This is a genomic window from Nocardia aurea, from assembly GCF_003123685.1.
GTDB lineage: Bacteria > Actinomycetota > Actinomycetes > Mycobacteriales > Mycobacteriaceae > Nocardia > Nocardia aurea.
In genome coordinates, this window is record NZ_QCYJ01000117.1 from 1 (window position 1) to 44,051 (window position 44,051).

Consider the following 44,051-nt stretch of genomic DNA (forward strand, 5'->3'; position numbering starts at 1 on the left):
CCGGAACAACTGAAGACTGAAACCACCAACCCGACCGGCCAGATGGTCCACATTGACATTCCGTCAGATGGTCCAACTTGGCGTTCCGTTGACAATCGTGAGGCTCGCCCCGCGGTCAAAAGTGCGGTAGCGGCGTCTACGTAGTCGATTCGATGACCGCGTCCTCAGGACTCTTCGACCGTACGCGGCGGAACAGACGTGATCGACACACGAGTCGACCTGCTCGATCTCGTTGGTGGCGAATCCGCCACCCGGGAGGAGACGGCGTTGACGCCTCTCGCCGCCCAGACCAGCCGCACTCTCGTCGGTGGCAGAAGAGTCCATCCGGACTACTTCCATAGGCCGACGGACGCCGCAGCCACACAGCAAAGCGAATATTGCCAACTATTAGCAGGACCAGCTGAAGAGCTCACGACCACCGACATCCACCCATTTAGGCCGCAGCCAAAAGTCCCCCAATTTGGGGGGAATTTCCCATTGAAATGCACCCGCTGCGGGGCAGTTACGAACCGAAGGCACCCAGGCCGGGTGCCTTTTCGGCTTTCTTGACCAAACGCGAAAAGTATTGAATGCTCGCAATATCGCTAAACTGCGAGCGAGAGTCTCCAAATGTGTTGCCAGATAGCCGCTACTCGACAAGCACTTCCGTAACCGCCCCAGCCAAGAGAGCTCGAGACAGGTGGACCCCGAGCCCCGCCGACCAGCCGCACAGGCTGCAACGCAGTCGATTTCCCCGGGAGGACAACCCGATGCCGCCGCACTCAGAAGACCCCGTTCCGACATCCCGTACCTCTGGGATGCGGATGGCGAAGCGCCTCCATCGGTGCACGCCGTCGACCGGGAGAATCCACCAGGAGCCGCCCGACCACAGCGGGGCCATCGGCTTCAACGGCAGGTCGAAGCCGAGCCGAACTCCCGACGTCCCCGGCCTGCCGCTCGATCAGCTGACGCCGCCTGATTCCTTCGTCATTGGCGAACTTCACTGCGCCACAACTACTGTCGATGTCAATGGCCGACTCGGGAGCCGCTCGACGCTTCGAGCCCTCGAATGGATACCGGGCCAACCTGTATCGTTGAGAACCGATCGCGGCCTGCTCATCGCCCAAGCAGCAGAACGCGCCCGATGGGCAGTCGGCGCGACCGGCTACTTGCATCTGCCTGCCACGATGCGTCGCGAATGCGATATCGGCACCGGTGATCACGTATTCCTCGCGGCCGTAGTCGATCACGCACTGCTGGTCGTGTATTCCTTGCCCGTCCTGGAAGAAGCGCTAGCCGCTCACAGGGCCGACCTTTGGGGCAGACGGTCGTGAAGCCCTACGGCTCTGCGCCACCCTGCATCTGGACTACCGCCCCGAAACAGCTGTCGGCGGCCACGTCGGCTTCACGTCTCACCTGGTCCGCCCGGGCTCCAGCGTCTACACCGGCCATTTGCGCACACCGAATCCACAGAGCAGTCGCGGCTACGCTAGCCGCCGGAACGTCATCGAAACAGACTGCGGTGTAGAGGATCCGAATGGACCCTTCTCTCGAGTTCGGTGCGCGCGCCCTCCGTCGAAGGCCGCGGGATCGCCTCGATTTCGATGACAGCACCAGCAACAGGAACACTCGTCGAGCCAGCAACAGCGTGAGAGATCAGAACTGCGAGGTCAGGATGAATGAACAGGAGTGCTACACCACCGAAGAGGTCGCCAGACTGCTTCGGGTGGACGAATCGAGTCTGCGGCGTTGGCGTACCGCTCGCCCACCCCAGGGACCGCCGTTCATACACCTATCGGCGCGTGTGACGCGCTATCTGCGAGCCGACGTCGAGGAGTACATGCGCCGCCACCGTATCGATCCAATGGCAGCGTGATGGATACCAGCATGGTTCACGTGGTCCCGCTCGGGGTCCAGATTCGCGCCGATATCGAAGAGCGCGACAGAGCCAAACCGTTCCGCGCTCGCGTCCGCTGGACCGATCCCGCCACCAAACAACGGCCATCGAAGTCACAGGCCTTCGACACTCGTGAGGAGGCTGAGGAATGGGTGAACCGGATTCGGCAAGCCGCCGCCCGTGGCGTCGATCCGCTCGCCGCCACGGCCACCCTCGTCGACTACGGGACAGCGAACTGGGCCACCGCCATGCGAGGTCTGGAAGACAAGACCATCGGTCATGCCTACCTCCCGGCGTGGCAGCGGCGAATCGTTCCGGCGATCGGACACCTGCCCGTCACCATGATCACCGCCGGAGTCGCCGATCGCACGGTCATGAAATGGATCGCCGACGGGGTCAGCAAGTCCGCGGTCAAGAACGGATTGGCCGCACTGGCAAGAGTCCTCGACCAAGCGGTCCGCGACGAGGTGATCGAACGCAATCGTGTGGAAGTCGTAGGCTGGCAACGCCAGTACGAACGCTACGAAGACGAACTCGACGACCCGCGATCACTGGCACTGCCGGACTGGGCCACTTTGACCACGCTCGCTGACTCGCTGGTGTCCGCCTCGACCGACGGCTACCGAGGTTGGGGCGATGTCGTCATCTTCGCGGCCTGCACCGCGGTCCGCATCGGGGAAGTCGCCGGATGCAGGGTCGGCGACATCGACACCAGCGAATGGGTGTGGCGACTACGACGACAGACCTCGCCCGGTCCCGGAGGCTTGAAAGACAAAGGCACGAAAGGAAAGAGATCCCGCAGAATCCCCATCATCGAGGACATCCGCCCCCTGGTACTCAAACGGATCGACGCCTCCAACGGCAAGACCGACGCCCGACTGTTCGTCGGACCACGCGGCGGCCGCATCCAAACCGGAGTGCTTCACAAGGCCACACACTGGCCGGAAGTGGTGACCAAGCTCGGCTACGAGCATCTCCGTCGCCATGATCTTCGCCACACCGGCCTGACGTGGTTCGCCGACGCCGGAGTCCCCCTGCATCGGCTCCAACAGATCGCCGGACACACCGACCCTCGGATCACCCAACGCTACCTACACCCCGACATCGAATCGCTCCAGAACGACGGCAACCTGCTCACCATCCACCTACGAGCCCCGCAAAGGTCCCCGAATGGTCCCCAACTACGAGTGGTCGGACAATGACAAAACCCCTCCCGATGCTGGTCGGAAAGGGTTTTGCAACTGTCGGGCTGACAGGATTTGAACCTGCGACCACCTGACACAGGTTCCAGTTTGCCGGACATGCCTCGATGACACCCAAAAGCACTGGAAATAACACTCTTTCGCGTATCACATCCTGCCGAACACTTCCCGAAAAGACCGGTTGCTTCCCTCCGAAAGTGTGAGATTTTGGTGAGACGGCCCGGGCCGCTTCCGGCCGCGCAGGCAGGTAGCAGCATGCGCACTGCATCGCGTGAAGTCACGTCGGCGCAGATCCGGCGACATCGAGTCCATCAGGCCCCGCGACGATACGTCTTCGGCGCGTCGCTTCGCCGCCGCGCCGATACATTTCCACATGAGCGAATCTTCAGCTACCCGAGTTGGGTGAACTCGTTCGAGTCCCGCAACTCCAGGGCCGTCCCCGATCAACAGAACTATTGTTCGAAGGTTGGAACGAGCGCCCGAACGACCCCGGGCCATTTGGATACTCCTGTGAAGACGACGTCGTGGATCCGTAGCCACTCGAACGACTGGATCGTGGCATTCACTCGAGGAGACGTCATCGACCTCTCTTCGGAGGCCTTACAGAAGGCCCCGGCGGCCAGAGGTAGGCGATCCTCGTCGCTGTAGCGCCGCCAGCCGATGCTGAGCAGGGAGGCGCGACTGCACGGCCGCGGCAGATCGAACCCCGACACAACCGATCGGACACCGGATTCGAAGTACCCCAATTTCCGGAACTACAAGAATCTCCCTCGGACGGGGGTTGGGCCTGATACCCCGGAATCCGGCAAACCACATGTCGGACGATATGTTTCTGCCTGCGCCGAGAGGGGAAGAGCATGGATCTTCGCAGATCCGTCGGTACACCGTCGTCAGGTCCGATATGGAACCAGCGCGAGCACCGCGCGGCCTCTCGCGATGGGCAACAACCATCGGCACGCGCGCAGACCCATGCTCGGACGGTTGCTGCAGGCGGTCGCGATGCGACGCCTCAAGGGTGGTGGCCCACCACTGGGTAATCCGCAGGTGGTGATCGCGGGCAATGCGTGTTCCTCGGCCGCGAATCGAGCCCTGCTGCGGCGCAAACGTATCCGAGTGGTCATTCCCGAACGATCCGACCAACTCGCCAACCGCAAACGGCGAAGCAGTCGCGCTGAACGAGCACCGGACTTCGACCGCGAGACCTACAAGCGCCGCAACGTCATCGAACGCGCTTTCAACAAAGCCAAGCACTGACGTGCGGTCCCCACCCGGTTCGATAAGTTGGCCACCACCCACCACGCTGGCACCGTCCTGGCCTTCATCATCGAATCGCTCAAAGACATAGGGAGACACACCGAGTTAGACTCGGAAGTATGTCGGGGTCATTGTCGACACCCAACCATCGGCTATCAACGCATCCAACGCGGACTGCAGAAGTTCATGTTCACCAGTGCCTTTCTCCATCCACCGCGACCAATGAACCGCCAAGGTCAGCAGCGGCACCGTGTCGTAATCGATCCCGAACGTCACCGGCGGGTACGCGGGAAAGTCCTCCGGCGGCACACACAACCACGTGGCACCATCATCGGCGGTGTAGGTATCGAGTACCAAATCATCACCCCACAACGTCACTGGGAACTTGCCGCCACTCGCGGACTCGTTCACATCCACGACCCGCGTCTCGAACCCGCCAAGCCAAACCTGATCGAACATCACAAAATAGCCCTCCGGACACGTTGCGCCCGCTAGGGCCTGCCGATACACGTCACATAGGACCTTATCGGTCAGCACATCGACGCGTACGCTCGCCGCGGGCGGCCCGAGGATCCCGAATTCGGTCGTCTCGGGAACAGCGTGTTCCAATATTTCCCAATACCGTTTTGACGGATGCGCCTCATCGGTCTGTACCCAGGTGTCGTTGTAGGCACACGACAGTCGGAGGTCGGCCCGCGTCGGACGCACTACACCGCCCAGATAGCCCAACGCTCGAACCGTCTCGGCAAAGAACACTTCCGAACTCGAAATATCGTCGGCGAACTCACGCATGAACACGAGGTTCTCCCCATGCGGCCGATATTCGGTGTAGTCACTCACGACACTCTTTCCCTTTTCCATCCGTTATCTCCCCGAACTATCCGGCCGAGAAGACTACCATTTTCGTCCACGAAGTTGACCGCATCCAAACTCGGCAGATATTGATATTTTTTTTCGTTGAGGTTGAATTCCTTGGCAAGATCGTCCAGCAGATTCTTCGTTGGTCCTCGTTGTATTCCGCCTGCGTAGATGTCGTAGTCCATGCCGTTCCAATGAAACCGCTTTTCGCTGTGCTTTCCAGGCACAATGCGCCCTTGCGCAGGCGGCTTCGGCACGACCACGGTTGTCTCTGCCGTCGGCACCCGGCCCGGTGTCGGAGTCTTAACCTTCTCGGCCCCGTGAAGGGCGGGGCCTCGCATCCCGGACTCTGCAACAGGAAGATCCTTCATCCGTTCGACTTCGACGCGCCGCTCCACGGTCGCGACGCCGTTTGCGGTGCGCTCGACCAGGATATCGAAAGACTTGCCGCCGCCCTGGACACCCGGGTTGAAGCGAACTCCGATCTCGGAATCGGCTGATAGTTCGTCTGATAGGCGTTTGAGCTCGATGAGCTCGGCAGCTTTGTCCAACACCTGGTTCGGGTCGTTGGTGCGTGTTCTGGTCTCACGCAGCCAGTCGTTGAGGCCGCCGACATTGCCACCTTTGGCCTCGCGGGCGAGCAACTGATTGAGCAGATGTGCGAGCTCCGGTCTGCCCGCGGCCTTCAGCACGGTGGCGATTTCGGCTACTCCGGATGCGCTGGGGTTGCTCGGTTTCCCGGCACCCCCTCCGGATCCTTGGACCATCGCAAAGGCATTCGGCGATGAAGCTTGATTCGAGGTCCAATCGAACGGGTTACCTGTGCCAGCACCCGGAAACGCGTAACGCGGCTGTGCGTCCCCACGGAAGACCCTCGCAGTCGTCATGAGTCCCTCACCGAAGACCTCGAGCGTTTGCGATATCTTCTCCTTGCTCCAGTCTCGGGCTCGACCGAGAACCGACCGGATAGATTCCGGCGTATTGCTCGTCAGGTTCCGAAATCGGCCGAGGGCCGGATTCCGACGACCGTCCGGTCCGCGTAGATCAGAGGGAGGAATCTGCGGTCCACGGGTGGATCGGCTGGCAGCAGCGCCACCTTCACCGAGCAGTTGTCTGCTGAATCGCGGGACTTTGGCCGGGACGAACCAGGTTGCGAGGCCGAACGCGGCGGTTCCCAGTGTCGCGCCCGGGGTGTCGTGGAATTGGTGCCAGTCGGCGCCGATCAGGACCTTGGATTCTTCGTTGAGCGCGTTGAGGAAGCTCGGCTCGATGTGGTCCCAGGTGGTCGACAGATCCTGGGTGCCTGCCCGGTAGCGGGTCAGTTCGACGATCGAGACCATGTGAAAGTGGCGGGTGGCATGGTAGAAGGATCGGAATGCGTCCTCCATGCCGGTGAGGACTTCTTGCCTGGTAGCCAGGTGAAAATCGCCGCCGGTGACGGTACCGACGGCGTTCACGACATCGTTGAGCCCGGCAAGCCCGCTCAAGCCCTCGGCGAAACCCGCGGCGCCGCGACCGACGGCCCGACCCGACGCACGGAATTGCTGGCCCACGATCTCTTGCCAGGTGCGGCCACTGATCCTGTCGTACCGCTTGGTCTCACGCCCTGCGGCGTCGAGCTCGACGACTTCGTTGTCGTTGTAGGACAGGCGGATCCCGCCACCGGGTAGCATGCTCAACGTTCCGGTGCGGAGTTCTTTCTCGTCCCGGAAGGTATAGACGAACTTGCCTTGCGCGTTGCGTGAACCCGAGACGAGCAGTCCCCCATCGCGAGTGAGCGACGAGATCACCACATCGTCGGGACCCAACAGAAGCGACTCGATGATCCGACCCGAGGAATCGATGGTGTCGTGTCTGGTGTTGTCGCCCTCGCGGTAGACGAAGCCGCGCTGCCCGGTGACCGGGTCGTATCTGCGTGAGGCCGGCTTACCGCTGTCGTCGACGTATTCTTCCCACCGACGGTCCCACTCATCGATACGCCACCCGTGCCCGGTGTGATCACGCCAGCCGACCTGCACGTTGTCGTAGCCACCACGATCGTTCGGCACCGTCTTGAACGAGGTGATGTTGTTTGCCGGGTCGACGAAATGGTTGTCGTACAGGCCTTGGCCGTTGCGGACACCGACGTCGGTGCCGACATAGTTTGCGGCGGCGTCGAAGGACGGGGTGTAGACCTTACTGAGGTTCGCTTCAGCGGTGAACTCTCGGCTCGGCGCACCCGAAGTCGAGTTCCCGGGTGTGAAACTTTGCAGATACCAGTCCTGCCCAGGATGTGAACGGCCCGCATACGACGACTGACCATCGGCGTCGTCGTGCCAGTGCTGAAGACCGCCGGTTTCGTTCGTGGCGATCCGCCATCGGTCGACTGTTTTATCGGGATTGGTGATCTCGAGATCGACCGTATTGCTGCCGTTGCCGTCCGGGATGCTGTACTGCACCGGTCGGCCGTCGAGCATCGTCCCCGACCACACGTCGCCGGGACCGTGCCCGGTGGTATCGGGCATATCCAACAGCGAAGAACCCTCACCACCCCCCACGCCACCTGGCGGCGCGGTCATCCCCGTCTGCGGATTGGATGTCGACGGAGCCGGCTGCGGGGCCGGTGTGGTTCCGACTCCGGGTGATGGCTGGGGGATGCCTTCCTCGTCGAGCATCGGACGGTTCGGCACAATGACCGGACCACCGCCACCCCCGCCCAGTCCGGGCCGATCCGGGCCGATCGGATTACCCACCGGTTCGAGAAGCGAAGCGATCTCGTCTCGGGCAGCGACATCGCGGGCGGTGACAACCAGATCACGCCGGCGATAAACACGATCCAGCGCACGCCCAGCCGAATCCGGGGTCATAGAGTGGAAGTCGTGGATCCGAACTCCACCGACGTCACCGCCAGCCGCTGCGGTCGGGGCACCGGTAGGAGTGATCGAGCGATACCACTTGGCCTGCCTGCCCACCCACGAATAGTCAGGAGAACGCTGCACTGAGCCACTGACAGGCATCGGGCACCTCACGTTTCATCTATAAAGTTGTCCAAGAACAAGTTTCAGAACAAGAGCACGCTGAAAGTACGAAACGGGGCATGCCCGGGAGAAGGACACACCCCAACCGTGAAACACACCGAGTCGCCAGAAACCAACGACCAGGTGCGTCTACAGCACCGCAGCAACCCCCGCGATCTCGGTAGTTGCAGGCAGGCAGTGCCCGCGTGCCAAGTCGCCGCAGCCACAACGACAGTGACAACGTGGTTGTGGCCGAGCTGCAATCACGACCGGGATCCGGTCAATATTGTTAGGGCACAATCAAATCCGCCAAACAGACGTATTGCATACATATGGCATGCGATACGACACTCCCCGAAAAACAATATCCAAATGGGGATGACGACATCGAAATATCTACGCGGGAAAGTGACCAGATGGAGATAATGTCAGCCTACGATCAATTTGAGTTTCTCATCATAGATACCATCATCGGTTGCGATAATTCCACTCAACTTCGCCGCTAAGAACGCCTCTAAAAGATCGAGAAACTCCCAAAGATCCTCGTCTAGCGTTTCCGGAAATATTTCAATGCCGATCACCGAAGAGACATCGTCAAGATGGTCAGCGACATCTACGGGAACTGATTCGATCTCGGATCGAATGTCATCAATCAGATCTGAAAGGAGTTTGCCAGCGCTCAATCGACTAAGCGCAACGGGGCGATCTACACCGGGGAAATTTAGGACCAGTTCAAGCCAGTTCGGGTCGTCTATCTCGGGATCAAACTCGGATGGCCGAAATACAATCGGCGCATCTTCATACCAAAATTCTTCCACGCCGCTTATTATCTCGCGCCGAGTCACATCGACACCACTTCTGCAAAGTATGTTTATGAACATAGACAACAGCCACAGCCTTCCGATTGGTCATTCAATCTTATCGCCGAGTCGATACGTGACACGCCTCGACGGATCGACCTTGTCGACAAAGGTGATCGTATCATTAGGGCGTAGTACGTCAATTTCTTCCTGCAACTTGATTCGTTCTCGGGCTTCAGGTTTACCATTCTGAAGCATCTTGCCAACTTCGAAATAATCAGCCCCCCCTTTCCCGTTGACACGTATCCCATCAGGAAACCTGTTGCCTAATTTAACGTTTTCAACTTCCAGCACACCCTCTTTCTCCGCAAGATATTTCTTAGTAGCAACCTGCTGTGCACCTCCACGTCGACCCGGCCTGTCTCCTCGTTCGACAGGCTCGAAACGCTCTTTCCTCCATTGATCGAAAGAGAGCACATCGTCCTGCAATCCGCCCTTCCGGTGCTTGTCGTAGCGGTAGCGTTGGTAACGCCATGTGTCTGCACCTTCCGTGCCGATTGCCGGCTTTGGACCGCTGGGTCTTCCCGGGGGCCAGGATAGGTCGACGCCTAGTCGAGCCTTTTCGTTTCCACCGCCATCGATGCGGGAAGCGGGGGCCTCGACTCGCGGCACTCCTGCGCCTGCTGAACGTGGGCTGATCGACAGTGATGGTGAAGCAGAAGGTGTGGTGACAGGCGGTGGCACGCGCCCGGCGGACTGTTGGGTAGTTAGGCTTTGCTCGATACGCGCCTCCACCGCAACCTGCGCGGTAGTCCGTTCGGTGGCTGCTGGAGTTTGAGGTCTCGCTTCGTGAGCGGGTCCCTTCGCGACAGGTAGATCCGCATTCGCGTCAGAACCTTTGGTAGCCGGAACCGGGCGCTCTGGTGGAGTGGCCGATGCCACCCGCGATCTCGCAGCCGTAGTTGCTTCGGAGGTCGGCGCGGTGGCGGTCGCGCGGGCGAGGTTTGCCTCCGCTGCTTGTGCGGCGGCTGCCGGGGCCGCACGGAATTGTCCTCCAAGCCCCTGGATTTCGCCTTCCACAGCACGTGGGCCACGGCCTTGGGTGTTACCAGATTTCTGCCGAGAGGGCAGAGTGCCTTCGCCCGGCATGCTCGGCCCGCCCCCAGGTGGACGGATCGGCGGCCCGCTCTGGAGCATTTGCGGCCCGTCGTAGGGAGCGCCCCAGTGGTATCCGTTCCCGTCCTTGATAATCAGTTTTCCATCAAGGGTCTTGTAGAACGCCTCGCCGGGAACATTGCTGGGTGGGTAGATCTGGGTCAGAGGTTCCGGAGGGAACGGGCCCATTTGAGTCAGCTGCGGACTGCCGTCGCGATCGAAGTACACCTTCGGCTGGGGATCGGTGCCGATGAAGCGTTGCCACGCCGTGCTGTGATCGTCGGGTACATACACTGTGCCGTTCCTGTTGTACTTGACGTCCTGGCCATCGACCTCGAAGTGAACCAAGCCGTCATCGGTATGGATGCCTCCGTCGCTCCCCTTGGCATAGTGCGCAATCGGATTGCCCTGCAGGTCGGTGATGATGACCTCGGTCCATGGTCGGTCAGCCCCGTCACTGCCCCCTCGCGGAACTGAGGTGGTGATTGTCTTTCCGACCATGTCGGTAAGCACGAGGTGCGGTCGTCCGAATTCGTCGGTCCAGGTTTTCAGGCTGTACCCACGGAGTAGATCGGTGACTATCTCGAACGGCCAACCGTGTGAATCGATGCCTTTCTCGTAGCTCGTACCATCCTGCGTGCCGGTAACCAGGACGCTTCCATTAGGACCTCGGTCGATTCGGATTCCGTCGTATTCGATCTGGTAGCCGGACCCGTCGGCGCTGTGCCGACCCGTCACGGCTTGATCGACGTGACCATGTTCGCCAAATCGCGAGGTGGTGGTGTAGGTGCCGCCCTGCCCGTCCGGGTAGATCGTGTTGACACTGCCGTCGGGATTGAGGGTCGAGTCGGCGGTCAAAACGCTGCCGTCGGGATTCACCGATGTTGTTTGCACTTGCTGTCCGTTGGCGGTGATGTCGGATGCGATTGGAGCGCGTCCGACAGGGCTTAGGCCAGCTGGAACGGTGTAGATCTTGGCCTCTCCATTTGCCGCACCGTTCGTGCCGTCGGGGTAGCGCACCGAATAGGAGCCGTCGGCGTTGGCCGACCAGGTCGTGACACCGCCGTTACCGTCGGAGACCGAGCGAACTTGGGTGATGGTGCCGTCTGCGTTACGGACCGTGGTATCGATTGTCTGACCACCGGTGCCGGGCACGATGACGCTGGTCGCGGTGCCACCGTTGCTGGTCGGTGTTTCCCACGGCACCCCCTCCTGCCGCATCGCGAGCACCTCCTCCGGCCGCAACTGCGGCGACTGCGCTTGCGACGGCGGTGGTGTTGGTATGGGCGGATCCGACTGTGGGGCGGTACCGACCCCAGGGGATGGTTGGGGTATGCCTTCCTCGTCGACCATAGGGCGGTTCGGCACTATGACCGGACCGCCACCGCCACCTCCCAGTTCCGGCCGATCGGGACCAACGGGATTGCCCACAGAATTTAGTAGCGGAGCGATCTGGTTTCGGGCAGCGACGTCGCGGGCGGTGACAGCCAGATCACGTCGCCGGTAGACACGATCCAGTGCCCGCGCCGCCGAATTCGGGGTCATAGCGTGGAAGTCGTGGGTCCGAGCTCCACCGACCTCGCCGCCGGCCGCTGTGGTCGGGGCACCTGTAGGAGTGATCGAGCGGTACCACTCGGCTTGTCGGCCTACCCACGAATAGTCGGGAGAACGTTGCGCTGAGCCACTGACAGGCATCGGGTACCTCACGTTTCTGCTATCAAGTTGTCCAAGTACATGTTTCGGAACGACAGCGTGCTGGAAGCACGAAACGGGGCATGCCCATAAGGACACACCCCGCCCGTGAAACACACCGAGTCGACAGAGACCGACGATCAGGTGCCGCTACAGCACCGCAGCAATCTCTGTGAGCGGCATCACTACAGATGGAACAGGCCCACAGGCAAGCCCGGCGGCCACCACAACAGCGACAACGCGGTCGACAACCGAAGTGATCTCACGACATTCACTAAATCGATATCGTGCTACCACAACGAAATTCGATCCGCACGACGCGGCCCTCGCGCCGAGGGGCCTGTCAGGTGATACGGACGTAGCTGCCGGTCGCGGTGATCGACGCGGCCCAGGATTGCACCGTTACGTCGGTGTTGGTTTCGACGGTGATGATCGAGCCCGCGAGGACATCGGCGGCCGCGCTGACAGTCAGCACACCCGACACCCCGGTGACCTGTGTTCCTGTGCCGACGACTGTACCGTCGACCAGGAGCCTGGCTTGTTGTTTGGTCGTGCCGCTGAATCCGCCGGCGAAGGGAAGGTTCGCGGTGATGGTCGCGGCGATCTTGTCGGTCGATACCTGTAGTCCGTTGCCGATGACCACCGAGCCCGGGTAAGTGCTGTCGGCGGTCCAGTTGGGCACGACCCACCAGTTCGTTGGGCCGCTGACGATGGGGAACTGATGGTTGCCGTTCTTGTTCATGGAGGTGGGTACGAACGGGATTGTGCCCCCGACGATCACGAACGGCATCAGGAGGTCACCCCTCGCAGGCTCGCCTGCAGGCCGCGGCCTGCGGGGTTGTCGATGGTGGTGATATGCACGGTGATCCGGTCGCCGGCGTTGAATACCCATGTCCCGGTGAGTGTGGTGTCGAGGGCGTGGTTGGCGGCGGCGATGGTGGCCGAGGTCGAGGCCACGGTGGTGCCGTTCTGCCGCAACTCGACCACGAGGTTGCCGGTGCCCGCGGTCTCGCCGCGGTAGGTGATGGAGGAGACGGTGATCTTACGTTCGACTCGCAGTCCTTCGGGCATCACGTTTCCCGCGCCCGCGGCTCGGGTGCCGTTGTGTGATTTGAAGGCGATGTCGTAGAGCTGCCCGAGAGCGGTCGGTGTCCTGGCATCGCTGAGGCGGGTGTCGGTGGTGGCGACGGCGCCGAGGGCCGTGCGTGCGGTGGCGGCGTCGGTGGCGGTCAGCAGCGAGCGTCCGACACTGGTGGAGTCGGAGATCTGGTTGGCCGGGTGGGTGTGCGACAGGGGGGTGCGCGCGTCGGTGAGCCGCGTGTCGTTGCCCGCGACCGCGGTAGTGGCCGTCGTTCCGATGGTCGGCGTGAATGTCGACGGCTTGGCGGTGATCGCGGCCCAGTCACTGGCTCCGGCCGGTCCGCGGATGACGATTCCCTGGCCGTTGGGCAGCCAGCCGCCCGCTGCGGCGTGGTAGGCGTAGAGCAGACCGTCGGCGGCCACCACGTATTGGGCGCCTTCGACAGGGGTCGTGGGAAGTGCCGCGTAGGTGCTCACGCGGCCGTCGATCTGGATGCCTTCACCCCTGGGCCCGACCACCACGGCGTTGCCCGTGGAGGCCGGGACCGGGGAGACCAGAGTGAGGTCGATCAGACCGGCCGATCCGGTGTCGGGGTCCTCGGTGTCGGGTCCCGGGACGTATTCGGTCACATGAAAGTTGAAGGAATCGAGAGGGACTCGTTCACCGTCGTAGGACAGGTCGAAGGTGACCCGCCACGTCCAGTCGGTGGGGTTGGTGGCGGCGCCGGGTGCGACCAGTCGCACTCCGCGGCTGCCCCGCCAGGTGAGGTAGCCGAATTCGTCGAGTGAGCATTCGTAGTGCTGGGGCAGCTGGACGTAGGTGGCCGGTGCCGGTTCGGCGGTGGCCACGAGTACCTTCGCCGTCTCGGCGGTGAAGGTGATCGTTCCGGTCAGTGGCGGGAATTCGGGCAGGTCGCCGATGTCGGGGCCGTCGCTGACGTTGGCGAGGAAACGCCCGACGACCTTTCCGTACTTCAAGGGGAGCAGATCGGCCATGGATCGATGCCTTTCGGACAGAGGGCAGCGTGCGGGGACGGCTGCCCGAGAATGGGGCGTTATACCGTCTCGGCGTGGACGACGAGTTGGGCGCCGTTGGTGACGACGCTGAAGTTCGCGGTCCCGATGCGGCGGACGACGACGTAGAGGGTCGTCGTCTGATTGGCCGGGATCACCGCGAGGGTGGACTCGGGCGTGAGCGCGTATTCGAACTTGGGCGAGATCGGGGTGCGGATCATGTTGTCGGCGGCCAGGGTGTAGCCGTAGCCGACGAGTACACCGTCGGGCTCGCCGATGCGGACCTCGATGTCACAGCGGGCGGCGCCGATGGTACTAACGTGGGTCTGCACGCTCAGTCCGCCCTCGACACGGGGACGCCAGGGAACCGGTTGCGCCGGGATGGTGACGGTGGCGACTACCCGGCTGGTGTCAGCGATGTTGGTTCCGCCGGTGAACTGATTGCCCGCGATGGCCCATGGCCCCGCCGGGGCCGGGTTCGGTACCGGGCGGAACTTGCCCAGTGTCGAGTCCCACGCCAGGACGTAGTCCTGGCCGAGCGGATTGCTCTCGTCGACCTGGACGTCACTGGCGTCCTGGATGCGTCCGGCTGCACCGGGCGGGCCGATCTCGCCGGTTTGCCCGCGCGGGAACGTGATCTGCAACTGCTGGTGCGGTGCGGTGCCGATGATCGTCGCCGAGGCGTCCGAACCCTGGGGTCCGGCGATACCGGCACCGGTGAGCACGGTGGGTGCGCCTTTGCGCCCGGGTGCGCCGAATGCCTCGTCGAAGGCGATGAATTCCAGTCCGGTCCAGTAGTAGACGCGGTTCTCGGAAACGACCCGCCATGCCTTGCGGGCGTCGGCGGTGGTCGGATCGAGTGCGAACAGGGCTGCGGTATCGGCGATGTCGCCCTGCCACAGCCAGGGCCACGCCGGGTCACCGTCGGGTCCGGTGGGGCCGGGTACGCCTTCGCGGATCTCCACCAGCGACTGGCGGTCCACCAGTTCCATCGGATTGACCGTGTACGGCAGTCCGACCGAGTCGGATACGCCGCGCATGGTGATCATGATGTCGTCGTCGTAGACGATGTTCTGCTCGTCGCTCATGATGCCGCCACGGGTTGCGCCCAGCACACGATTTGCGCGCCGGACTGGCTGTAGGAGTAGTTGGAGCTGCCCTGCGCGCGGCGCAGGACGACGTAGAGGGTCACTGCTGTCGCGGCGGGGACGACGCCGACCGAGCTGCTGGGATCGATGGTGGCGCCGAAGAACGGGCGCAGCCGGGTGTAGGTGTTGACTCCGAACGGCCATCCGGTGCCGATCGCCACCAGTTGTCCGCTGGCGGAGCCGATCCGCACTTCGGTGTCGACGCGGGTGGTGAAACTGGTGGATCCCTCCTGGGTTCGTAGCACCACACCACCGGACAGCACCGGACGCCAGGCGGTGTCCTGCGCCGGAATCGTCAACTGGGCGACGGTGTTCGGTGAGGTCGAGACGTTGGTCTGGGAGGCGGCGAAACCTGCGCCGCCGTTCCACGCGGAGGTCTCCATGATCGACCACGGGCCGCGCAATCCCGGATACGGGCGCGGGGTCCACTTGCCGGTGGTGTCGTTCCATACCGGCACCGCACCGTCGACATGGGTGCCATCGGTGTAGTCGCCGGCCTGCCGGATGGGTCCGGGTGGGCCCGGTTCTCCGGTGAGCCCCTGCACACCTCGGGGTACGGTGAGGTGCAGGGTCAGGTTGGGGGCTGTCCCGGTGACGGTGACCTGTAGGGGGCTGCCCACGGGTCCGGTATCGACGGTGCCGACCGACAGCGAGCAGGGTTGGCCGTCGGGGCCCGCAGCGCCGAACGCGTCGGCGAAGGAGTCGAAACTCGTTCCGTTCCAGTACATCAGCGTCTCGGTGGAGCGCACGCGCCAGGCCTTGCCCGCGTGAGCGAGGTTCAATGACGAGGCGAGTGCGTTGAGCGCTGTCTGGTCGGAGATGTCACCTTCCCAGCGGAAGGGGTGCCCTGCAGGTCCGGGCGGGCCCACCTGCCCGGGTGTGCCGGTCATGAGCTCCAGGGCTCCGTCGCGGGGGGTGCCGTGCAGGGATTGCACGACACCGGCTGCGCCTGTTCGCTCGTCGATTCCGCGGATGGCCGTTGACTCGAAATATTCACCTACGGTGGACATTTCACCTCCTTGCTCGGGTCGGGGCCGCATAGACGACCAGGGATGCGCCTGCGCGCTGGTAGCCGATTTCGCCGGTGCTGTTGCTGGCGGCGTTGAGCCGGTCCACCGTGACGACGAGTGTCACGGGCTGCCCGGCGGGAACGGTCGCGTACGTCGAGGTCGGCGACAAGGATTTCGTGGCGTCGGCGTCGGCATAGGTGGGTGAGAACGGTGTCATCACGTAGCCGTCACCGACGACGCCTTGCAGGGCCATGGCGAGGACCTGTCCTTCGGAGTGCATGAGCCGCACCGTCACTCGGGCGAACTGCTGGCCGTTCTGATCACAGGAGGTGGACAGATGACCGTGGACGACCGGTCGCCATTCGAACGGCATCGCCGGCACCGTGAAGGTGCCCGCAACCAGCTGTGAGGTGGCAGCGGACTGGTCGGCGGCGAAATCGGTGTTGTACCAGGCCCACGGTCCACGGCCGAGCGGAGCGGGCAAGGCAGCGAACGTGCGGGAACTGCGCTGATATCCGAACACACCACCCGCTGTCGGCCCGATCGCGTCATCGAAATCGGTAGCGGCGCCGATGGTTCCGGACGCACCGGGAGGCCCGGCTGGTCCGCGCGGCCCGGCGGGCACGGTGACCGAGAGTTGCTGGTCCGCACCGGAGCCTGTGAACGCTACGGCGGGGTTGATGAGATTGGGCTGGTGCACGGTGTCGATGACGGTGATGTCGTTGGGATCGGCCGGGGGGCCGGTGGGGCCCACGGCGTCGGGCGAATGCTGCCAGCCGGTGCCGGTCCACACATCCATTCCGTCGACGTCGAGGCGATGCCACCACGAACCCCGATCATCGGGGCCGAGCCCTGTCGGGCGCGCTGCGGCGTTGGCGATCTCACCTTTCTTGACGAAGGTCGTGCGCGGCGCGCCACGACGTCCGGTCGAGCCGACCGGTCCTTGGGGAAGCGGCAGGGCGGCGACGTCTCCGGAGACTGTGACATCAGCGGTCAGGACGGGTAGGCCGTCGGCGTCGGGGTCACCGCGCAGGGTGATGTGTGCGGGAAAGGTGATGTCCACCATCGTTTTTCCTCCTCACGAGAAACAGGGTCAGAAGATGAGCAGGTCGAGATCGGCGCCGACGTCGGTGGCCAGATCCTTGATCGCCGCGGCGACGCGGCCCAAGCGCTGCCAGGCCTTGACCACCGAGTCCTCCTCGTCGGATCCGTCGCCGATGGTGATCTGCCAGACCGCCGGTGTCTCGCGGTCGTCGGTGAAGGTCAGTTCGGTGACGTAGTCGGTGAAGATGAGCTGGTCCATGGCGAAGCCGATCTGGTCACCGAGACCGAAATCGCGGCCGAGCAGATACGGTGCGTTGTCCTCGACGGTCACGCGGTGGCTGGTGTAGCCGCGGGTCAGGTGCAGACCTTGACGAGCGGCGACGAATCCGTCGAGTGTGAAGGCCTTGTCGCTGCCGGTGACATAGAGCTCCCGGAAGGCGTACGGGCCGCTGCGTTCGACACGCCCTATGTCCCGGTACACGTTCCAGGCCAGGAATACGTCGTTGAGCTGGCCCCTATACAGCCAACCCAGCCCGATCAGCGACAACAGTCCCTTGATCGCGAGTTCGATGCCCGCGTTCACCCAGCCGGGCGAACGACCGCCGATGATGACGTCGGTGGCCGTCGGTTTGTGCAGGGCGACCTCCGAGCGGCCGATCCCGGAATACTCCCCTTCGAAATACCACACCCACGGGAAGTTCTGGACGGTGCCGAATCTGCCGGACTGTCCGTAGACGGCCTCGTATTCGGTGGTCGATTCGAGGTTCGGATAACGGCGCGGGGTGGTGCCGTCGTCGAGGAATTCCTCGAACCAGGAAATGATGCCGTCCAGCAGGGTACCAGTCGGGCCCGTCACACCGGATTTGTCGACTGTCTCCAGCACGACCGTCGGTCGTTCCAGGTAGAACCACTCCGGTGCGGGTTGCTCGTCCTCCTCGGGCAGAAAGAATCGGGCCGTGAGCATGACGCCGGAATCCTCGAGCATCGGCAGGAACAGTTTGTCGGCCATGTCGAAGCGAGCCGACGCCGCGCTCCAGCGGCTGGTGTCGGTATTGGGGTCGACCGGGACCACCGCGATCGGGAACAGCGGGTTACCCGCCCCGGCCCAATCGGGGTTCTCGATGGTTCCCGCGGGCGCCCACCCCGGGGCCTGCAACCTCATGAGGTTCGCGGTCAGATAGGTGGTGACCAGGGTGCGGACCGGACCGAACTGGATCATGTGCCGGGGAAACTGCGCCAAGATCGGGGCGAAGGGCGCCGCCCAGCAGCAGATCGTCGAGATGTGGTTCCACGCGTGGATCGCCTCGATGTCGACGGTCTCCACACCGTTGTCGTCGCGAACCAGCGAGGCCTTGGTGATGTAGCCGTCCCAGCGGAAACCTTTGGTGTTCACGGTGATCGGGATGGTGGCGTCCGCGCCGTCCTCGTTGTTGAACAGGTGATCGAAATGCACCATGTCGCGGGGGCAGATCATTTTCAGTCCGCCCGCCGCGTTGCGGGGATAGGTGAACTCGAGTGACAGGTAGCTGTGTTCCTCGCCCACCTCGCGCATGAATTTGTCCCAGTACCGCACCAGCACATCGGCATTGCGGGCCTGGGCCTGTTCGATCCGATATGCCTGGTCCATGCGGCGGGACTCCGCGTGCGGATCCCAGGTCGTCTCGCTCATCAGAACGGCCTCGACGATCGAGGAGTGCTCGACACGATGAGACTGGACTCGGTGGTCCCGCCCTGGACCGTCACGGTGATGTCGGTGGAACTCCACGCCGGAAGCGATGCCATCCAGTGGCGACCGGCCAACTGTGCCCACACATTGCGGCCCGATGGGTTACCCGCGCTGTACACGCGGGCGGTGCGGTGACGAGGATGGGTGTCGATGCGCAGGGTCTCCCCCGCCTGCAGGACCGGTGTCTGCACCAAACGTGGCGTATCACCTCCGACGGGGTCCAGGATCGACCATCGTCCGGGACCGTTCATGGTGTAGCGCGGCCACGCCGGTTGATCGGCGGCGTTGCGGGCGCGTACCACGCCTTCACCTATACCAGCGGTGTCGGTCCACACCGAGGTCTCCTCGAAGTGGTGTTCGAGCGGGTCCATGGCAGTGGCCGACATCTTGTAGGCCGCGAAGGCATTGCGCGCCGGATCAATCTCGCCGATCGGTTCGGGAGCGGCGTCGAGTTGCGCCTGCTGGAAACGCCAGCCCTGATGGCGGGTGAAGTAGCCGATGGTGACCGGCTTGTCGGTGGACCAGCCGCGGAACCAGGCGTCGTGCACGGCGAGGAAGTCCCGCACGGGTCCGATGGCGGCGTTCTTCCCTACGGCCGAGATCAGGATCAGGAAGTCCCATTCCTTTTTCGCCCGCACCGACCGCTGGAAGGTGGCACCGTCCTGTCGCGCGCCTTCGGACACCAGCAACTGCACCGGTGCGAACATGAAACCGGCCTGCTTGGACAGCCGTACGCCTTCATGTCCGGCGTTGGCACCCGACAGGTGCCACACTCGTCCGTTCACATCCCACACGACCACTTTCGTGTCGTGCACATTCAGTAGTGGGTGGGTCATCGACCGAGCCCTCCTCCGCGTTGCTGCGCCAGTGTCCGGCGCCGATTGACCCGTTCGACCGCCATGGCGGCGCTCTTGGGGTCCATACCGTTGAAGTTGAAGATGTCTTGGCGGGGCGTGTAGCCGCCCGGCCCTTCGGCGAGATCGGTAAGGCCGAAGCCGGTGCCGATCACCTCTTTCGCCGTCTGAGCGGCGTACTCGATCGGTTCGGTGACCAGACCCGACAACATCGAACCGGCCATCGAGCCGATCGCTCCGCCGATCGCCGGGGCCAGCGGAGCCAACGGCCCCAGGAACCCTGCCAGTGCGGTACCGGCCGCAGTACCGAGCATGCTGCCTGCCGTGGATGCTGCGCCGCTGATCGCTCCGGTCAGCCCGCCGACCAGGCCGTGCTGCTGTGCGCCTTGTACCGCGCCCATGACCGCGGCGAAACCGATCTGGTCTCCGGCCGAAGGCGGGCGCGTCATCGCGTTCTGTGCGTCGGGCCGGAATTCGATGCCGAGTAGGTTGCCGATGCCCGCCGCCAGGGTCGGTGACCACTGTCCATTGGGGTCGAGCGCGGCGGCGGCGCCACCGAGCAGATCACCGATGTCGCGGCCCTGATCGACGCCGAAACCGAGGTCGGCGCCGAGCTGGGCTCCGGCCACTTGGGCGAAGTCGGCCACGCTCCCGTTGAATGGGTCGTAGAGCCGCTGCGTGTCCACCAGCGACCCGGCCCGGGGCACGGCGTCACCCAACGTCTTGGGAGCGTCCTGGCGCAGCGCCGACATCAGCGACTGCACCGTGCCGCCCTCGCGCACATAGCGCGCCGGAGCCACCCGGCCCGGCGAAATGTACTGCACGGGAATGCCGTCCGCGCCCACGACGAGATCGCCGGGAACCGGCATCTGGCCGCGAGAGGAAACGCTGGGCACACTCGAGGCGGACGACCCACTTGTCGTACCTATGGCGGACGGAATGATCGCCCCTGCTTCGGGTGCGACCGCTCCCGAGTCGACCGCCGGTGTGCCGCTGGCGGAATCGGTGGCCGCGTTGCCGGATGTGGTGCCGGTCATCGTCATCGACGCACGCAGACTGCCGCCGAATTTCGAGCCGATCATCGCGCCGAGTTGCGCGCCGATCTCGGGTGCGAGCGCACCCGACGGACCGAGCGCGGGCCCGAGCGCCGAACCGAGCGCCGCGCCGACCTTGCCGCCGGCGTCGGTGGCGACACTTTCGATGCCCTGGCCGAGCGCTTCGGCGAGCCGGGCCATCTGATCGACACCGTCGGTGTCGGTTCCCGCCGCAGTGCCCGACAGCAAGCTACCCAGTCCGGGAAGCAATCCGACGGCAGGAAACGCCGCCGGACCTTCCGGGGTGAAACCGAGCCACGCCGACAGCGGATTCGGTGCCCTTCCGGACAGCGGGCGTTGAACAGTCTGTGACGGATCGGACGCACCCGAAGGTGCGACGAACGAACTGCCCACCACACCGCCGGGACCGAACAGGGGCGCGATCGCCGCACCCAGCATCGATCCGGCCCGCCCGCCTGCGTTCAGCGCGCTATCGGCGATAGCACCGAAAGCATCGCCGACCAGGCCGAACAGCCCGAAATCCGCGCCGCTCACCCGATCAGGGACGACCGGTCTGGCGAGATTGCTCGCGATCAGGTCACGCCACATGCTGTTGTGCGGCGACGTGTCGACCAAACCGCCTGAGGCGTAGCCCGGCAGCCGTCCGGCGTTGATCGCCTCGAGCAACGGCAACGCCTGAGAGGTAGCGGCAGCGTTGACAACGTATTCGCCATCGGACAGCCGTGCCAGGATCGAGTCGTCACGCGGCCCGCCGGGGCCCGAAACCAGACCACCGCCCGCGCGGCGCAGCGGTGTGCGATTCGCGGTATCGGCGTCGGTGAGCGAGTCGTCGTGCTCGCCGCCCACCTGTCCGGGGAGGAACGGCTGATGGAAAGTGGTGCGTGCGGTCATCCGCAGCAGCCGGGTGCTCGTGCGCGACTGTTCGCCTCGGTCAGAGCCTGGGCCGACCCAGTCGGCGAAGATCTTCGGCATCACACCGAGAACACCCTGGAACACTCGTGCCAGGGCGGCCTCGCGCACCGGTGTACCGCTCACGGCACCGGGGTGCTCCCCTGTGTCGATGAACAGCGGATCTTCGTCAGGGAAGGTGATGGTGGAGGTTCCCGGGGCCTGCCCACCTTTCCAGATCGCACCACTGGGCAGCGTGATCTTCTTGCCCGGGGGCAAGGCGCCTGCGGTGGTCATAGCGAGGATGTCGGGCATCCCCATCACCCGAGCCGGTCGCTGGTCCGGCCGTGATGCGCCGGGACCGCGCGGTTTCCGCGCCACGGAGCTCATCTGTGTCTCCTCAATTGACATCTACTTTCTCGGCCGCCCGGACTCGTTGTCGGCTATGTGCCCCAGTCCAGGAAGGTGTTCATCTGGTCGACACCGGTCGCGGTGCCGATATGTTCACGGTCGGACTTCACGCCGGGCCGTGTGATCGGCTGTGGACGGTTTCGGCCCTGCTGGGCATCTGGAGTTTTGGACCACACCAGCCAGCGCAGTGATTCGGTGATATCGGCAAGCAGGTGGTGGCTCAGTTGCCAGCGGCTGTTGTCGGGATCCATCGAACGCAACAGAGCCGAATCAGTGGGCAACCATCGGACGACGGCTTTGAGATCGCGCCAGCCGAACACCTCGGTGCCGAGTTGGCGCAGCCGCAGGCCCAGGACTATCAGATCGAATTCGATTGCCTCGCCATGCTCTTCCAGGAGAGCATCGAGGCCTAGGATTCCCCCAGGTTGACTCCCGAATGGGTGCGCCAGGCCTCGAGCAGTGCGTGGTAGGCGTCGGGTTCCATATCGTCGAGGACGGCCAGCGACTCGGGTGCCAGCACCAATTCGAGCAGCGTGTACATCGCGTCCACATCGCCCAGGCGACGGATGCGACGGATCAGACCCGGCTTGAGATACGACAGCGACGGCAGACGTACTTCGATACCGTCCACGTCGTAGACGAATTCGTCGCGCACGGTGATCGGCTGGTTGAGGGTGAGGGGGGCTTTCGGAGAAGTCATCGGTTTCGCAGACCCTTTCATGACATGTGTGTGCGCAGGCTCGATAGAAGAAGAGAGGGCCCAGCGGCGGCAGGCGGGCCTGCGCATAGGTGTGTTACCTGCCGCCACTGGGGGCTTTATCAGGCGGAGAAAACGCCGTCGTCGAGGTAGCGGTACGCCTTGACGCCCGCGTCGTCCTTGAACGCCTCGACGGTGATGGTGAAGCCGGTCAGTTCGTTGGACACGAACTTCTTCTCGGTGACCGACGCGATCTGCGCGTTCGGCAGCACGATCCGCAGCTTCTTGGTGTCGTTCTTCATGTCGAAGATCCACGAACGACGCGGCAGAACCACACCGGTCTCCTTGACCGACAACAGGGTGCCGGTGGAGGCGGTGGCCGCGGTCGCGACGACGTTGTCCGGGTGGAACACCTCGTTCAGCACGTCCTCGTCCCACACCGCGTACAGAGTGAGACCGAACGCGACCGAGTGCTCGGTCTGCAGCTTGGCGATGATGTCGGCGTTCCAGTCCTTGATCGTCTCGACGCGACGCTCACCCTTGGACTCGATACCGTCCTCGGAGACATAGCCCAGAGCCTTGAAGGCCGCGGTCGGCGCGCCCGAGGCGGTGGTCGGCAGAACGGTGCCGAGGGGAGCCACGAGAACACCGCCGGTGACGGCGATGTTCGGGGTTCCGGCACCGATGAACTTGCTGGAAGGCAGAGCCATGTTGTTATCTCCCTTGGGATCAGTTGCGCAGGCCCCTTGGGATCGATGTATTTAGTTGTCATTCCCGATGATTGGGGAATCAGGCGGAGACTGCGCCCCGCACGTTCATGAGGCCGGGTTCCCGGCAGGTCATGCGAGGACTTCGCCTCGCACGATCAAATCGGCGATCAGTACCTGTCGTGGTGCGTCGGTCGCCGGGTCGGTGTCGTTCTCGATACCGACATCCTCGATGTAGTCGCACCACACATCGCCGAGATAGCCCGGCGCCGCCGCGGTGAGAACAGCACGGACCAGGCCGACCAATTCGGCCGCGCCGCCGGCGTCGTCGGTGCATTCGATGACCACGCGAGGCCGGTCGAGGATCAGATGCGCGCCGCGGCGGCCCTCACGATCCTCGACGTCGAGGCGGCGTTTGCGGTCGTTACGAACCACACGCACCATGCGCACGGGGCGCGGGCTCGGCACCTGGGTGAGGACCTCGGCGGTATCCGAGGCCGCGGTGAGTTGGGTGGTCAGGTAGTCGACCAAGGTCTGTTCGATATCAGGGAACACGATGCGTTCCATCGCGTACCGCCTTTCCTGGCTAGTGCGCCTTGCGCGCCTGCTCGATCCGCTCTCGCAGCTGATCCACCAGGCCCGCGTAGGCCTCGGTCTTCGTCGCGGCCTGGAAAACGAGCCCACGAGGGTGGACGGCGCACCACACGCCGTCCTCGGTCTGAGTGACGGTGATGTCGTCGATGTCGTAGAAGGCATCCGGATCCGGATCGGGCCATCGCCCGTCGGCGTCTTTGCGGATATGCAAACCGGTGTCGAACGCTCCCGGCTGCCCTGCGGGAGTGGGCACCCACCGGATGTCCTCCAACTCCGCATGTACTCGAACCCCGCGCTGGACAAGGTATTCCGCGACGCGCGTCGCCTGCTTGATCCCGGTCACCGTCGGCTGTGCCGTCGCTCCCGCTCCCCGCTGCCGCGCGGGCAGATGGATGACCGACAACTCCTCGGCCAGCGACTTCACCTGCGGATCGAGCTCCTCTTCTACCGGCTCCGGGAGCTTGCCCGACAGCACGTGCTCCATGAACGCCAGGAACTCCGGGGTCACCAGCTGCCCCTCATCGGTCTTCGCATAGGGCGGTGGTTGCGCTGCCGCACCGAACTCGACCGAGTCGATCAGCCTCCCCTCAGACATGAATCGTCAGAGCTCCTGACAGCTTTGCTCGTTCCATCGTTTTTCTCCTGTTGCAATATGGTTCGGTGGGCTTGTTGGTCACGTCCGGCGACGACGGGTCCATCGGTGAGTTAAGTAATCCGCCGCATCCTGCGGGCAGAACGCGGCGCTGATGAACGCGGTCCCGATGTCACAGCCGGGAGAGTTTGTCACGCTCGATGTGAGCGGATCGCGCCGTGCGGGCCTGTTCGGGACAGGCGTCTCGCCGGTGGCCGACTACTGTTGCTCGACGGATAGGCCGAGTCAGAGTGCGGCGTAGGCGTTGAGGGCGGCCTGGCCGATCTTGAGCTGGCTGGAGGTACCGGCCGTCATGTGATGTTCGTTGGCCGCGACTACGACCTGTTTGGCGCCGTCGTCGGAGGTCAGCCAGAGGCTGTAGTATCCGAGCACGCCGCCGGTGTGCTGCCACACCGGACCCGCGTTGGTCTCCGCGCGCAGGATTCCGAGACCGTAGGCTGCGCTGCCATTGGAATTGGGCACCGGCACAGTTGTTTTCAGCGCGAGCTGCTGGGCCTCGGGCAGCAGCTGTCCACTGAGGAGCGCGCGAGTGAATGTCGCGAGGTCATCGAGGGTGGAGACGATGGCGCCGGCCGCACCGAACGCCTGCACCTGCGACGCGGTGACGAACCGGTAGATGCCCCAGTTGATCGAATGACCTTCGAAGTAGTTGCCATACAACTGCGGGTCGGCCGTCGGGAACGATGTACTACCCAACGCAAGCGGCGCGAGGATCCGACTGTCGATCTCGACGGCGACGGTATTTCCGGTCGCGGCCTCGATGATCATTCCCGCCAGCAGATAGTTGGTGTTGGCGTGCGCGAACTGTTGCCCCGGCGCGTGCAACGGCGGGCGAGCGAGGGCGATGTCGACCAACGTCTGCGGCGGCCACGGCTGATAGGGCTCGAAGTTCAGGACATAACTGTTGGTGAACGTGGGGCTTGCCGAGTATTCTGGCAGGCCCGAGGTGTGGTTGAGCAGCTGACGCACCGTGATGGTCGTGCCGTCGTTGCCGTTGGCGTCGACCGCACCGGGAAGCCATTCCTCAACGGTGTCATCCAGCGACAACACACCCTCGGCCTCCAGTTGCAGGATCACCGTCGCGGTGAATGCCTCGGTGTTGGCGCCGATTCGGAACTGAGCAGACCAGTCCGCAGGCTGCTGTGTCTGATACTTGCGGTAGCCGGCCGTGACGTATTCCTGGTAAGGCTCGTTGCGAGCCAACCCGATCACGCCGGGGAAGCCCGCTGTGGCAGCGGCCCGGGCGCCGGACAGGAGGATCTGCGCCGGTGTCGGTGCGGCGATGCCTGGAACCGAGGTGGCCAGGGGGGCACTCGCGGGCGAGGAGATCGTCGCGGGCAAATCGAAGTCACTCATGAAATCCTCTGAACTATAGGGTGTTACGTGACCGGGAGCTGTCGCTGTGTGTCGGCTACTCGATTAGAGACCGAGCAGCGGCAGAAGCAACGGCAGCACGATGGGTGCAAGGCGGCAGAGCAGCTCGAGAAGGTCGAGGGCGAACATGGTTCACCTCCTCTGCATGTCTCGTATCTCGTTGTGGTCGGGTCGAGGTGTTGGATGTGCTCAGATCTCCTCCTCGAGCGAGGGCGGGATCTTGTAGCGTGCCTGCGGCGGTTCTTGGCCGGGCACGTGTAGCCGCAGGAAGAGACGGAGTTCGTCGATGTGGTCCTGCAGGGCGCGGATCAGGCGGATCGCGTCGCGGAAACGTTTCTTGTCATCGACAGCTTGGGCCTCCAACGACTCGACTCTGGTACGGAGTTTGTTGACCTCACGGGCCTGCCATGCGGTGATGGCGCCGATCACCGAGGCCATCGCCATCCCGGAAGCTTGCACCAACTCGGGGTCCAACCATGCGGGCACCGTCAACGCCCGCTGTCCGGGCGGGCCACCGGTGTCACCGCAGGACGGATGAGCGCACCCGCCAGAATCGGGGTCAGCAAGCCGTAGACGGTCAGTACCGCTTCGATCCAGGCGATGTCGATCGTGTGGCCGAGCAGGTAAGCCACGACACCGGTGATCGCGACCAGTACCGAGCGGACCAGCGCCGGCTCGGGCAATCGGCGCAAGCGCATCACAGTTTCTCCTCTGCTGCGGTCAACAAACGGTCGAGCTTGAGTTCCAACGCCTTCAAACGCTGCTCGGTGCGATAGTCGGCGGCGTCAGCGTTGAGCACATACCCCGCGATGGTGTCGCGGTACTCCGAATCGGAGACCCTCGACTGGAAGCCGTAGGTCAATTCGAAATGCACCCTGCGCAACTTGTCGAGCAATTCGCGTTGCTCCGGATCGGAAAGCGCCATCAGCGCACCGCCTTTCAAACGATCCGCGACATCGGCGCGGAAGAGATCCATATCCATGGCGCCGGGATCCCATTTACCTTGTTTGGGTCCGGCCCATTCCTTGTGGCCGATCACGCGATCGGCACCGTGGCCCAGCCTGCGCAGAATCGCCGCGCAACATCCCACGTAGGCGTCGTACTGCGCGCTCGACCAGCCCTCGGTGCCGTTGTTGGCGGCCTCGATACCGATCGTGTGATAGTTGGCGTTGTCCTCCGGCAAACCCGGCCACGCTCCCCGACCCGCGTGCCAGGCGACTCCTACCGCGACGACGGTCACGGTGCCGTCCCGGGCGAGGTGCACTTGGGAGAGCGGGCCTTCCAACGTCGGCAGGCCGTAGGCGATTTCCGACGCGGGAGTGCGTGAGCTGCCGGTGTGATGGGCGATCACACCCCAGATCTCACCGAAATCGCCGTGGCCGCGCTCGCGCCAGTCGGAGAACTCGACGACCCGCAGGCCTTCTTCTCGCAACACATCGGCCAGCCACACCGGATCCCCAGTCCACGACATGGGTGTCCCGCCTTTCTCTCTTTCGATTCGAAACATTGCCCGGCACGCGCGATGCGCTCTCCCGGTCGCCGGGCAGGGCTCGACGACACCGAGGACGTTGTGGGCGGTGCGGTCAGCCGACCGCACAGTTCTTCAGTGCTGCCGCGACGAGTCGGAGACCAGTCGTCCCGCTTGGACCAGAGCGCGGTAGGCCGCGGCCTTACGCCGACATGTGTCGAGCGTGCAGTCGCGATGGACACGCATCGCGGTATGCGCCAGGTCCAGGGTCAGTGGCTCGGCGGGCTCGACGTGAGCGGCTCCCGCGAGCAGTTCGAGCAGTAGATCAGACATAGTCGCCTCCCTTCGTGCAATTCGAGGTCTCGCGCAGGATTGGCTGCTCAGTGCCCTTTCGGGCCATATCGGATCAGGAAGGGGGCAGACTCCGGAATCGGCGGCGTCTTGCAAGGTCTGCGCGCCGCCGAGCCGTCACCACTCGGTGTCCCATCCCTGTCTCGAGCGTTTCGCCGGTGACTGACGGTTGTTGAGTACACCAGGACTGTTCGGTCACCGCCCGGCAGGCAGACCTGGGTCGACCTACGCCTTCAACCGGTGCCGACGACGCACGGCACGAACGTCACCGGTTGCGCGGCGGGGCCTGAACGCAATCTCCCGCGCCGCAACTGGATATAGACGAACTCGGCATGATTTCGCGCCGCCCGAGCCAACTTGAGATGCTTCCAGAGGAAGAGTCGTGCAGCCTCGGCGCCGATCGAGGCTGCGGCGTTGTGGGTGGTCAGGGCACGGAGGCGAACGCCGGCGGGGACAGCACGACGACGGCGCCGCGACAACCCTGTCGAAGCTTGCCGGTGTGGTAGCTATCGAGTTCGCAGAGGTCCGCTCAGCCGAACAGTTCGACGGGGTCGCGACCGAGGAGATGGCATACGCGAACAAGATCGCACAGGGTCGGTTTGTCGCGTCTCAGGCGACCTGCCACCGCGGCGCCGAGTTCGCCACGCACCGTGGATATCGCCTCTTCGTCGAACAGGTGGGTAAACGACAACGCCTGGTTTTCCCGATCCACGGTTCCATATCCCCTTCACACCGTCCCCGACCACACTCGCCGGTCCACCCCGCGAGCCTCCCGCGAACAACGTTGTCGTGGTGCGATCGCGCCACGATCCCACCGGTTCGCGATACGACGAACCGGTAGGCCGCGGCCCCTACCGCACCGCCGTGGGCGAGCTATCGCGACGGAGAACCACAGCTCTTCGCGCGGAAGCGACGACAATTCGCCACTTCCGTTCCAGCAATGCCTCGATCGGTCCGGGTGGTGGCGATTACGCCACCACCCGGACCTGCCGATGCGACGACCATACTCGAACATATGTTCTATTGGCAATCAGCATCCGGGCCGCAACCGTTGTTACCTACGGGTTTCGACAGGAGTCGCATCGCTATCACCATCCGGTGCCGCGGTCACGCGCTCGGATCGCCCGCGGGGTTTGCGACCGAGTTCAGCGGGCGGTCTGCGCGTTGGGCGAACGCTGTTCGGCGAACAGGTCGAGGGGGTCGCGTCCGAGGAGTAAGGAGGCGGTGATCAAGTCACACAGAGTGGGGTGATCGCGGGCTATGCGTTCGCCGACCTCGGGGCCCAGGTGTTCGATCACGATCGTCAGCGACTCGGCATCGAACCGATCAGCGAACGACAGGGCCTGACTGTTGTGTTCCACGATCACAATTCCCCTTCGACCTTCCCCGATACACGCGATCGCGATTCCGAGAGTTCGGCCCCCGGCACTGTCTCTCGATCATGTCGATCGCACCGGCCGCTTGCCGCGGCCGGATATTCGAGGACTGTATCAAGAGCTTCCGTTTGGAAGGCTTTGTGGCGAGGCGACTCTCGGGTAACGAGTGCCGGATTCGGTTACAGGCCGAGCAACGGCGCGATGACGGGCAGGACCAGCGGAGCCAGCCGGCAGGCCAGTTCCAGGATGTCCAAGACGATGGTGAGCATTGATTCACCTCCCTATCTGTCGAGTGGATGGCCCCACCCCCGGTTCGCCGTGAACCGGGGGTGGGGCGGGGCGCCCCGACGCGCACATCGTCTGCGACCGCGGCGGGTGGGCCTGCGGGAAACGGGAGTGCGGTCGGGGCGGGTTCGGATGCCCCACTCCCGGCCGAGGGGCGGACCGGGAGTGGGGCGCGACGCCCCGGATTCTCCGATACGTCCGCGACCGCGCTGGCATGGGCGGGAGACGATGGAGGATCGGGGCGGGTATGCGGCAGGCTCTGTCCCGCGTGTCAACCGACATCGAGAGGGTTTCGGGGGCGTGCCGCACGCTCGGGACGAGACGGCCGATTCGGCCGTCAGGTTGCGAAATAACCGTGGCCTCGAATACCCGGAGGTATTCGAGGCCACATGGTGACTTGCGTCGTTTATGGGGTGGTGAGCGGATTTTCGGTTCTGGTGGAGATCCGGGCGCAGCTCTGGCGCTGCACAAAGTTTCACCTATCGACGAACCGTTTGTCAACACCCATGTCGAGAATTCTTCGAAGATGCTGGTGGAGGGCTATTTTCGGGAGCCCGCGTAGCGACGGTGGTGGCCGATGACGACGATCGCCCCGCCTCATCGAGGAGGCGGGGCGATCACAGGATATGAACTGCGCAAGAGGAAGAGTGTTGTGTCCGTTGCTGTTTGACTACTCGGTGAGCAATCGAACTATCGGTCGACCGTGGTGCGGCGTGTTCGTCTGGGATGGGCGAGATGACCGTCGAGGACGTCGCCGACGACGTACTGCTCGGGCCATTCCGGCGCCCAGGGCCCGGGCAGGGGCGCGATCCGCCCGGCGTCTCGCAATGTCTGCACACGCCGGACCGTCAGTCCGCGATACTCGCCACCCAGTTCTTTGGCGAGAGCGACTATTCCGGCCGCGTTGAGCCGGTGCGCGCGCGCCTTGGCCACCGTCGAGGCATCGAGCACGACCGGCGTGTCCGGTGGGCAGATCACCTGCCACGCCGTTCGGGTCGCCGCCCGGATGTCGGCGGGCGCATCGTGGACTCCCTCGGTCATGGCGAAGGCGATGATGTTGCGGTCGAGCCAGCGGGCCAGTCCCGCCGTTGTCGGCGAATCGCGATACTCGAGACCGCGTTGTTCGCACACCAACCGAACCCACGACACCAGCACCGCGTGCAGGGCGTCGGCGGCGTGAAGCGCTCGGGGGTCATAGGGCAGCGGCTGCTCGGCCGGGCGGCGGTGCGCGCGGAAGTTGCCGCCGGCACCGGTTCTGGCCTGGTTGGTCAAGGTGATCGTGAGATCCTCGACCAGGTCCGGTATTTCACGCAGTAGTTCGACCAGCGCACGTAGGGTAGCTCGGTCCAGGTAGAGGTGGTCGACGGGTTGGCTCACCGTGAACCAGCCGACTCGATGACCATGGCGTTGATCGCCTCTGCCAGGCGCGCGGCATGGCCGAGACGCACATAGTCGTCGGTGTGGCGGCCGTCGAACAGATAACCGCGGGCATAGGCCAACGCACCGGCCCAGCTACTCCGGTTCGATGTCGACCACCATCGTTGCCACCGCCTGCGGGCGGCGACTTCGATCAGGCTCTGCCCCCACTCGAGTGCGGCCTGCGGGCTGGACAGACCGAAGTACACGCTGAGATCGGCGACCGATCGCAGCGGATTGCCCGCGGGCAGCGCGGTGATCGGATCACCCTGCGCGCCCACCCAGTAGGTAGGGATATTCGGGATGTGGCGTTGCCCGGCTATGCCGTAACCGCCGGGGTCGGGCCCCAGACAACAGCCCGACGGTCGTAGCGGGTCCGCGATCAACGCGCACGCCACGACCTCGAGATGCGCCAGCTCCCCCCGGCCGATCTCGGCGGCGACATCGCCCGCGATCGCGGCACCTTGGGAATAGCCTGCCAGGACCACCCGATTCGACGCGGACTCGATCGCGCCGATCAGAGCCCTGCGGCCGACCGCCGTACTCTGCCCGTAGCTGACGCGGGTGCCGTAGTCGGCCGGATACGGGATCATTCGGTGGGCAAATCTGTCGGAATCCAGTGCGGTGGCGAATGTTTCGGTGACACCATCACCATTCGGGTTCCAGGTGCCGCCCACGATCAAGACGTCGAATTTCTCGACGCCACGACTCGAGTTCCGCAGCGCGAGAGAAGGTTTTGCGACGCGGTCGGACATGGGGGATCTCCATTCGATCGGATAGGTGCGCTGTCAGCGCGAAGCGTCGGAGAAGACCGGAAATGTGTGTGCAGGATCGACAACCTGTCGCGGCGCGGTCTTGTCGAAACGAAGATTGCTCGGATGTGTGGCTATGGCGTTGCCGAGGCCGGGTTCGAGCGGATTGGTGTAGCCGTAGTCCACGTACACCATGCGATGGTCGACTCGGGCGATGACGCCCCGTTCGATCCGGCCGCCCACCGGCGACACGAACAGCACACCTGCTCCGATACGGCGACGAAAGTCGGCCAGGCCCGGAACCCTCGAATCAGTTGCTGATCGATCGCTCATCGACCCACCATCGGTTCCTGATCAAACGTGATTCCCGTCACCGATACCGACGGCGGATTCCACAGCGGCGATGCCGAACTCGAACGAGCACACCCACCCCACCTCATGACTGACGCATCAAATCGGGCAACAAGTCGGCCGTCCGACGCCCCAACGCCGCCGCGACACGCACCAGATCCGACAGCAGGAAGGACGTGTCGGCACTGAGCTGATGAACCAACACCGACGGAGGTATAGAAGTAGCGCTGACCAGGTCTTTCACTCCGAGACCGGCCTGCGCCAGCGCGCGACGCACACCCTCGGCGATCACAACATCGAGCTGTTCCATAAGGCACACAATATGGTCCGTTCGGACTAGTTGCAAGTCTGAACAGAGTCACATCTGCGCCGCAGTATGCAGGATGGCCAAGGTGCGCCGACTTACGGCGTGTCGTTTGCCAGGTAGCCAATCGGACCTCAGAATGGTCCGTATGGGTGCGAAAGAGACGGCTTCGGACATCAATCGTGCGGTGGGGAACGAACTACGGGCAGCACGGGCACGCCGGGACTTGACCCGGCTCCAACTGGCAGACCTGACCGGACTGGCGGTCAGCACGATTCAGCGTTTCGAGAACGGAGAACGGTCACCGGACATGCAGCAACTCCACGCTCTGTGCGCCGCACTGGACATCTCGATGCGCGAATTCGTCACACTCGCCCTGAAAGATGTCGAACGCCCGGAAAGCTGAGAACAAGCGCGGATGCCGTGCGGTACCGAAGTCCGGTACCGAGCGGTCATTCTCCCGCTACGATCCCGAGCACTCCCCCACCCATGTCCGAAGCGATGACGCCGCACGCGATCTACGCGCAGCGATCGCTCTCCCCGCTTCTCGACACCAGTCCGAGAGCCGCGTCCGCATAGTCCACGACGGCCTGCACGGAATCGATTCCCAGCGACATCGCGACGAGGACGACATCGCACACCGTCGCGCTCCCTCGAGCGACACGCAACGCAGCATCCTCCCCGATCACTGTTCCCAAGGCCGCGGCTACATCCATTTCCCCGACAACCGCTAGCCCAGACATCGAGCCGATATTCTCCACTACCCGAGTTCCCCTCTGTCTCCGCGCTCAACTTCGAGCGGTCATCCGGGACAGAATCAACCCGCGTCCCAGAATCAGGCTAGTTATATCGCATCGAAACCCCACAAGCCCGTCAAAGCCACCGTCTTATCGAACGATTCATGGCTACTCGCCGGTAATCAGAAGCCATATGCGATAGCCGCAGATTTGCCATTAGCGACGGCTCACACCCCCGGAAGCGCCAATGATCGATCCATCTCGAACTATGTTTCATCAGCGCCGGTCTCGTCGACCACATTCGCTGCTCGAGCGAGACCCGCCGGTGACCAGAACACCGACAGCGCGAGAACTCAAGCATCCAGTCCAACAACGCCAATCGTGTCCGATCGAGCCAACAACACCTCCGTATCGACCCGGAGCCAGCTCGACCTCCGACCCGCTACCACCGCATGGCGGCCACTGCCGCACAACAACATCCCAACCATTTGCCAGCAATTCATGGATACAGGCCTCCCGAGTAGATACACCCGGACCAAGTCCTAGACATCAGTCGATACCGCACCCCGGAACACCTCCGAATCACCGACAGTTCGCAGACACCACAAATGCAATCGGAATGTCACCGCCTTCTGGGAGGTGCCGAACTGACCGGCGCGAACCTGAGCGGCGCAAATCTGAGTGGAACCATCCACAGCACCGAAACCCGATGGCCCTCCGGCTTTACACCACTACTGCGGTGAGCGCAGCGGAAGGCCACCGGGTCTCCTGACAGCACGCATCACGCGAATCCGCTGGCGGGGTCGAATTAGGCGAATCGGACTGCGGTCCGCCATGATCCGGGGGTTGATGTCCACATGTGTTCGTAGAGGAAAAGCGCTTGATGAGGGTTATGAACAGGGCTGCGGTCGCGGCCGCGGTCGTAGGTGTCGCGGTCGGGTCGATGATCGGTGCTGGTACGGCGAATGCAGCTGATGAGCTCTACGGCGCGATCGCGTTCAGCGAGAGCGAATGGACCTACAGCACCAGCGTCAACGCGACCAGCCGTGAAGACGCCATCGAGGAGGCCCTGTTCTGGTGCAGTCTGGACGGCGCCTCGGACTGCGGGATCATGGTGGAATGGGCCAACGGCTGCGGTGCGCTCGTCTTCAGCGAAACCGCGGTGGGCACCGGCCGCGGCCCCGACCGCGCGACCGCTCTGACGTATGCCTACACCAGCCTCGCCGAGTACTACCCGCCGGCGATACTGGCCAACATCGGTTCCGTAGACCTCTCGCAAACCGGAATCAGCGAGGTGGTCTGCACCGCCAACGCAGGCTGAACTGCCAGACCGACCTGCAAACGCAGCTAGAGCCTGGGCGCATCGGTAGAGTTCTTCCCGACACAGTCCCTGGATCGTTCGCGCTTTCAGGGCCTGCGTCACCGAACAGACGAGGACCCCGCCGGATAAGAGCCGGCGGGGGACTGTGGATTCTTCGGTGGGTGACCGGAAATCGGCGACATCGCGAGGTCGGTGCGCAACCACATGACGCCGTTCTCTCGGAGGAGTTCCCAGCCCGCGGCCTCCCAGAACGGGGCCGGGTCGTCGAGGGGCCACTTCCAGTCGAATTCCGCAGCGATCCCAGCGATACGGGTCGCACCGTCGATGTCGGCGTGCATGCGTTCAAGCTATCCGCCACCTACACCCCTCGGTACTCGAAAGCCCGGTGCCCTCACGACAATCGAGCACGATCAGCCCTCACCCGCGCAAACGCGCGTACTCCGGGAACCGCTCGGCCATCGCGGCATCGAAACCCGACACACGCTCCAACGAATCCCACTTGTGGAACCCGTCGCGATCCAGATACCACCCCATCAGATCCGTGCCGTTCTGAGCACCGTCGCCATGCGCGGCACTGCGACACAGGAGATGGCTTTGATGCACAAGTTGGCCGCGCTGTCCGCGCGGGAACGTCGGCAGATCATCGATGGTTTCGTCGACCGCGTCTTCGCCGGGGTCGAGGACGAGGACGCTCTTGTCATCGCCGGGTTCATGCGGGAGATTCCGACGACGCTGCCCGATGAGCCCACCGCCGTGCAGGTCGATGCGTGGGTGGAACTGGCCGAACTCGTTTCCGACCCGGACCTCGAAGCGGTGCTGCGAGCGGTGATCGAACACGGCGAGCCGCACAACCGGATCGAGTTCGGTCTGGCGATCCGCCCGCTGGTACTCGAACACGCCGGCCGCGCGGTCGATTCGGAGATCGCGCCGGGATCCGAGGCGGGCGCCTGATTCTGGACCGGATCGTGCCCGCGGATCTGCCCGAATCCGAAACGGCTTGCCTGTCGGCGTGGTTGCGCACTGTGATCGAGCCGCGGATCGAACGGTATTGGCAACTGCTGAGTCTGATCAACGGTGCCGAACCCGACAAACCCAGCGTGCCTGCCTTCACCCGGTTGGCCCAAGCGCTGAGCGCGCACCGCTGACCCCCGACCACACGGCAAGGTGTCTCGTGAACGATTGTTGGTGAGACACCCACCAATGCGGGGAGATCTGGATGGGTGACCGGATCACGGGGACGTCGTCATCGAGCTTCGATCTGTTCGCGCAGGATGTCTCCGTGGCCGGCGTGCCGGGCGAATTCGGCGGTCATGAACACATAGATCCAGCGAAGGCTGACGACGACTCCCGAGTGTGGATGCTCGCGGGTCTCGTCCAGCGGAATCGGCGCTGCGATAGACCTGGCTCGGGCGCTGGCACGTTCGAACTCCGCGATCACCTCGGTCATGGTCTCGTCCTCGCCCACCTCGAACCCTCCATGTGCCCACAACGCGCCGTCGCAGGCGTCGTCGGTGAGTCGTCCGAGCGTGCGTTGGAACCACATCCGCTCGGCGAACGCGGCGTGTTTGATCAGAGTTATCGGGGTAGTCAGCGAGGGGACGAGCCTTACCCTGGCATCGGTTTCGGACAGGCCGTGCGCCGTATCGATGAGATCGCCGCGTGCCTGATCGAGCATGGCCTCGAGCACTTCTCGTTCGGTGCCGGTGGTGTGGATCGACGTGGTCATCGCGGGCGGTCCTTCCTTGGTCCGCCCAGCGCACGCCAGGCAGACCGATCTGCTGGTGGTGGTTCGGAAACGGTTCGCCGGAAGAACCGGCACCGGGTGGTCGCGTACTTCGCGACCAGGAATCCTGATTCGGGCCGCCGATAGAGGTTGCAGCTCACATCAGAAGTGAGCGCGGCAAAACCTTCCAAGAGTTTACCGCTCGCCGCAACGGCACGGCGCCCCAGGACAGCACCTGGTCATCAGCGCCACCTGACACCGCGAAAACACCGCCACCGAACACTGCGAGTCACAGAGATCCCGCCGTCGAGATACCGGAACAGGCGGCGGCTTCGCCCATCTGCGGCACGCCGTCGATACCGTTGCGCGACATGACGTCGTGACTACGGGCCAGGACTTAATAGTCGGGACGCGGTCCGAGCCTCGAGCGGTACTGTTCCCAGGACGGCAGACGCATCCGCGGTTCGGCGTCACCGACATCGCTCGTCTCGAACTCCGCGACGATCGGACGACCGTTGATCTCGAGAAACGCCTCGTCGGTGGCCCGCCTGAAGTCCTCGGCGCGATCGAACCGTCGACCGTCGATGACGAATTCCGCGCACCACCGATCCTCGCGCCGCACTCGCACCACACAGATCTGGCGTCGTTCCCCGCCCACCCAGGTGTCGGGCGCCCGGCCATCCCGTGCCGCCCCGAACCCGAGTCGACGCCACACCAAGGATCGCAGGGACCGTTTCACCACGAACCCCAGGGAGCATTGAATTTCTCCCTGTCCTCTTCGGTGACCGGAAAGTCCTTGTACTTCTCCAAATCCAGGGCAAATTGCGCTTCGGCCTCCGCGATCTCGCGATACCGTTCAGTACGCTCGGCTTCGGATTCCTCCGCCGCGTCGTCGGTCATCGGATTCTCTGCACGGGAGTCTTCCACCGTGGAGATCCTTGCACGCGGTCTCTCGAATTCCGAGGTCCCTCTCGCAAATCGCTCGCACCGGCACCGATGGCTATGAGTGATGTAGTGAACGACGCTGCGGGTGTGCCGATCGACTACACCTTCTTCCGCAGCGGCCTGCTTGAGCCCGCACCTGCCTCGCCCGCACTCTACGAACGGTTCGCACGCGACGGCGACGTGGCCGAAATTTGGCGAGAGCTGTCGGTGCCCGACGATCCCCGCAGGTGGTTCCTGCACGCGGCCCTGTGTGGGACGTGCAAGGGGACGGGCAGCGAATGGAGGTCCTACCCCGATTCCGACGGCCGGTACGACACGAACAAGTGGATCTGTGGTTCGTGTCGCGGCACCGGTGACAGCACCGCCTCCACTATCGAGTCGAATCCCACCGAAAAGCATCTGTTCGCTCTGGGAGATCGCGTTCAGGCCATGCTCGAGGCCGAGCAGGCGGCATGGGGAGCAGTCGAGGCTCTTCGCCCCTGGGGACTCACAGCGGCAGACCGATTGGTCTGGCGCGTGGGCAGTCCGGCCCACCACGAGGACGGCGCCCATACCGTCGGTTTCCCCTACGCCGTGCAAGCCCCGATGAACGCGATATGGAAATACCACGCCGATCGACTCACTGAGACCGAGTCCCGCGCACGGGTAGCTCGCGGTGGCCCGTTGATTACCGACCTACCGTATTTCAACGTGTGGCATGAAATACGCGAGCACCTGCGCTGGGAACTCGCGGCCCGATCGGGTCTTCGCGTACCGGAGATCGAAGACATCCGGTCCGACCACCGCCGTAGAGTCACCGAGGACAGACTTCGGCTCATGGAGCAGGCGCGCTCGTACTCCGACGGAGAGGATCCGGACAGGCAGTGGTTCCTCGAGGATCCCCTTCCGGTCCCCCTGGGCAGCTACGCCACCGACGGCGCGGACTTGGCCGGTATGTCGTTCGCCGACCTTCCCAATCCCTACACGCCGCTGCTCCGTGTCTGGCTGACAGGTTTCGCGTTCGATCGGATCGAAGACGGCGCGGTCGTGCTGCACGCACCACCGCGCGGTCATGGCAACGACAGAAGACGAGAACCCTCCCTCGACACGGCAACGATCCGCGAGGCCATCCCTGGCGCCTCGAGTTCGCCACCGACGCAACCGCACCCCCTGGTCCGGTGGTGGCGGCGCGGACCGGGGCGACTGTTCCGCGATCGGTAACGTCGGATCGGCTCCGTGGCCAGAGCAGTAGCCCGTGGCTGCGGCCGCGCGATACCTCGTCCGGTGGTCTGCTCCGCCTCGACCGATCACGGCTACCGACTGTGATGACCTACTGAGGTTGTGCCGCAAGGTCAGGGGATTGCCAGCGGAATCGTGCGGAGGGACCGCGGTCGGCGGTGTTACCTACGGTCCCCGGTGGCGTGGAGGATTTCGGGGTCTTCGACGAAGTCGATGATGTGGCCGTCTTCGACGACATACACCCCCGAGGTGATGGGGGCGTGGCCGTAGGAATCGTCGGCGTAGGTGCGCTGGATCAGGATGGCGAACGCCACCGCTTGGGCCTGGTTCAGGGTGGTCGGCGCGGCCATCAGACAGGTTCGGCGGGGTACCGACACCCACAATCGTGGCGCTTTCAAGAAGCGATGAGCGATACGCAGGGCGTTCGGGTCGAGAATCTTCTCGGCCGAGAAGTCGTGGCCGGAGCAGTTCGCGATCGGGATCGTCGCGACTTCGCCGATCTCCCAGTCATAGTGCAACGCTTCCAGATTGGTGATCGCCGACTCCCACTGTGCCCGGAAGTCGACACTGTCCGGATGCTCGACCGCCACGGCGAATTCGCCCTCGCGATCCTCGGCCACGACCGCGATCGGCGCACCAGCCGTCCCGGTCTCCTGATAACGGACCAGCCCACGGTGGGGCCAGTCGGCCGGTTTCAGCAAGGGAAACCACCGGATATCGGTCTCCTGGGATGTCGGCGGCGCCGGATCGGATGCCGCGGTCCGCGGATTCTCGGTGGAGGCGCCGATATCGAACCGCGCGATGCCGTGAGCGGAGTCCAGCGTCAGCAACTGATAGTCGATATGCATGCGGCCGTCGTGGAAGGCCGTCAGCAGATCACGCGCCGCGAGCGCGTCCGCCAGATCCGGATTCGCACGGACCGCAGCCTCGACGAAGGGGGCCGTTCCCCGCTCCACCCGTTTACCTTCGACGACCCGGTTGTCGAGCCTGATATCACCCGGATCCTCGACATCGACGTACACGTCGAGGGCCACCAACCTGTCCGTGCCCGCCAATGCGACGAAATCGACTGTCCGATCACCCATCGGCCACTGCTCGCCGCCGCCGGTAAGCAGTTCCCACCCCTCGGAATCGACAACGAAACCGGCGACGATCGTCCTCTTCTGGTGGTTTCCCTGTTCGATCACCTTGGTCTGACCGAGTTTGCGCATACCGACCCCTGCCAGTTCGTGCAAGGTCGCCGGTGTCATCGCGCGCATCCGCTCGGCAGCCAGACCGAAAACCGCGAGCTCACTGACATCAGGGTCCGGACCGAAACCGTCGTTCCACGACTGCGACCGCAATCCCAGTGGCAGCCACACCCCCGCCACACGACCCAGTGCCCCCACGACCGCGTCCGCCAACTCTTCGTAATCTGTGTAGCGGGCAGGCCATCGCAGGTACCGATACCAGGTGTGCTCGTTCTCGTCCGACCGGCGCCAGCCCCGCTCGGCCAGCGCCAAGCCCGACGCATCGTTCACCGCACCCGAACCGACCTCGGCCCGCAACCCGGATGCCTTGCCGAATTGGGCGAACCAACCCGTGCCGTCCTCATCGACCAAGGTCAGGATGCCGTCCTCCGGCAGGGTGAACAACGTCCACGCCAAGCCCGCCGCGAACCACTCCCACACCGCATCCTCGGCGACCGCGCGATCCGCAACCGGCTGCGTCTCGCCGGTATCGGATCCGTCCCGCCGCCAGAACTTCCCGAACCCCATCGAACAATCCACTTCCCCGAACCAGCAAATGCGCAGACGCTAACACACCACACATCCACTCGACGCCGCCACCGGAACGCATTCCTGCCGTGCCGCGAACCAGTCGACGGCGGACAAAAAAAGTCGATGCATCACACCCACCGACGTCGGCCTGCCACCCGGCCCCCGCGGTCGCACCCCCGGCCTGCGGCGCGAGGAAGTCGCGCAATTGTCCTGAGTGAGATGTCGGTTACACACTCCTCGAATGCGCGCACATGGGGGGGAGACGACGATCTCAGCTCTGCTCTGCACGAATCCTGGATGCCGGGTCCGCGGACCGATGTCCCGATCTGACACCATTTCTGACGATAGTCGCGCACCTCGACCCCGTGATCGACGCGCAGACAAGGGGCTGCTGCACGGATAGGTGACATCGATCTGGCTTGCCGTGAGGCGGGCCTGGAAGGATGTTGTTCGTGCCCAAGCCCTACCCTCAGGAGTTCCGTGACGACGTGGTCCGCGTCGCCCGCAACCGCGACGAACGTGCGACCAACCCGCAGACTGCACTCCAGAACCCCAACGTCGGCAGTTCCCCGAGGTCGCGGCCGGACTGCACATGCAACTGCCCGACAGCGTCATCGATGTCCGGACACCAGATCGATGACATCGCGGCCAGTGCGAGCGCAGCAGGCCAATCGCCCCCGAGCGCCACGACAGGCTTGGCGATATCCATCCAGTCCGCATTGTCGAAACAGGCACCGAACCGTGGATCGGTCAGGGAATGAACCACTTGCGCCAATCCAGCCCTGCCCATCTGCCGGAGTGTAGCGGCGCCACGTTCCCGGATCACGGTCCGGGCGAATCACCAACTCGCAACTGCGCCTCTGCCCCCTCATGGCCGGATTTCTTGACCTCATTCGGGTCGCGTCAAGGAAAAGAGCACCCTTCACCACACCGGGAGAGGGAGCCGTGATGTCGTTCCTTACTGCAACGGAACGTGATTCGGCGCAACGAGAGCGTAGATCTGCGACCACTAGAGCCGGTACAAGCATTCCCGAAATGACGATTTCGTGCGGTCAGCACAGTGGTGGAGTCCTGTGCATGTGCGTCAGCAGTTGGTCAGGCGTCGCTGCGAGTGAGTCCCGATTCGACGTCGAGGTAGGACATGGTGCCCGGTCCCCATGAGGAGAAGGTGATTTCGTCCGGCCCGGCGACGCCGAGAACGTCTCGGAACGTGGCGACCGTTCGGTGGGCCACACCGCCCAAGGTCGCATGCCGCCAGGTGCGTACCTGCGGCGCGACCCATCCCGGGTGCTCGACGCCGTAGGCCTGCTGGGGTGTCCATTTCCAGCCCAGCCGTGTCATCCGCCGATGAAACTCTTTCCGAGTGAGTCCGGCCGATCCCCACATGACCGATTCATTGGCGATGGCGAACTCGTGGTTGATGAACTGGTTGAAACATTTATCGCGGTCCGGGCCCGGTGCCGACAACGTCAGCATCGCGCCCCGCGGCAGCGTGGTGAGCACCCATTCGAAACGCTCGACGAAATCCCGCCATTCGACACATCTGTCGGGGGCACCTCGGTCGCTGGGACGATCCGGTGCTACCGACGTCAGCTTGCGCGTAATCCCATAGAGTGCCGCGACCGGGCCGTGACGGTCGAAGGTGCTGTAGCGCAACCGCTCCGGTGTCGCGCCCAGCCCATCACGCAGAACCTCGACAACCGCGGCGGCGATTTTCGCGCGCTGTGCCGGGTCGTCCGGCCAGTAGGTGCTCCATTGCGGCGCTGTTTCGGGACGCCGGACGACTCGCTCGCGTGCTCGACTGTCAGCAGGGCGCGCCAGTTCCTCCGCAGTCCATTCTTCGGTGGCCTCCTCAGCTGGGGTGACCCATCGCGGTTCGGGGTTCCACAGAGCCGACTCGGAAACGACACGCTTGCTCGATTTCGACCCGGTATGAATTGCCACAGAAGTCTTTCGATGCGACCGCATCACCGACAGAAGCCGGTCCAGGACGCTGTGGTCGGCCGGAGCAGGAATTTTGATCTCTGCCCAGTCGCCGTCGGTGTGGAACAGCACCTCGTAGCCGGTCTCGGCGTCGTGCAGCCGAATCCCGTTCCCGGCGCGCGGCGCTTCCTCACCGAAGTTGAACAAGTACTCCGGCATGTCCTCGAGCACCCGCGCCCAACTGCGTTCGGTCATCACTCACTCCTCGATCCATCGTCGGCGTGAACATTAATGTTCGGCACCGACATGGCGGCACACCCGCGTAGCGGCCTGTTCGAGTGAGTGGAGCTTGGTCGGATATGACTGAGACCGCGATGCTGAGACTCCGGCTTCGGGAGGAACTGGGAACGCTCTCCGGATTAGCGGGGGGACCTCACCCACAACACCCGATTCGTGTTGACCAATAGCCGGAAGCGCTCGATTGCCGTGGTGTGGAAGTGGTTGTCTGAGGGCTGCTCTAGCTTTCAGTACATGTCAGTAAACATCGATCTCGGTTTGACGATCAGGTTCGACGGTGATGAGGCACTGGCCCGGGCTGTGCTCGCCGCGGTGGATGCCGTATTGCTGCACGAACGCGTCCGCTACGAGGTGGCCACCTACTGCGAAGTGTTCGACGACGGAAAGGTCGTGGTCCGCGGGGAAACCGACGCACCCATGATCATCAACCGCTGGCACAAGTGGGGGCCTGGATTCGAGGCGCAGATCGAACACTCTGTCGCCGAACTGGCACCCGACGCGCATGTCGCGATCGACTGGGGGTTTCCCGACGAAGACTGGGAATTACCCGATCCTCCCGAAGATCTCGGCAATGGCCGAAGGCTCCAGCCCGAGCGCCCCGCCCCACCGATCGATTGGCCAGATCTCGCCGACCGTTTGGCGCGCGTGCTGGCCAGCATGCCTGCCGACGCTTATCTGATCCTGGGCGTGGCCGACGGTGGATACGCCCAGGTCTTCCAGCAGCCTGGAAAATTCTATTGCGAGGTGGCCTCCAACCGCATGCTGGACCCGCGAAATCGAATGTCCGACGAGCAGGAAGCTCTCATGTCCGCGCACGGCTGGTCCGAGCCCCCGGGCAACGGAACAGAAAACTGGGAAAAGAAACTGTACCCACCCCTGACCTCGAGTGACTACACCGAACTCGCCGAGGACATCGTACGGGCGCTGTCGAGTGCGCTGGCGATAGCCGCTCCCATCGACCTGGAGGTTCAAGCATGGAGAGACGGACTCTCCCAAGCCTTTGCAGTCGATGCCCTCGGATTGAACCGCCTGCCACCCCGCTGTTCGGTTTCCGCTGACGCCTCACCGCGGAAGCGATTCAAGCTATCCGGTATTGCGAGGAGGTATCTGCGTCGGAACCGGACCCGGCGGAAGTAGTTGCCGCAATCGCGACAGTGACCATCGCACTGTCATGCCGCTGACCGCTCGGGCTGCTTCGGTCCCAAGAGGGCAGAGTCGGCAGTACGCATCGGGGTGAGATGTCGGTTACACATTCCTCGAATGCGCGCGCATGGGGAGGGAGACGACGATGTCAGCTCTGCTCTGCACGAATCCTGGACGCCGGGTCCGCAGACCGATGTCCCGATCCGACGCCATTTCTGACGACAGTCGCGCACCTCGACCCCGTGACCGACGCGCAGACAACGCCCAATTCGCGTTGACCAAGGCTGCCAATGCCTGGCGTATGCGGGTCGGGGGGCGAATCGTCTCGGCTCTACCAGCGGAAACACTGATATGCGGACCAGGGAAATCGTTGCATGACGGCATACTGGCCGAAAAGCAGCGTTCCAGTCGGTACAGGTAGACACGTTCGTGAGTGGCTACACCGAATATCGACCGCATTGGGAGAATCTCGTGTTCGTGCGCGAGTTCTCCGACGATATTTCGAATCCGGAGGACTTGTTCGCCGAGACGGTTCCAGCGTTGGGTCACCTGGGCGCTGTGGTCCGTCCGACGGGCGCCGACCTACGGCTGTCG

The 44,051-nt window shown here is 63.8% G+C and carries 47 protein-coding genes and 1 pseudogene; 12 read left to right on the top strand and 36 right to left on the bottom strand.

Annotated features, from left to right (window positions below; genetic code table 11):
• The first annotated feature begins 1,073 nt into the window (after nt 1–1,073).
• From DAT37_RS28405 to DAT37_RS44355, 4 genes are all read left to right on the top strand, one after another.
• Complete coding sequence (locus DAT37_RS28405) at nt 1,074–1,313, top strand: hypothetical protein (protein ID WP_109527969.1); 240 nt, start codon at nt 1,074–1,076, stop codon at nt 1,311–1,313.
• Between the two features lie 341 nt (nt 1,314–1,654).
• A complete protein-coding gene (locus DAT37_RS28410) occupies nt 1,655–1,855 on the top strand; it encodes a helix-turn-helix transcriptional regulator (RefSeq protein WP_109528011.1) in 201 nt (66 codons plus the stop codon).
• An 11-nt stretch (nt 1,856–1,866) separates the two neighbouring features.
• Nucleotides 1,867–3,078, top strand: a complete 1,212-nt coding sequence (locus DAT37_RS28415; RefSeq protein WP_109528012.1) for a tyrosine-type recombinase/integrase — start codon at nt 1,867–1,869, stop codon at nt 3,076–3,078.
• A gap of 936 nt (nt 3,079–4,014) precedes the next feature.
• A complete protein-coding gene (locus DAT37_RS44355; protein ID WP_157978746.1) occupies nt 4,015–4,332 on the top strand; it encodes a transposase in 318 nt (105 codons plus the stop codon).
• A gap of 105 nt (nt 4,333–4,437) precedes the next feature.
• On the opposite strand, the gene DAT37_RS28425 is transcribed toward DAT37_RS44355, so the two are convergent.
• From DAT37_RS28425 to DAT37_RS28560, 28 genes are all read right to left on the bottom strand, one after another.
• On the bottom strand, nt 4,438–5,172 hold the full coding sequence (locus DAT37_RS28425; protein WP_109527971.1) for a hypothetical protein: 735 nt from the start codon (nt 5,170–5,172) through the stop codon (nt 4,438–4,440).
• Entirely contained in the window at nt 5,169–8,141 is a 2,973-nt protein-coding gene (locus DAT37_RS28430) for a hypothetical protein (RefSeq protein WP_157978747.1), read from the bottom strand. The genes DAT37_RS28425 and DAT37_RS28430 overlap by 4 nt, the downstream gene beginning before the upstream one ends.
• A gap of 473 nt (nt 8,142–8,614) precedes the next feature.
• Nucleotides 8,615–9,004 carry a hypothetical protein gene (locus DAT37_RS28435; protein WP_109527973.1) on the bottom strand — a complete coding sequence of 130 codons (390 nt, stop codon included), beginning with the start codon at nt 9,002–9,004 and terminating at the stop codon, nt 8,615–8,617.
• Nucleotides 9,005–9,094: 90 nt separating this feature from the next.
• Nucleotides 9,095–11,494: a hypothetical protein gene (locus DAT37_RS44360; protein WP_198654478.1), complete on the bottom strand. Its 2,400-nt coding sequence runs from the start codon at nt 11,492–11,494 to the stop codon at nt 9,095–9,097.
• Between the two features lie 682 nt (nt 11,495–12,176).
• Complete coding sequence (locus DAT37_RS28445) at nt 12,177–12,623, bottom strand: hypothetical protein (protein WP_109527975.1); 447 nt, start codon at nt 12,621–12,623, stop codon at nt 12,177–12,179.
• The gene (locus tag DAT37_RS28450; protein ID WP_109527976.1) at nt 12,623–13,909 is read right to left on the bottom strand and encodes a hypothetical protein; all 1,287 of its coding nucleotides are present in this window, start codon (nt 13,907–13,909) and stop codon (nt 12,623–12,625) included. Before DAT37_RS28450 ends, DAT37_RS28445 begins: the two co-directional genes overlap by 1 nt.
• Nucleotides 13,910–13,968: 59 nt before the next feature.
• On the bottom strand, nt 13,969–15,015 hold the full coding sequence (locus DAT37_RS28455) for a hypothetical protein (RefSeq protein ID WP_109527977.1): 1,047 nt from the start codon (nt 15,013–15,015) through the stop codon (nt 13,969–13,971).
• On the bottom strand, nt 15,012–16,085 hold the full coding sequence (locus tag DAT37_RS28460) for a hypothetical protein (protein WP_109527978.1): 1,074 nt from the start codon (nt 16,083–16,085) through the stop codon (nt 15,012–15,014). The genes DAT37_RS28455 and DAT37_RS28460 overlap by 4 nt, the downstream gene beginning before the upstream one ends.
• A gap of 1 nt (nt 16,086) precedes the next feature.
• The gene (locus tag DAT37_RS28465) at nt 16,087–17,151 is read right to left on the bottom strand and encodes a hypothetical protein (protein WP_157978749.1); all 1,065 of its coding nucleotides are present in this window, start codon (nt 17,149–17,151) and stop codon (nt 16,087–16,089) included.
• Between the two features lie 27 nt (nt 17,152–17,178).
• Entirely contained in the window at nt 17,179–18,798 is a 1,620-nt protein-coding gene (locus DAT37_RS28470; RefSeq protein WP_198654479.1) for a Gp37-like protein, read from the bottom strand.
• Complete coding sequence (locus DAT37_RS28475) at nt 18,798–19,691, bottom strand: phage tail protein (RefSeq protein ID WP_198654480.1); 894 nt, start codon at nt 19,689–19,691, stop codon at nt 18,798–18,800. The genes DAT37_RS28470 and DAT37_RS28475 overlap by 1 nt, the downstream gene beginning before the upstream one ends.
• Nucleotides 19,688–22,042 (bottom strand): hypothetical protein, encoded by a 2,355-nt coding sequence (locus DAT37_RS28480; protein ID WP_157978750.1) that lies wholly within the window; start codon nt 22,040–22,042, stop codon nt 19,688–19,690. Before DAT37_RS28480 ends, DAT37_RS28475 begins: the two co-directional genes overlap by 4 nt.
• 53 nt (nt 22,043–22,095) lie before the next feature.
• Nucleotides 22,096–22,314 carry a DUF5361 domain-containing protein gene (locus DAT37_RS28485; RefSeq protein ID WP_198654481.1) on the bottom strand — a complete coding sequence of 73 codons (219 nt, stop codon included), beginning with the start codon at nt 22,312–22,314 and terminating at the stop codon, nt 22,096–22,098.
• Nucleotides 22,315–22,472: 158 nt separating this feature from the next.
• Nucleotides 22,473–22,763 (bottom strand): hypothetical protein, encoded by a 291-nt coding sequence (locus tag DAT37_RS28490; protein ID WP_157978752.1) that lies wholly within the window; start codon nt 22,761–22,763, stop codon nt 22,473–22,475.
• Nucleotides 22,764–22,882: 119 nt separating this feature from the next.
• On the bottom strand, nt 22,883–23,470 hold the full coding sequence (locus DAT37_RS28495) for a phage tail tube protein (protein WP_109527983.1): 588 nt from the start codon (nt 23,468–23,470) through the stop codon (nt 22,883–22,885).
• A gap of 129 nt (nt 23,471–23,599) precedes the next feature.
• On the bottom strand, nt 23,600–24,034 hold the full coding sequence (locus DAT37_RS28500; RefSeq protein WP_109527984.1) for a hypothetical protein: 435 nt from the start codon (nt 24,032–24,034) through the stop codon (nt 23,600–23,602).
• A 19-nt stretch (nt 24,035–24,053) separates the two neighbouring features.
• Complete coding sequence (locus DAT37_RS28505) at nt 24,054–24,656, bottom strand: hypothetical protein (protein WP_109527985.1); 603 nt, start codon at nt 24,654–24,656, stop codon at nt 24,054–24,056.
• Nucleotides 24,657–24,938: 282 nt separating this feature from the next.
• Nucleotides 24,939–26,069 (bottom strand): serine hydrolase domain-containing protein, encoded by a 1,131-nt coding sequence (locus DAT37_RS28510; protein WP_109527986.1) that lies wholly within the window; start codon nt 26,067–26,069, stop codon nt 24,939–24,941.
• Between the two features lie 207 nt (nt 26,070–26,276).
• Nucleotides 26,277–26,573: a hypothetical protein gene (locus DAT37_RS28515; RefSeq protein ID WP_157978753.1), complete on the bottom strand. Its 297-nt coding sequence runs from the start codon at nt 26,571–26,573 to the stop codon at nt 26,277–26,279.
• 2 nt (nt 26,574–26,575) lie between these two features.
• Nucleotides 26,576–26,788: a hypothetical protein gene (locus DAT37_RS28520; RefSeq protein WP_157978754.1), complete on the bottom strand. Its 213-nt coding sequence runs from the start codon at nt 26,786–26,788 to the stop codon at nt 26,576–26,578.
• Complete coding sequence (locus DAT37_RS28525; protein WP_109527989.1) at nt 26,785–27,558, bottom strand: N-acetylmuramoyl-L-alanine amidase; 774 nt, start codon at nt 27,556–27,558, stop codon at nt 26,785–26,787. The genes DAT37_RS28520 and DAT37_RS28525 overlap by 4 nt, the downstream gene beginning before the upstream one ends.
• A gap of 132 nt (nt 27,559–27,690) precedes the next feature.
• Nucleotides 27,691–27,888: a hypothetical protein gene (locus DAT37_RS28530; RefSeq protein WP_109527990.1), complete on the bottom strand. Its 198-nt coding sequence runs from the start codon at nt 27,886–27,888 to the stop codon at nt 27,691–27,693.
• Between the two features lie 547 nt (nt 27,889–28,435).
• Entirely contained in the window at nt 28,436–28,618 is a 183-nt protein-coding gene (locus DAT37_RS28535; RefSeq protein ID WP_109527991.1) for a hypothetical protein, read from the bottom strand.
• A 433-nt stretch (nt 28,619–29,051) separates the two neighbouring features.
• Nucleotides 29,052–29,267 (bottom strand): hypothetical protein, encoded by a 216-nt coding sequence (locus DAT37_RS28540; RefSeq protein ID WP_157978755.1) that lies wholly within the window; start codon nt 29,265–29,267, stop codon nt 29,052–29,054.
• A 990-nt stretch (nt 29,268–30,257) separates the two neighbouring features.
• A complete protein-coding gene (locus DAT37_RS28545; protein ID WP_109527993.1) occupies nt 30,258–30,944 on the bottom strand; it encodes a hypothetical protein in 687 nt (228 codons plus the stop codon).
• Nucleotides 30,941–31,738 carry a PE-PPE domain-containing protein gene (locus DAT37_RS28550; protein WP_109527994.1) on the bottom strand — a complete coding sequence of 266 codons (798 nt, stop codon included), beginning with the start codon at nt 31,736–31,738 and terminating at the stop codon, nt 30,941–30,943. The genes DAT37_RS28545 and DAT37_RS28550 overlap by 4 nt, the downstream gene beginning before the upstream one ends.
• A 33-nt stretch (nt 31,739–31,771) precedes the next feature.
• The gene (locus tag DAT37_RS28555; protein ID WP_109527995.1) at nt 31,772–31,996 is read right to left on the bottom strand and encodes a hypothetical protein; all 225 of its coding nucleotides are present in this window, start codon (nt 31,994–31,996) and stop codon (nt 31,772–31,774) included.
• Nucleotides 31,997–32,171: 175 nt separating this feature from the next.
• Entirely contained in the window at nt 32,172–32,396 is a 225-nt protein-coding gene (locus tag DAT37_RS28560; RefSeq protein WP_109527996.1) for a hypothetical protein, read from the bottom strand.
• Between the two features lie 142 nt (nt 32,397–32,538).
• On the opposite strand from DAT37_RS28560, the gene DAT37_RS28565 reads away from it, so the two are divergent.
• Nucleotides 32,539–32,796, top strand: a complete 258-nt coding sequence (locus DAT37_RS28565; protein WP_157978756.1) for a helix-turn-helix domain-containing protein — start codon at nt 32,539–32,541, stop codon at nt 32,794–32,796.
• Between the two features lie 112 nt (nt 32,797–32,908).
• On the opposite strand, the gene DAT37_RS46130 is transcribed toward DAT37_RS28565, so the two are convergent.
• Nucleotides 32,909–33,031 carry a hypothetical protein gene (locus DAT37_RS46130; RefSeq protein WP_269814812.1) on the bottom strand — a complete coding sequence of 41 codons (123 nt, stop codon included), beginning with the start codon at nt 33,029–33,031 and terminating at the stop codon, nt 32,909–32,911.
• Nucleotides 33,032–33,735: 704 nt separating this feature from the next.
• Between DAT37_RS46130 and DAT37_RS46505 the strand changes: the two genes are divergently transcribed.
• Both DAT37_RS46505 and DAT37_RS28580 read left to right on the top strand, forming a co-directional pair.
• Entirely contained in the window at nt 33,736–33,870 is a 135-nt protein-coding gene (locus DAT37_RS46505) for a pentapeptide repeat-containing protein (RefSeq protein ID WP_109527999.1), read from the top strand.
• A gap of 149 nt (nt 33,871–34,019) precedes the next feature.
• Nucleotides 34,020–34,448, top strand: a complete 429-nt coding sequence (locus DAT37_RS28580) for a DUF4189 domain-containing protein (protein WP_232840055.1) — start codon at nt 34,020–34,022, stop codon at nt 34,446–34,448.
• A gap of 98 nt (nt 34,449–34,546) precedes the next feature.
• On the opposite strand, the gene DAT37_RS28585 is transcribed toward DAT37_RS28580, so the two are convergent.
• Nucleotides 34,547–34,786 (bottom strand): hypothetical protein, encoded by a 240-nt coding sequence (locus DAT37_RS28585; protein WP_109528001.1) that lies wholly within the window; start codon nt 34,784–34,786, stop codon nt 34,547–34,549.
• A 256-nt stretch (nt 34,787–35,042) separates the two neighbouring features.
• On the opposite strand from DAT37_RS28585, the gene DAT37_RS28590 reads away from it, so the two are divergent.
• Nucleotides 35,043–35,399 carry a hypothetical protein gene (locus DAT37_RS28590; RefSeq protein ID WP_198654482.1) on the top strand — a complete coding sequence of 119 codons (357 nt, stop codon included), beginning with the start codon at nt 35,043–35,045 and terminating at the stop codon, nt 35,397–35,399.
• A gap of 14 nt (nt 35,400–35,413) precedes the next feature.
• Entirely contained in the window at nt 35,414–35,593 is a 180-nt protein-coding gene (locus DAT37_RS28595; protein ID WP_109528003.1) for a hypothetical protein, read from the top strand.
• A gap of 98 nt (nt 35,594–35,691) precedes the next feature.
• Here the strand turns inward: DAT37_RS28595 and DAT37_RS28600 are convergent, their stop codons facing one another.
• From DAT37_RS28600 to DAT37_RS28610, 3 genes are all read right to left on the bottom strand, one after another.
• Nucleotides 35,692–36,174 (bottom strand): DinB family protein, encoded by a 483-nt coding sequence (locus DAT37_RS28600; protein WP_109528015.1) that lies wholly within the window; start codon nt 36,172–36,174, stop codon nt 35,692–35,694.
• 394 nt (nt 36,175–36,568) lie between these two features.
• Nucleotides 36,569–36,913, bottom strand: coding sequence for a hypothetical protein (locus DAT37_RS28605; protein WP_109528004.1), 345 nt, complete (start codon nt 36,911–36,913; stop codon nt 36,569–36,571).
• Entirely contained in the window at nt 36,907–37,098 is a 192-nt protein-coding gene (locus DAT37_RS28610) for an MCP four helix bundle domain-containing protein (protein WP_109528005.1), read from the bottom strand. The genes DAT37_RS28605 and DAT37_RS28610 overlap by 7 nt, the downstream gene beginning before the upstream one ends.
• 87 nt (nt 37,099–37,185) lie before the next feature.
• Here DAT37_RS28610 and DAT37_RS28615 point away from each other — a divergent pair, with 87 nt between their 5' ends.
• Nucleotides 37,186–38,316, top strand: a complete 1,131-nt coding sequence (locus DAT37_RS28615; protein WP_109528006.1) for a hypothetical protein — start codon at nt 37,186–37,188, stop codon at nt 38,314–38,316.
• Nucleotides 38,317–38,495: 179 nt separating this feature from the next.
• Here DAT37_RS28615 and DAT37_RS28620 read toward each other — a convergent pair whose 3' ends face one another.
• A complete protein-coding gene (locus DAT37_RS28620; protein ID WP_109528007.1) occupies nt 38,496–40,091 on the bottom strand; it encodes a TY-Chap domain-containing protein in 1,596 nt (531 codons plus the stop codon).
• Nucleotides 40,092–40,221: 130 nt separating this feature from the next.
• On the opposite strand from DAT37_RS28620, the pseudogene DAT37_RS45725 reads away from it, so the two are divergent.
• Nucleotides 40,222–40,305, top strand: a pseudogene (locus DAT37_RS45725) (transcriptional regulator); the annotation flags it as partial.
• Nucleotides 40,306–40,563: 258 nt separating this feature from the next.
• On the opposite strand, the gene DAT37_RS44365 reads toward DAT37_RS45725, so the two are convergent.
• Nucleotides 40,564–40,884, bottom strand: a complete 321-nt coding sequence (locus DAT37_RS44365) for a hypothetical protein (RefSeq protein WP_157978758.1) — start codon at nt 40,882–40,884, stop codon at nt 40,564–40,566.
• A 305-nt stretch (nt 40,885–41,189) separates the two neighbouring features.
• Nucleotides 41,190–42,272, bottom strand: a complete 1,083-nt coding sequence (locus tag DAT37_RS28635; protein WP_109528009.1) for a TY-Chap domain-containing protein — start codon at nt 42,270–42,272, stop codon at nt 41,190–41,192.
• Between the two features lie 276 nt (nt 42,273–42,548).
• On the opposite strand from DAT37_RS28635, the gene DAT37_RS28640 reads away from it, so the two are divergent.
• A complete protein-coding gene (locus DAT37_RS28640) occupies nt 42,549–43,451 on the top strand; it encodes a TY-Chap domain-containing protein (RefSeq protein WP_157978759.1) in 903 nt (300 codons plus the stop codon).
• The last annotated feature ends 600 nt before the right edge of the window (nt 43,452–44,051 follow it).

Excerpts from the sequence above, each read along its gene's own strand:
- DAT37_RS28410 (WP_109528011.1), top strand. The coding sequence starts at position 1,655 with ATGAATGAACAGGAGTGCTACACCACCGAAGAGGTCGCCAGACTGCTT.
- DAT37_RS28415 (WP_109528012.1), top strand. The coding sequence starts at position 1,867 with ATGGTTCACGTGGTCCCGCTCGGGGTCCAGATTCGCGCCGATATCGAA.
- DAT37_RS44355 (WP_157978746.1), top strand. The coding sequence starts at position 4,015 with ATGGGCAACAACCATCGGCACGCGCGCAGACCCATGCTCGGACGGTTG.
- DAT37_RS44360 (WP_198654478.1), bottom strand. The coding sequence starts at position 11,494 with ATGGTCGACGAGGAAGGCATACCCCAACCATCCCCTGGGGTCGGTACC.
- DAT37_RS28445 (WP_109527975.1), bottom strand. The coding sequence starts at position 12,623 with ATGCCGTTCGTGATCGTCGGGGGCACAATCCCGTTCGTACCCACCTCC.
- DAT37_RS28450 (WP_109527976.1), bottom strand. The coding sequence starts at position 13,909 with ATGGCCGATCTGCTCCCCTTGAAGTACGGAAAGGTCGTCGGGCGTTTC.
- DAT37_RS28455 (WP_109527977.1), bottom strand. The coding sequence starts at position 15,015 with ATGAGCGACGAGCAGAACATCGTCTACGACGACGACATCATGATCACC.
- DAT37_RS28460 (WP_109527978.1), bottom strand. The coding sequence starts at position 16,085 with ATGTCCACCGTAGGTGAATATTTCGAGTCAACGGCCATCCGCGGAATC.
- DAT37_RS28465 (WP_157978749.1), bottom strand. The coding sequence starts at position 17,151 with ATGGTGGACATCACCTTTCCCGCACACATCACCCTGCGCGGTGACCCC.
- DAT37_RS28470 (WP_198654479.1), bottom strand. The coding sequence starts at position 18,798 with ATGAGCGAGACGACCTGGGATCCGCACGCGGAGTCCCGCCGCATGGAC.
- DAT37_RS28475 (WP_198654480.1), bottom strand. The coding sequence starts at position 19,691 with ATGACCCACCCACTACTGAATGTGCACGACACGAAAGTGGTCGTGTGG.
- DAT37_RS28480 (WP_157978750.1), bottom strand. The coding sequence starts at position 22,042 with ATGAGCTCCGTGGCGCGGAAACCGCGCGGTCCCGGCGCATCACGGCCG.
- DAT37_RS28485 (WP_198654481.1), bottom strand. The coding sequence starts at position 22,314 with ATGGATCCCGACAACAGCCGCTGGCAACTGAGCCACCACCTGCTTGCC.
- DAT37_RS28490 (WP_157978752.1), bottom strand. The coding sequence starts at position 22,763 with ATGACTTCTCCGAAAGCCCCCCTCACCCTCAACCAGCCGATCACCGTG.
- DAT37_RS28495 (WP_109527983.1), bottom strand. The coding sequence starts at position 23,470 with ATGGCTCTGCCTTCCAGCAAGTTCATCGGTGCCGGAACCCCGAACATC.
- DAT37_RS28500 (WP_109527984.1), bottom strand. The coding sequence starts at position 24,034 with ATGGAACGCATCGTGTTCCCTGATATCGAACAGACCTTGGTCGACTAC.
- DAT37_RS28505 (WP_109527985.1), bottom strand. The coding sequence starts at position 24,656 with ATGTCTGAGGGGAGGCTGATCGACTCGGTCGAGTTCGGTGCGGCAGCG.
- DAT37_RS28510 (WP_109527986.1), bottom strand. The coding sequence starts at position 26,069 with ATGAGTGACTTCGATTTGCCCGCGACGATCTCCTCGCCCGCGAGTGCC.
- DAT37_RS28525 (WP_109527989.1), bottom strand. The coding sequence starts at position 27,558 with ATGTCGTGGACTGGGGATCCGGTGTGGCTGGCCGATGTGTTGCGAGAA.
- DAT37_RS28530 (WP_109527990.1), bottom strand. The coding sequence starts at position 27,888 with ATGTCTGATCTACTGCTCGAACTGCTCGCGGGAGCCGCTCACGTCGAG.
- DAT37_RS28550 (WP_109527994.1), bottom strand. The coding sequence starts at position 31,738 with ATGTCCGACCGCGTCGCAAAACCTTCTCTCGCGCTGCGGAACTCGAGT.
- DAT37_RS28560 (WP_109527996.1), bottom strand. The coding sequence starts at position 32,396 with ATGGAACAGCTCGATGTTGTGATCGCCGAGGGTGTGCGTCGCGCGCTG.
- DAT37_RS28565 (WP_157978756.1), top strand. The coding sequence starts at position 32,539 with ATGGGTGCGAAAGAGACGGCTTCGGACATCAATCGTGCGGTGGGGAAC.
- DAT37_RS46505 (WP_109527999.1), top strand. The coding sequence starts at position 33,736 with ATGCAATCGGAATGTCACCGCCTTCTGGGAGGTGCCGAACTGACCGGC.
- DAT37_RS28580 (WP_232840055.1), top strand. The coding sequence starts at position 34,020 with ATGAACAGGGCTGCGGTCGCGGCCGCGGTCGTAGGTGTCGCGGTCGGG.
- DAT37_RS28585 (WP_109528001.1), bottom strand. The coding sequence starts at position 34,786 with ATGCACGCCGACATCGACGGTGCGACCCGTATCGCTGGGATCGCTGCG.
- DAT37_RS28600 (WP_109528015.1), bottom strand. The coding sequence starts at position 36,174 with ATGACCACGTCGATCCACACCACCGGCACCGAACGAGAAGTGCTCGAG.
- DAT37_RS28620 (WP_109528007.1), bottom strand. The coding sequence starts at position 40,091 with ATGGGGTTCGGGAAGTTCTGGCGGCGGGACGGATCCGATACCGGCGAG.
- DAT37_RS44365 (WP_157978758.1), bottom strand. The coding sequence starts at position 40,884 with ATGGGCAGGGCTGGATTGGCGCAAGTGGTTCATTCCCTGACCGATCCA.
- DAT37_RS28635 (WP_109528009.1), bottom strand. The coding sequence starts at position 42,272 with ATGACCGAACGCAGTTGGGCGCGGGTGCTCGAGGACATGCCGGAGTAC.
- DAT37_RS28640 (WP_157978759.1), top strand. The coding sequence starts at position 42,549 with ATGTCAGTAAACATCGATCTCGGTTTGACGATCAGGTTCGACGGTGAT.